We start from the raw sequence: 55,064 nt of genomic DNA, 5'->3' as shown, positions 1-55,064 counted from the left end.
ATGGCCTTGATCGACGCCACCATGGACAAGATGGAAGGCGAGGCGCGCGAAAACTTCCTGATCCTGCGCGACCTCACCAAGAAGCTGCTCGAGGGCCAGGCCATGTATCGCTGCAGCCGTTGCGGCTTCGGCGCCAAAGCGCACCACTGGCAGTGCCCCAGCTGCAAGAACTGGAGCACGATCCGCCCCATCCACGGCGTCGCCAACGAATGAGGCACGGATGACTCCCGCTACGCTGGCGATAGGGATGGTGCTGGCTGCGTTGGTGATTGCGATGGTGGTCGTGCGCGGCGCCATCGCCTACGCGCATCGCCGCGGCATGATGGACATGCCCGGGCAACGTCGTTCCCATACGATCCCCACGCCTCGCGGCGGTGGCATCGGCATTGTCGTGGCGGTACTGCTGACGATGCCGCCGAGCCTCATCCTGCTGCCGGGGGCACTGCCGCCGGCCGTGGTGGCAGCCTTGGCCGTGGCCACGGTGCTGGTCGCGGCAGTGGGGTGGTGGGACGACCATCGTTCGCTGCCGATACTGCCGCGCTTTGCGATCCAGCTGCTGTCGGCCGGCCTGGTGGCGGCCGCGCTGGCGATCACCGGCATGTCGTGGTGGTGGCTGCCGGTGCTGGTGCTGGCCGGTGGCTGGAGCATCAACCTGCACAACTTCATGGACGGCATCGACGGCCTGCTGGCCCAGCAGGTGATCTTTGTCGGGGTGGGGTTGGCCCTGCTGGCCTGTGCCGCAGCCCAGCTGGCCTTGGCGACGGCATGCGCCTGCCTGGCCGGCGCGGCGGCAGGTTTCTGGGTCTACAACCGGCCCCGGGCCCGCATTTTCATGGGAGATGTGGGCAGCGGCACCATGGGATTGCTGATTTTCGCCCTGACCGCAACGCTCTGGCGGGTCGAATGGCACTTACTGTGGCCGGCTTTGATCCTCAGTTCATCTTTTGTAGCGGACGCTAGCCTTACTCTGTTGGCTCGTATGGTCAGTGGCCGCCGTTGGTACACTGCGCACCGTGAACACCTGTACCAATGGATGGTACGCAGTGGTTTCACGCATGCCACGGGAGGGGCGTGCTATCTGGTCTGGAACGTGTTGGTGGCAGCGCCCTTGGCGCTCCTCGCATGGGCCCGGCCAGGATGGTCGGTACCGATCTTCATCGGCACCTACCTGATAGCGACCGCCGTCTGGATATTCATGAAGCGCCGTTGCCTGCGGCGTGTTTTGGACAAGGGTCGACATGTCGCTACGTAATTGGGTCGGTGTCATTCATCCGCGTACGGCCGTGGTCCTCCACGACCTGCTGATGGCGGCACTGGCGTGGTGGATCGCCAAGGCCCTGCGCTACGCCATGATCGACAACGCGGCGATCAGCTTCCACGCGCTGGAGTTTCCGCTGGTCCTGCTGGTGCAGGGCGCGGTGCTGAGCTGGACCGGCCTGTACAAGGGCGTGTGGCGCTTCGCCAGCCTGCCTGATCTGTGGAACATCCTGCGCGCGGCGATCATCGGCGCGCTGGCCATCGCGGCCGTGCTCATCCTCTACAACCGTCTTGCCGACGTGCCGCGCTCGGTGCTGCTGGTGTACCCCGTGGTGCTGTCGGTACTGCTCGGTACGCCGCGCCTGGCCTATCGCTTCTGGAAGGACAGCCGGGTCGACCTGTTCCAGGCCAAGCCGGCGCAACGCGTGCTGATCGTCGGTGCGGATCGTGCCGGCGAGGCGCTGTCGCGCGATCTGCATCGCGACAACGGCTTCACCGTGGTCGGCTTTGTCGACGACAAGGAAAGCCTGCGCGGTGCCAGCATCAATGGTCGCCCGGTACTCGGTCGCATCGACCAGATTCCCGAGCTGGCACGCGAAGTGGCCGCCCAGATGCTGCTCATCGCGATGCCTGGCGCCACCACCCAGGAAATGCGCCGGGTGGTGGAACTGTGCGATCTCAGCGGCCTGCCGTATCGCACCGTGCCCAAGCTGGAAGACGTGGTTTCCGGTCGCGCGCACTTCAACGAAATCAAAGAGGTCGCCATCGAGGACCTGCTCGGTCGCGACACGGTGGAATTGGATTGGACGGCCATCCGCGTCACGCTCACCGGCCGTCGCGTGCTGGTGACGGGCGGTGGTGGTTCGATCGGTTCGGAGCTGTGCCGCCAGGTTGCTCGCCTCGGCGCGCAGGCCTTGTGCGTGGTCGACAACTGCGAATTCAATCTCTACCGGATTTCGCAGGAGCTGCGCGCCGAGTATCCGGAGCTGATCTTCGAAGGCGTGCTGGCCGATTGCGGCGATGTCGCCGCGATGCGCAAGCTGTTTGGCGAATACAAGCCGCAGGTGGTGTTCCACGCCGCGGCCTACAAGCATGTGCCGATGTTGCAGGGCCAGCTGCGCGCCGCGTTCCGCAACAACGTGCTGGCCACGCGCAACGTGGCCGACCTGGCGGATCGCCACCAGGTGGAAGCCTTCGTGCTGATTTCCACCGACAAGGCGGTCAACCCGACCAGCGTGATGGGCGCCTGCAAGCGCCTGGCGGAAATCTGGTGCCAGAACCTCAACGAGCATTCCAATACGCACTTCATCACGGTGCGTTTCGGCAACGTGCTCGATTCGGCAGGTTCGGTGGTGCCGCTGTTCCGCGAGCAGATCCGCAACGGCGGTCCGCTGACCATCACGCATCCGGAAATCTCCCGCTACTTCATGACCATTCCCGAGGCCTGCCAGCTGATCCTGCAGGCAGCGAGCATCGGCAAGGGCGGCGAAATCTTTGCGCTGGACATGGGCGAGCCGATCAAGATCCGCGATCTGGCCGAGCAGATGATCCGCCTGGCAGGTCGCAAGCCGGGCACCGAGATCCCCATCGTCTACACCGGATTGCGTTCCGGCGAAAAGCTGTTCGAGGAGCTGTTCCATCCGCTGGAGAACTACATCGAGACGACGCACGCGAAGATCTTTCTTGCGCAGTACCGTCCGGTGAAATGGGATTTGCTCAATACGCAGATGGCCAAGGCAGCGGATGCTGTGGTGGCTTACGACGAGGATACGCTGCGTCAATGCGTCTCCCATCTGCTGCCGTCGTTCCGCTGGAGCGAATCGGTGCAGACGGATAACGTGGTGGCGCTGCGTCGTAATGAATCAGGAGAGAAGTGAGTGAGTAAGCCGTTGCGCAAGGTCGTGTTTCCTGTCGCCGGTCTCGGCACGCGTTTTCTTCCGGCGACCAAGGTGGTTGCCAAGGAAATGCTGCCGGTACTGGATCGTCCCTTGATCCAGTACGCCGTCGATGAAGCGGTGGATGCCGGTGCGGACACGCTGATTTTCGTCACCAACCGCTACAAGCACGCCATCGCCGACTATTTCGACAAGGCTTACGAGCTGGAAGCGAAGCTGCAGGAAAAGGGCAAGGACGAATTGCTCGCGCTGGTGCAGGGCACCTTGCCCAAGCACGTGCGCGCGATCTTCGTGACCCAGCCCGAAGCGCTGGGTCTGGGCCATGCGGTGCTGTGCGCCAAGCCGGTGGTGGGCGACGAGCCCTTTGGCGTGGTGCTGCCGGACGACCTGATCTGGAACAAGGGCAAGGGCGCACTGCGCCAGATGGCCGAGCTCGCCCAGTCGGCCAACGCCGGCGTCATTGCCGTGGAAGAAGTGCCGCACAGCGACACCGACAAGTACGGCATCGTCGACGCCACCAAGGTCGACGAGCGCAGCGCCAAGATCCGCCACATGGTGGAGAAGCCCAAGCCGGCCGATGCGCCCTCGAACCTGGCCGTGGTCGGCCGCTATGTGCTGCCGGGTCGCATTTTCCAGCTGCTCGAACAGACCACGCCCGGAGCTGGCGGCGAAATCCAGCTGACCGACGCCATCGATGCCTTGCTCAAGGAGCAGGGCGACGTGCTGGCCTACCGCTTCGAAGGCACGCGTTTCGATTGCGGCAACAAGGCCGGCCTGGTCCGCGCCACCATGCATATGGCCTTGCAGGATCCCAAGCTTGCGCCGGTCGTGCGCGAGATCATGGCCACGCTCTGATCTTTGTCCGAGGTACCGGCTTTGGCCGGTACCTCGTCCGGCCCCGCGCAAGGCGGCTCCGGAAGACTCTCAAAGGGCGGGCAGCGTCCATGCGTCGCTGACGCAACCATGCCAGAATCCTTACCGCGCTTTGCCATCTTTGGCGAGCAAGCTGTTCGTGGGGTAAGCCGGTGATGTTCAGTCCGCTTCGCAAGAGGCGGGCGTTTTGGCGCACCTGACTGCGCCGGGATTGGCTTGCCCGCGGAATGTTCTGATCGATTGCGCGTCTCGAATCGATGACAGTGTCCCCAGTCGTATTCATTGGATGAAAAACGGGAAGGCATCATGGATCTGCTGCGATTTCTGCTGTTGTTGCCTCTGCGCCTGCTGCGCGGGCTACTGGCCGGCCTAGGTCTGATACTGCGTCCGTTGTTGGGACAGGTCAGCTGGTCGGCGCCCACCTGGTTGCCCGCGACCGGAGGCTGGATCCGGCGTCGACCGGTGCATGCCGCCGGTGTACTGCTCGGGGCGCTCGTACTTGCTGCCGCCGGCTGGTTCGGTTGGCAGTGGTACAAGAATCGTCCGCAGCCGGTCGAGCCTACGCGCATCACGCTGAGCGCATCGGCACCTGCCATCACCGACTACACCAAGCAACCGATCGTCATCAGTCCGCTGATGGTGACGTTCTCCGGTTCGGCGGCGCCGATCGAGCAGGTGGGCAAGCCGGTGACGGTCGGCATTGCGATGCAGCCGGCCGTGAAAGGGCAATGGACCTGGGTCGATGACCGCACGCTGCGCTTTGTCCCGGCGGAGGACTGGCCGATCGGCAAGCACTACGAGGTGCGCTTCGACGTCGCCAAGGCCTTCGCTCGCCAGGTGCTGATGGCGGACGACCATTTCGAGTTCGACACGCCGGCGTTCGAGGCCAAGGTGGAGCGGGGCGAGTTCTATCAGGACCCGCAGGACGCCACCGCCAAGAAGACCATCCAGCCGGTGACGTTCAACTACCCGGTCGACACCGCCGATTTCGAGAAGCGCATCGAGGTGGGACTGATGCAGCGCGGGAGCCGCGATGCGCCGCTGAAGTACACGGTCACCTACGACCAGTACAAGCTGCACGCCTGGATCCATTCGCAGCCGCTGTCCCTGCCGCGCGACGAGAGCGCGGTGTCCTACACCATCGCCAAGGGTGTCCGCAGCACGCGCGGCGGCGACGGCACTGGCGCGGAAATCAAGACGCAAGTGCGCGTGCCGGGCCTCTACAGTCTCACCATCAACGGCATCGAGCCGACCCTGGTCGACAACGAGAAGTACGAACCCGAACAGGTGTTGCTGGTCAATGTCGGCGGCACCGTGCGCGACACCGAACTGGCCGGCTTGATCAAGGCCTGGGTGCTGCCGCCGCGCAAGGCCGGCGAAGAGCAGGGCGAGGATGCACCGCCCTATGGCTGGCGCGCGTCGCAAGTGGGCGAAGCGGAACTGCGCCAGAGCCAGCCGCTGAAGCTGGAGATGGTGTCCACCGAGAACGAATACGAAGCGATGCAGAGCTTCAAGTTCCACGCGACGCCAGGGCAGCGCATCTATGTGCGCGTCGACAAGGGTCTGAAGACGTTCGGCGGCTACATCCTGGGCAAGTCCTACACCACCGTCGTCACCGTACCCAACTATCCCAAGCTGCTGCGCTTCATGGCGGACGGCTCACTGTTGTCGATGTCGGGCAGTAAGCGCATCTCGGTGGTGTCGCGCAATCTGCCGGGCATGCGCGTGGAGATCGGCCGCGTGCTGCCTGATCAGCTGCAGCATCTGGTGAGCCTCAACCAGGGTTCGTACGCGCATCCGGAACTGAGTTACGCCTTCAGCGAAGACCATATCGTCGAACGCTTCGAACAGAAGCGCAGCTTCCCCAAGGACGATCCGTCCAAGGCGCATTACGAGGGTGTCGACCTTGGGCAATACCTGAAGGAAGGCAAGCGCGGTGTCTTCCTGCTGCATCTGTCCAGCTACGACGCGGCGGCGGAAAAGAAGCGGGAAGACGCTCGCAAGGCGGCGGAGAACGAGCCTCAGGCGGCGCCCACCAACGATATGTCGGGCGACGAGTCAGGGGACGGCGAATCCGACCAGGGCGGGATGTCGAACGACGATGACGGCAGCATGCCTGCGGCCGACACGCGCATGATCGTGGTCACCGATCTGGGCATGCTGGTGAAGCGTTCGCTGGATGGCAGCCAGGATGTGTTCGTGCAGTCCATCCGTTCCGGCCAGCCGGTTGGCGGTGCCTCGGTGTCGGTGCTGGCGGTGAATGGCCAGACCTTGTTCAGCGATACCACGTCGGCGGACGGCGTGGTGCATTTCCCGACCTTCAAGGGACTGGAGCGCGAAAAGCAGCCCACGCTGTACGTGGTGAAAAAGGGCGACGACTTGTCGTTCCTGCCGATCGGCGGCAGCAGCAGTTATGACCGCAAGCTCGACTTCTCGCGCTTCGACGTGGGCGGCGAGCGCAATGCGACCAATGAGGGACAGCTCTCTGCCTACCTGTTCTCCGATCGCGGCATCTATCGACCGGGCGACACCTTTCATGTGGGACTGATCGTCCGCGCGGCCAGCTGGACGCGCAGCGTGGTGGGTATCCCGCTGCAGGCGGAGATCGTCGATCCACGCGGCATGACGGTAAAACAGCTGCCGATGTCGATGGACGCCACCGGTTTCGGCGAACTCGACTACGCCCCTGCTGAAACCGCGCCGACCGGCACCTGGACGGTGAACCTCTACATCGTCAAGGACGGCAAGGCCGCCGCGCAGATCGGCAGCACTACCGTGCAGGTGAAGGAATTCCTGCCCGATCGCATGAAGGTCGAGGCCAAGCTCGCCGGCCAGGTGCCCGAAGGCTGGGTCAAGCCCGACCAGATCAAGGGCGTGGTGGATGTGATGAACCTGTTCGGCACGCCGGCCGCGGATCGTCGCGTGGAAGCGTCGGTGACGCTGCGTCCGGCATGGCCGGCGTTCCGCAGCTGGCCCGACTATCACTTCTACGATGTGCGCCGCGCCAAAGAGGGCTACGAAGACAAGCTGCAGGACGGCAAGACCGACGACAAGGGCCATGCCGAGTTCGATCTGGACTTGAAGAAATACGCTGACGCGACGTATCAGCTGTACTTCCTGGTCAAGGCGTACGAGCCCGAAGGCGGTCGCAGCGTCGCCGCGGCGGCGCAGACCCTGGTGTCGAGCAACGACTGGCTGGTCGGCTACAAATCGGTCGACAACCTCGACTACATCAACCGCGATGCGCCGCGCAGCGTGCATCTGGTGGCGATTGACCACACCGCCAAGTCGATGGCACTCAAGGACCTCAAGGCGCGCCTGATCGAGCGCCGCTATATCTCGGTGCTGACCAAGCAGGACTCGGGCGTCTTCAAGTACCAGTCCAAGCTCAAGGAAGTGCCGCTCAACGAGCAGCCGCTGTCGATCCCGGCGAACGGCATGGACTACGCGCTGCCGACCGACAAGCCGGGCAACTATGCGCTGGTGATCGTGCGCAGCAGCGACGGCGTGGAAGTCAATCGCGTGGAGTACTCGGTGGCCGGTGCGGCCAACGTGTCGCGTTCGCTGGATCGCAACGCGGAGCTGCAGCTCAACCTGAGCAAGCAGGACTATGCGCCGGGCGAATCGGTGGATATCGCCATACGCGCGCCGTATGCGGGCAGCGGCCTGATCACCATCGAGCGCGACAAGGTCTATGCGCACGCCTGGTTCCACGCCGATACCAGCAGCTCCGTGCAGCACATCACCGTGCCGGCGGATTTCGAAGGCAACGGCTACATCAACGTGCAGTACATCCGCGATCCTTCGTCGGATGAGATCTTCATGAGCCCGCTGAGCTATGGCGTGGTGCCGTTCTCGGTCAACCTGGACGCGCGTCGCAATGCCATCAAGGTGGATGCGCCGGCGCTGGTGAAGCCAGGCGAAACCGTCACGTTCAAGCTGAGCGCGCCGCAGCCGACCCGCGCCGTGGTGTTCGCGGTGGACGAAGGCATCCTGCAGGTGGCGCGCTACAAGCTGGGCGATCCGCTGAAGTTCTTCTTCCGCAAGCGCATGCTGGAAGTGGGCACGTCGCAGATCCTCGACCTGATCCTGCCCGACTTCGAAAAGCTGATGGCGATGGCCTCACCCGGCGGTGACGCCGACGGCGCGATTGGTCGCCAGCTCAATCCGTTCAAGCGCAAGCGCGACAAGCCGGTGGCGTACTGGTCCGGCATCGTCGAGGTGAATGGCGAGAAGGACCTCACCTATCAGGTGCCCGATTACTTCAACGGCAAGCTGCGCGTGATGGCGGTTGCCGTATCGTCGGATCGCATTGGCACCTACGAAGGGGGCACCACGGTGCGCGGCGATTTCGTGCTGTCACCCAACGTGCCCACCACGCTGGCGCCGGGCGATGAGGTCGAAGTCAGCGTGGGTGTTGCCAACAACCTGACCGGGCTTGGCGGGAAGCAGGTGCCGGTTGCCGTGAGCCTGAAGACCGGGCCGCAGTTGCAGGTGGTCGGTGCGCCGAATCAAAGCTTGAACCTGGGCGAGATGCGCGAGGGCGTGGTCACGTTCCGCGTCAAGGCAACCGACAAACTCGGCTCCGGCAATTTGAGCTTCACGGCGGGCTATGGCGACAAGTCGGCTCACCAGAGCGTGGATGTTTCCGTGCGCCCGGCTTCGGCCTATCGCACGCAGGTGGACGTGGGCCGCGTCGATGCGGGCACCAAGCAGGATCAGCCAGATCTTCGCCGCCTGTTCAGCGAATACGCGTCGCGCGATGCGGCCATCTCCAACATCCCGGTGGTGTTGTCCAGCGGCCTGACGACCTACCTGGTCAACTTCCAGCACTACTGCAGCGAGCAGATCGTGAGCTCTGCCATGCCCCGGCTGGTGCTGTCGAAGTGGCCGCAGGTGAAGGTGTTTGCCGATGCCTTGCAACCGGCAATGAGCGGCAAGAAGCTCAGCAACGAAGAGGCCTTGACCCAGTTCCTGGACGTGCTGCATTCGCGCCAGAACGGGCAGGGCGGCTTTGGTCTGTGGTCGGCGACACCGGACTCCAATGCGTTCGTGTCGACCTATGCCATGCACTTCATGCTGGAAGCGCGCGATCGTGGCGTGGCGATTCCCCGCGACATGTTCGACGCGGGCAACAAGTACCTGCATCAGCTGGCCAGCGACGATACGCTCGATGGTCTGGACCTGCTGCGCCAGCGTGCCTACGCCGTGTACCTGCTCACCCGCCAGGGCAATGTCACCACCAATGACCTGGCGGCGGTGCAGAAGCGTCTGCAGGATGCGTATCCGGATCAATGGAAGAGCGATCTGGCGGCGGCCTGGCTGGCCTCGTCGTACCAGCTGCTCAAGCAGGACAAGCAGGCCGCGCAACTGATCGCCGGTCCGCAGAAACTGCTCGAGCGCAATGGTGCCGACAAGGACTTCCGCTACGGCTATTACTATGACCCGTTGATTCGTGACGCGAGCACGCTGTACCTGTTGGCCAAGCACTTCCCCGAGCGCACCCGGGCGCTGTCGCCCCGCGTGATGGAGAACATCACCGAGCCGCTGGAGCAAGGCTGGTACAACACATTGTCCTCGTCGATGGTGCTGCTGGCGTTGGATAGCTACGCCTCGCAGAACACCACGCAGTTGGACAAGCTGCGTATCGACCAGGTACACGCTGACGGCGCGGTCAAGGCCATCGCGGCACTGCAGGGCAACCTGCTGCAGGCGGGCAGCTGGGACGCGGACGCCAGGCGCCTGCGCTTCACCAATGACAGCACGCTGCCGGCCTGGCGTGTGGTGAGTCAGGGCGGTTTCGATCGCGATAAGCCGACCAAGGCGATCAAGGACGGCCTGGAAATCACCCGCGACTACACCGACGTCAACGGCAAAGTGATCGACAAGGTCACCATCGGCCAGGAGATCGATGTGCACGTGAAGATCCGCGCCACCGACGATCGTGGCGTAGACAATGTGGCCATCGTCGACCTGCTGCCTGGCGGTTTCGAGCCGGTGATCCAGCCGCCGCCGGCCGTGACGGACCAGCAGCAGGACGGCAGCGAGCAGAACGATGCCGGCGGCGACAGCGAAGTCAAGGCCAGTGCCTGGCGCTCGCCGATCGGCGTGGGCAATTCCAGCTGGGCGCTGCAGTACGCGGATGTGCGCGAGGATCGGGTGGTGCTTTACGGCACGGCCACGCCGGACGTGGGCGAATTCGTCTACCGCATCAAGGCGACCAATGCCGGCAAGTTCATCGTGCCGCCGGCTTATGGCGAGGCGCTGTACGACCGACGCGTGCAGGCGCGCACGGCGGGCGGCGTCACCCTGGAGGTCGTCCGTCAGCCTTGAGGAAGGCGGAGCACCCATGCCTGCGCATGGGTGCTCCCACGGACACGCCGCATGACCACGCCGCCGCTCATTGCCCGTTGTTGCCGCGCTCTGCTTCGCTGGATCGTGCGCTGGCAGAACGCGTTGGTCGGTGTCGCGCTGCTCGCGGCCGTGCTGGTGGGCGTGCGCGTGTGGCCGCATCGCCCCTTGAGTGCGTGGCTGCCGTCCTCGACCGCGGTCTACGACGCGCGGGGAAGATTGCTGCGCCTCACGCTGGCCAGCGATCAGCGCTATCGCCTGTGGGTTCCGCTCAAGGATGTGTCGCCCGCACTGGTCGACGGTGTGCTGCTGCACGAGGATCGCTGGTACCGCTGGCATCCCGGCTTCAATCCGTATGGCCTGGCACGCGGTGCCTGGGTCACTTATGTGAGCCACGGCAACCGGCAGGGTGGTTCGACCATCACCATGCAGTTGGCGCGCCTGCTCTGGCGGCTCAACACGCGCTCCCCCGCAGGCAAGTTGCAGCAGGTCGCGCGTGCGCTGCAGCTGGAACTGTTCTATTCCAAGGACCAGATTCTCGAGGCCTATCTCAACGCTGCGCCTTATGGGCGCAATGTTGAAGGCGTGGGTGCGGCGAGCCTGGCTTACTTCGACAAGCCTGCCGATGCGCTGAGCCTGCCCGAGGCGCTGACGCTGGCGGTGATTCCGCAGGACCCGAGTCGTCGCCTGCAGGCCGGTGCGGATGCGCCGGATCTGATCAGCCGTCGCCTGAGCACATCGCGCAATCGCCTTTACGCGAAGTGGAAAGCGCTGCACCCACAAGACGCAGCTTTGCAGCCGCTGTTTGCATTGCCGCTACGCCTGCGTCCGCTATCCAAGTTGCCATTCGAGGCGCCGCATGCGGTGGATCAGGTACTCGCCGAGCGCAGGGTGCTAGCGAGCGATACCGACAGCCGCGTCACCACCACGCTCGATCTCGATCTGCAGCACGTGCTGGAACGGCAGGTGGATCACTACGTCGAGCGCAACAGCGGTCGCGGCATTCGCAATGTGGCGGCGCTCCTGGTGGACACGCGCGACATGGGCGTGAAGGCGCTGGTCGGCTCGGCCGATTACGCCAATGCAGACATCCAGGGCCAGGTGAACGGTACGCTGGCCAAGCGTTCGCCGGGCTCGACGCTGAAGCCCTTCATCTACGCGCTGGGTTTCGACCAGGGCGTGCTCCATCCGCAGACTGTGTTGCGTGATGTACCGACCGCGTTCGGCCCCTATGCGCCGGAAAATTTCGACGGCCATTTCCTGGGGCCGGTCACCGCCACTGAGGCCCTCGTACGCAGCCGCAATATTCCGGCCGTGTGGGTGGCCTCACAGCTCCAGCAGCCGAGCTTCTATCAATTCCTGCGCGATGCGGGCATCAGCCGCATGGCGAGCGAAAAGCACTACGGGCTCGCCCTGGTGCTCGGCGGCGGCGAAGTGACCATGCAGGAGCTGGCCGGCCTCTACGCCATGCTCGCCAATCGCGGCGAGCTACGTGAGTTGCGTTTGCTCGCGGACACCACGCCCAGCCATGGCACGCGTGTGCTGAGCGAAGAGGCGAGCTTCATGGTGATGGATATGCTGCGGCAGAATCCGCGCCCGGACGAGACCACCGGCGCGCAGCCGGACCGTCTGCCGGTGTACTGGAAAACCGGTACGTCCTGGGGCTTTCGCGATGCATGGACGGCCGGCAGTTTCGGGCCCTACGTGCTGGTGGTGTGGGTGGGCAACTTTGATGGCAGCAGCAATCCTGCCTTCGTCGGCGTGGACGCCGCGGCGCCGTTGTTCTTCCAGATGGAGGATGCGCTACGCGCTGCGCAGCCGCAGATGAGCGAACCCGTGCGGCATATGCCGGCGCAGCTGCGCCGCGTGGAAATCTGCCTGGCCAGCGGCGATCTGCCCAACCAGTGGTGTCCGCAACGCGGCATGACCTGGTTTATTCCCGGCAAGTCGCCGATCCGGGTAAGCCAGGTGCATCGCCCGGTGCTGATCGACGACGACACCGGCAAGCCGGCCTGTCCGCCGTATGCGGGCAAGCGGACGCATGTGGAGGTCTACGAATTCTGGCCGTCCGAACTGCAGCGCGTGTTCGTGCAGGCCGGCATCCCGCGCCGCACGCCGCCGCGCAACGACAGCTGCGTACTGAGCGGCGTGGATGGTGAGCCGCCATCGATCACCTCGCCATTGCGCGGCAGCATCTACGCGCTGCGCCTGAAGTCGACGGGCCAGGATCGCATCGCCTTCAGCGCCAACGCGGACGCTTCGGTGCGCGAGATGTACTGGTTCGTCAACGATGCCTACGTGGGACGCAGCGCACCCGGCGAATCGATGTTCTGGCAGCCGGCGAGCGCAGGCAACTACGAAGTGCGCGTGGTGGATGACCGTGGGCGCAGCGATCTCAGGCCCCTGGGTGTGAACGTGGTCGACTGAGTCAGCGTGACCAGTGGCATGGAGGAATGCCACATCGGGGCTGCGCTATGCTTGATGGCCTGATCCGAGACAGGCACACGTCCATCGCATGACTCCGTCACCGGCCGCCTCCTATTACCTCGCCACGGCCACGCCGTACGCGCCATTCGCGCCCTTGCAGGGCAAGACCGAGGCCCGCGTCGCCATCATTGGCGGCGGTTTTGCCGGTTTGCATACGGCGCTGGGCCTGGCCGAACGCGGCGTACGCGACGTCGTTCTGCTGGAGCGCGAGCGCGTGGGGTTTGGTGCCTCCGGGCGCAACGGCGGTTTCGTGTTCGGCGGCTACTCGCTGGGTGAGCAATCGCTGCTCGACCAGCGCGGGCAGCAGGCGGCGCTGGCCTTGTTCCGGCACACCACGGAGGCGGTGGCGCGCATTCGCCAGCGCGTCGCACAGCACGCTATTCCCTGCGACCTGGTGGACGAAGGCATCATCTGGGCGAACTGGTTCCGCGATCCTGCCGTGCTGCGCCAGCGCCAGGAACTGCTCGCGCGCCACTACGGCGTAAATTGGGAATGGCTGCCGCAGCACGAGCTGCGTGGACGCGTGCATACCACGCGCTACTACGATGGCCTGTACGAACGCGATGCGCTACACCTGCATCCGCTCAACTTTGCCATCGGCCTTGCCGGCGCGGCTGCGGCGCAAGGCGTACGCGTCCATGAAAATACCGATGTATGGCAGTTGCGCCGCGAGGGTACGCGCTGGCGCATCGAAACCGCGCAAGGTTCGGTCCACGCGGATCAGGTCGTGCTTGCATGTGGCGGTTACCTGGCCGGCCTGCGTCGTCAGGTCGATCGCGCCATCCTGCCCATCGCCACCTATGTGATGGTGACGGAGCCGCTGGGCGATCGTCTTCACGATTGCCTGGAAACGCGTTCGGCCGTCTACGATTCACGCTTTGCCTTCGACTACTACCGTTCGTTGACGGACAGCCGCCTGCTGTGGGGCGGCCGCATCTCCGTACGTGATCGCTCGCCGCGAGCCGTGCAAAGCCTGCTGATGCGCGACTTGCTACGCGTGTTTCCGCAACTGAAAGGCGTGAAGGTCGATTACGCGTGGTCGGGCCTGATGAGTTATGCGCGCCACCAGATGCCGCAGATTGGCAGCAGCGGCGACGGCTTATGGTGGGCGCAGGCGTTCGGTGGCCACGGCCTGGCGCCGACGTGCGCGGCGGGCGACCTGCTCGCGGCGGCACTGGCCGAAGGCGACGACCGCTGGAAGCAGTTCGCGCCCTATGGCTTGGCGCCCACCTATCGACCTTTCGGCTACCTTGGCGCGCAAAGCAGCTATTGGTGGCAGCAGAGCAAGGACTGGTTCAAGACGAGGTTGGAAGGATGAGCAGCACAGACGCGGTGAATGAAATCAGCTGGGCCGATTTCGAGAAGGTGTTGATCGTCGCGGGCACCGTGACGCGCGTCGAGCCATTTCCCGAAGCGCGCAAGCCGGCGTGGAAAGTGTGGGCGGATTTCGGTCCGTACGGCGAGAAGAAAACCAGCGCGCAGGTCGTGAATCTTTATCGCGCGGAGGACCTGCTCGGACGCCAGATCGTCGGCGTGATCAACTTCCCCGAGAAACAGATCGGGCCTTATCGCTCGCAGTTCCTGCTCACTGGTTTCCACACCGACGAAGGCGTGGTGCTCACGGCGATCGAACGCCCGGTGCCCAACGGCACCCGGCTGGCCTGATCAACCCGCCTGCAGCGCCGGCTGCAGGGTGGAGCGGCGGCCTATCATCAAGGCCAGCCCCGCAGCGATCAGGCCGGTCACGCCCGCGACCACGAAAGGCTGCAGGTAGTCGCCGTTCTGCGTGCGCAGGGCACCCGCAAAAAACGCTGCACTTGCCGCACCGATCTGATGCCCCGCGGCCACCCAGCCAAACACCACCGGCGCATCGCGATCGCCGAACGCTTCGGAGGCCAGGCGCAGCGTCGGCGGCACCGTGGCAATCCAGTCCAGTCCGTAGAACATGCCGAACAACGAAAGGCTGGTCAGCGAGAAATCGGAATACGGCAGCCAGATCAGCGATAGTCCGCGCAGACCGTAGTAGACGAACAGCAGCTTGCGCGGATCGCAGCGATCGGTCAGCCAACCTGACAGCGTGGTGCCGACCAAATCGAACGCACCCATCATGGCCAGCAGACTTGCCGCGCGCACTTCGGGGATGCCGTGGTCACCACACATCGCGATGAAGTGCGTGCCGATCAGGCCATTGGTGGTGAAGCCGCAGATGAAAAACGTGGCGAACAGGAACCAGAACGTGCGCTGCCTTGACGCCGTCGCCAAGGTACCCAGCGCGATGGCGAGCAGGTTGCGACGCGGTGCGGTGTCGACTTCCTCTTCGGTCGCGCCGTAGGGGCGCAGGCCGATATCCGACGGACGTTCCGGCAACAGCCACCAAGCCAGCGGAATCAGCAGGGCGCAACCCGCAGCAACCGTCCACACCACCGGTCGCCAGCCACCATGCTCGGCAATCGCGGCCAGCGCCGGCAGGAAGGCGAGGGTGCCGGTGGCGGTGCTGGCCGTGAGCAAGCCCATCATCAAACCGCGATGGGTGACAAACCAGCGATTCACCACCGTGGCGCCCAGCACGATCGCCACGCAGCCCGAGCCGATGCCGGAGAACAGTCCCCAGCTCAGCATCAGGTGCCAGGGCTGTGTCATCCAGGCGCTGGCGGAGATGGAGAGGGTCATCAACACCAGGGCCGCGATCAGCGTCCGGCGCACGCCTACGGCCTGCATAAGCGCCGCCGCGAAGGGGCCGACCATGCCGTACAGGAAGATGCCCAGCGCTGCGGAGAGGGAAATCGTGTCCCGGCTCCAGCCGAAGGCCTTGCCCAGCGGCAGGATCAGCACGCCGGGCGCGGCACGGACGCCAGCGGCGGCGAGCAGGGCCAGGAAGATCACGCCGGCCACGACAAAGGCGTACTTCTGGCCGAAGGGGCGGGTGCGCTGTATAGTCATGTTACCGACCGGTACGTGGAATGGGCGAATCGTACGTACCGATCGGTAACATTGTCAACCCTGATCAGCCATGCCGACCAAACGCAGCCAGACCCCGCCGATCGAACCCGCCTCCGACGCCAAACCCAAGGCGGCCGAACGCATTCGCCGCACCGCGCGCGAACTCTTCTATCGCGAAGGCATCCGTGCGATCGGCGTCGAAGAGATCGTGACGCGCGCCGGCGTGACCAAGCCCAGCCTCTATCGCAGTTATGCGTCGAAAGACGAACTCGCCGCCGAATACCTGCGCGATTACGAAGTGGCGTTCTGGAAAGTGTTCGAGGCCGGCGCGCAAATCCATCCGGACGATGCACGTGCGCAACTGATGGCGTACTTCGAGGGATTGGCCCAACGCGCCACTCAGGCGGGCTATCGCGGCTGTGGTTTGACCAACGCGGTGGTGGAATATCCCGGCGACGAGCATCCCGCGCGCAAGGTGGCCGAGGAACACAAGCAGAAGTTACGCGAGCGTCTGATCGAACTGTCGACCGCGATGGGAGCGCAGGATCCGGCGCTGCTCGCCAACGGTCTGCTCTTGCTGCTCGAAGGTACCTATTCCTCAGGGCAGCTGTTCGGACCGCACGGCCCCGCGGAATCGCTGGTCAAGGTCGCCAATCAATTGATCGACGCATCACTGCGTTGATCGTCAGCTGGTGCGGCGCTGCTGATCCAGCCAGATGCCAAGGCCTTGCGCATTGAGCTCCACATCCATGCCCAGGATCTCCAGCAATTGCGCGCGGTCACCCGACCAGCCATGCGCTTGGGCGCGGGTCAGATAGAGTTCGGTCAAGGCGGCCTTCATTACTTCATGGCGCTGTGCTGCATCCGCTGACGCATCTCCGGCGGATCGGGCGATGGATACCATCGCATCAATCTGCGCGTGCAAATCATCGGCAAGTTTCTCGACGCCTTCGACACGGTCGTAGTGGGTGAGATACATCGCCAACGGCTGCAGCGCGATCAGTCGCTTGATCGAAGCATGCAAGGCCTCCGGGTCGAACTGCACGGGCGATGTGGTCGGCAGGATGAAGGGGCCTCTCGCCGTGTCGAATTCGCGATACGACAAGCCGAAAGTGTCGCCGGTGAAGCACACCCTGGCGCGTTCGTCGTAAACGCTCAGATGATGGCGCGCGTGCCCTGGCGTATCCAGGCAAAGCAGGGGACGGCCGGACAGCGAAACCACATGCCCATCCGGCGCTTCAACCAAGCGCTCGGCAGGAATGGGGCGCAGACGTCCATACGTGGCTTCCATCACGTCTTCGCCATAGACCGCCGATGCACCTGCCCACAATTGACTCGGATCGATCATGTGCCGCGCGCCACGCGGATGCACGACGACACGCGCATTGGGCAGCTGCGCGATCAACTCGCCGGCGCCGCCGGCATGATCGAGATGGACGTGGGTGAGGATCAGCCAGTCGACGTTGGCGGGAGCGAGGCCTGCCGCGTCCAGCGCCTTGAGCATGTTGGGTACGGCATGGTTGGTGCCGCAGTCGATGAAGGCCGCGCGCGCATTTTCGACCAGCAGATAGGCGGCATCGAAGTGCGGGCGCACGAAGCCGGTGTCGATCGTATGGATGCCGTGTGCCATCGCCAACCTCGCACTGTGGAATCAGGCGAGGTTAGCAAGGACGCTGCAGGGGTTCACTCCCACCTTGGTCGGACGGAGGATGGACATCGCCATCCTCCGCCATCGATCACGCTGCGGTATCGACCAGCACCAGCTCGGCATCTTCCAGCGCCGTCACGGTGAGCTTGGACTCGTTGCGAATCGCCGCACCGTCGCGGGCATCGAGCGCCAGGCCGTTCACTTCGATCTTGCCCTTGGCAGGGACGAGATAGGCGTAGCGGGTGGTGTCGAGGTCGTACACCGCCGTCTCGCCGGCCTTCAGCGTCGCACCCAGCACGCGCGCATTGGTGCGCAGGGGCAGGGCATCGGCGTCGTCGTTGAAACCGCTGGCCAGCGTCACGAAGCGGCCGGAACGATCGCCCAGCGGGAACGGCTTGGTACCCCACGACGGCGGCTTGCCGTGCTCATCGGGAATGATCCAGATCTGGAAGATCTGCGTGTTGCCCGCTTCCAGATTGTATTCCGCATGCGTGATGCCCGAACCGGCACTCATCACCTGCACATCGCCGGCCACCGTGCGACCCTTGTTGCCAAGGTTGTCCTGGTGGGTGATGGCGCCTTCGCGCACATAGGTGATGATTTCCATGTCCGCATGCGGATGTGGCGGAAAGCCCGTCTGCGGTGCGATGGTGTCGTCATTCCACACGCGCAGCGCGCCCCAGCCCATGCGCGCAGGGGCGTGGTAATTGGCGAACGAGAAGTGATGCTTGGCGTCGAGCCAGCCGTGGTTGGCTCCGCCCAGGCTATCGAAAGGTCGACGGTCGATCATGCTGCACTCCTGATAGTGGGTAGCGCCCTTAGCGCCTGCACACAAGATAAGCCCGCGCGCCGTGGTTACCAGTCTCTGCAAAGGGAACGGACTGTTGCCGTAATACGCGTAAGGAGGCGACGGCGGGTTGCGCTCAGGGGACGCGGTTCGCCCCGAGGACTCGGAACGCGGCCGGCACGGCGCGGCCGCAGGACGATGAAAAAAGTCTTGCCAGACTCTTCACAAATGCCTTCGTTCTGCTATTATTTCTAACTCAGATGCGGGAATAGCTCAGTTGGTAGAGCACGACCTTGCCAAGGTCGGGGTCGCGAGTTCGAGTCTCGTTTCCCGCTCCAGTTTTCCGGCAAAACCTCGGCTTTCCGGGGTTTTGTTTTTTCAAGCGGATGGTGACAGTTTCAGGTTACGATCCGTGCGCAATGGCCTGGTGGCAGAGTGGTCATGCAGCGGCCTGCAAAGCCGTGTACGCCGGTTCGATTCCGACCCAGGCCTCCATTGCAATCAATAACTTAGCCCCCTAGCGGGGCTTTTTTATGTCCTGAAATAGCGCGGTTCTGGGGCAAAAAGTGATGTTTACCACACGTTTTCGTGTGGTAGATTCGCATCAATCAGGTCGATTGGCCGTGGATGCGAGTTCAAGGATGGCTACCAAGCGATTCAAGAATGGCGCGTGGGAGTTCCGGATTGTGCGCAGCGGGTTGCTGCCCAAGCCGGTCTACGTGCGCTTCGATAATGAGCAAGAAGGCGAGACATATTGCCGGCGCGTCGAAGCGCTGCTCGATCGTGGCGTGGTGCCGGAGGAATTCCTTGAGGGTCGACGCGAAAGCAAGCTGCTGCGTGACCACGTGCGCACTTACATCGAGACGCAGCACGCGAGCGAAGAAGATCTCAAGCTGCTGACGATCGTGCTATCCCGCCTCCCGTCCGACCTGCAGCTCAGCGGGTTGACGTTCGCCTGGGCGGTGGAGTGGGTGCAGACCATGAAGCGCGAGTACAACCTCGCGCCGTCGACCATCCGCCATCACGTGGGCGCGCTGGCGCGTGCACTCGACTGGATCACGGCCAAGGGTGACCTTCCCAACAACCCGCTGCGCCTGCTCAAGAAGGGGTATGCCTCGTATACCCAGGCCGACAGCGCGGCGCTGCGCCACGTGGAAGGGGCCGAAGAGAAAGAGGACAACGAGCGCGATCGACGGCTCGAGGGCGACGAAGAGACAGAGATCCGCAAGATCCTCGCCGGCGAGAAGCCCAAGGGCAAGGAACGCGCCTTTGAGCTCAACCATGCCGAGGCGCTCAAGCTTCTCTTTGACACAGCGCTCGAGTCGGCCATGCGCATGCGGGAGATGTACACGCTGTCCCGCCGCCAGGTGGATCTGCCCAAGCGCACGATCTTCCTCGACAAGACCAAGAACGGGGACAAGCGCCAGGTGCCTATCAGTTCGGTCTTGCTGGCCAGGCTCACGCCCTACATGGAAGGCATGCGCGACAACGAGCTGCTGTTCCCCTGGTGGGATGGTGATCTCGACAAGCGCGTGCTGGCGCGCACGACCTCGAGGCTATCGCAACAGTTTGCCCGGGTATTCGAAGGGGCGGGCTGCGGTGATCTCCGGTTCCACGATCTGCGCCATGAGGCAACGTCGCGCCTATTCGAGCGCACGACGTTGAGTGACATGGAGATTGCGAAGATCACCGGCCACAAGAGCATGTCGATGCTCCGGCGCTATTCGAACCTGCGCGGCTCTAACCTGGCTGAACGCCTGTGGTGATCTCGTAGGCTTTCAGATCCGGCGGTGCAGCGCGCCTCGGGCCGCTTCGAGTGCGATGCGGCTTTGGTTCTGCTGACGGCGGCGGGTTAGTGCGCTTGGCGCGCGCCTTGCGCTCGGCCGCCTGCTCGCGGCCGCGGGTGCGCACGTAGTCGATAACGTCCTCGCGCAGCAGCACCGTGTGCTTCTGGTTGAGCTCGAGCGCGGGAATGTCTCCGTTATCGACCAGTTCCTGCAGGCATCGCTCGCCGCAGCGCATGAGCGCCGCGGCCTCCTTCACGCCAAGAGTGGGGCTGTTTGGATCGTCGTTCGTCGGCTTCATCGGTTACTGCTGCGCTGTGCTTGTGGATAGGCAGTCGGCGCGCATCTGCGCGGCGACCTGGTTGGGGGTGAGGTGACTGTCCCGATTGGCCTCGTACACGAACCAGAGGATGGCGGCGCCGGCGGCGCGCGCGTCCGGATCCGGCACTGCACGGACTTCAGCGAGGGCCTGGCCGGCGGTGATGCCTTCCAGGCGCTTCATGGCTGCAACCTTGGCCACCTGTGCTACGGACGCGCAGATGTCGCCAGCGTTCGCAGCAGTGCTGCAGGCCGCAAAAGCGGTCGCGGCCAAGATCAGATTTCTAGCCACGACGCGTCCCTCCGATGCCGCCTGGCCGCGTGAAACTCGCGATGGACTCCCGGCCCGCGGATCTCCCGTACGACGCCGTGCGCAAGTTCGCGAGCGATCTGCTCGGCGACCACATCGACTGGTGCGTTCAACAGGGCGGACCAGCTCATGCCATAGGCCGCATGCACGCCACGGGACTTGACGTGAAAGTGGATGTCGTCGCGCAGGCGATCGCTGACACCGGTCACGCGCATGACGGCGCAGTCGACGTGTCGGCCAGCGTTCGACACCGTCACCGACTCCGCCTCCGTACGCTCGATCACCGCCGCGATGGCTTCACCGATGTGGGCGGTGGGGAGCCCCACGTACATCGGCCCCAACGACCGAGCCACGAGCTTGAGCTGGGCGTAGTACCGGTCGGCGTCGCGGCGCAAGCGGTCTCGGTCGCGAATCGCGCCGGTGAGCACCAGGTCGGCCCGGCGGGCTTCGGCTTCGGCATGCGCAACTTGTTCACGCAGGCGGCGCTTCTGATTTCGACCGAATCGGCGGCTCATGCGGCTTGCTCCTTTTCCTGAAGGGCGTCCCATTGCTGAATGGCCCAAGCGATCGCGCGCAGGCACCAGATGAAGTGGAAGGTGTACTCAGTGAACCAGCGGCTCGAGATGTCCTCGAAGAGATGCCGGCCGTTGGGAGCGAAGTCATACGCCGCCTGGCATGCGGCGTGCTCACCATCGTCGGCATAGGTGAGCACGTCGTCGCGCAGCAGCCTGAAGTTCTCCAACGCCTCGTGATACAGGCCGCTATCGCGGTAGTGATCACGAAACTGGCGAACGATCTCGGCGCGGAATTTGTCGGCGTCGTATTCCTCAATGCCGCCACCGGTGCCGCGACCGCCACTGACAACCTTCTCGCCCCAATAGCCGGGATTGATCGCGCCACGATCGGTGCGGAAGAACTCGAACATGTCCGGCAGGCGGCGGAACACGTACGTGCCGCAATCGCCGTCGATGCAGAGCGTCCCTTGCCAAGTGAGCACGTCGAACCAGTAGGCGCTGCAGCCCGGCTTGCGGAACCGCAGGTGGCGATCGACGCCGTCGGCGCGCAACACCCGCATCTCATGGGCAGCGGTGTCGCTGGCGAATCGGTCTTGGGAGCATGCGTACTGCCTCATGCAGCGCTCCCCTCGGTCGCTTCGATGGAAGGCTCAGCCATCTCCACGTACGCGGCCATGACCGAGAGAAACGCGTACTCGCTCCCTTCCTGGATGAGCTTCTTGCCCAGGAGGGTGGCCGCGCCGAGCGGGGTGACCTGGCGCGCAGCAGCGACCTGTTCGATCGCCTGGCGCCATTCCGCCATTTCTGCCTTGTACTTGTCGCCCAGCATGAACTTGGCAGCGTCGCGGATTCGGTACAGCTTCGCGGTGATCTCCACCGCCTGTTTCATCTCAGCCATGGGCGTTCTCCTTGCTGGCGCTCGCGGGCTCGAGCAGATCCACGTATTCGCCGAAGTCTTCCATCACTGCCTTGGCGTGGCGGTTCGCTTCGAACGGCCACTCGATCACCGTGGCCACCACTCGCACGTCGTGGTCGCGCGTGTGGCGCTGCTCGTCCCAGTAGGCATTGAAGTTCTTGGCCACAGCGTCGGCGGCCAGCTTCGAAGGCGCGGCAATGACGTCGTCCGGGCCGAGCATGTGCAGGGCCCACAGCTTGTCGCTCGCGGGCACAGGCTTCAGGGTGGCGGCATAAGCCAGCACAGCGGCAACGCCCGCAGACGTTGCGCCGTAGCGGCGTCCGCTCTGGCGCTGCTGGCGCCCATGCGCGCGCCAGAACGTGGCCACCGCCGCGGCGAGCGTGCCCGTATGCCACTCGTGGATGTGAAGCTCACCATTGGCATTGAACTCGCCCACCACGGTTGCCGATTCGTCACCGTCGCGGCCCATGTCAAAGCCGATCGCTGGCTCCGGCTCTCGCTTTAGCATCACGACTCCGTCGGGCTTCCCCAGGTCGATGCCTTGGAGATCCGCCGTGGAGAAAGCGAACGGCGGCTTGGCCAGCGCGGTGATGTGCTCGAGGCGCGAGCCGGCGGAGTGCAGCAGGCTGCGTGCGTGGCCACCGATGCCATGGGGCGCCAGCGCGTTGTCCGCGTCGAGTGCAAGCAACGCGCGGATGGAGCGCAGCAGTTGCGCATGGTCGCCCCGAAACGTGTCTTGGAAGGCGAGGGGCTGACGCTCGGACGGGGGCAGTTGCGGCTCAGTCATTGGCCACCGCCTTCGCCTGCTTTGCCTTCGGCGCACGCAAGGCCTTCGGCAACCAGCCAGGGGGGATCTCTGCCAGCGCGATCGACGGGATCTCGCCCTTGCTTGCCTTCTCAACCTTGGCGGCCGCCACCTTGCCGGCGGCCTCGCGCACCATTTCAACGACGGCCTTTCGCGACAAGCCTGCAAGCCAGTCCTGAGTCGGCGTCCAGTGGTCCGCCAGGTTCACCTCGGCGTGCTGCGCGAGCTTGGTGACGCCATTCTTCTGGCCGGTCTGGACGTCCACCGCCTCGATCTCGCGTGCGATGAGGAACGTCAGCAGCTTCTGCACGACGGTGGGGTCTTGCATCATCACCCAGGTGCGGATGCCGCTGCGGCTGGTCGGCATCAACTCGCGCCAAATGTCCTCGAGCTCCTTCATGCGCTTGCCTGCGGCACTGGCCTCAACCACTGCGCGGTGATCGCCGCCGATCCGGCCGCCGTGCTCGCGACGAATGCAGATCCACGTGCGGTAGTCGGCGTCGTAGGTCTTGGCGAAGACGCTGCATGCCAGCTCCGCGGCAAGGAGGGCCAGCGCGATCGCGGGGGTGTCTGCCACCTGGCTCTGCACGATGGCGGTGGCCTCGGCCTGCAGGCGCTGCGTGGCGGCAAAGGACAGCGTGCCCGGCGGGAGCGTGGCCTTGGGCGCTTTCCCGCCAGAGATCGGCGCGCCGCCGGCGGCCTGGGTGACGCTCTTGCGGTCCGCGGGGCGGACCAGGCCGCGCTTCACTTCCGTGTGCCCGTTGAAGTCGATCGTGACGACGGCGCCGGCGGAAGCTATCACGGCGGGGTCGTAAACCTTCTTGTTGCCCTTGTAGTTGTATGGCGCGTCGCCGAACACGCGCTCGTCGTTGAAGTCGAACTTGGGTCGGGCCTCGACCCAGAGCCAACCTTCTTTCGCGATCTTCGTAGCCGTCTTCTCGAGCTTGGCCTGGGCAACCTTGTGCACCAGCTCGGGATCGGTGAAGTAGGCCTCCGGACCATCGTCCGACGGGAACAGGTCGCGCCGAACAACGCCGCCAGCGGCCTCGTAGGCCTCAATGCCAACGAACTTGCCGAGCTTCGAATTGATCGACATCTCGGACTTGGTGATCGCTGCGCGCAGCTGCTCCGGATCCCGCGCCCACTCGTGCTTGGCGGCCTTCCACACGCGCACCTGCATGGCCTGGTCATCGGTCAGAGCCAGCGCCATCATCTGGTCGAGCTCGGCCTTGCCGTCGCGGTATTCCTGCAGCAGGTCCGGTGCGATGTTGGCGAGCCGTAGCCGCTGGCGCACGTAGATCTCTTCCTTCCCGAAGCGCGCAGCGATCTCGGCCACACTCTTGCCCTGCTGTGAGAGCGAGCTGAAGGCGTCGAACTCGTCAGCGGGGTGCATGTCCTGGCGGACCACGTTCTCAGCGAGCGCTGCCTCGCCGGCGCCCTCGGCCGAGATCACCTTGCAGGGCACACCGTCGTGCAGGTCCGCCGGCAGACGGCCCGCCGTGCTGAGCACGCCGATGGCGGCGCGACGCCGGCCGCCTGCGCGGACGTCGAAGCCACCGGCTTCGCGCGGACTGACGACAAGGTTCTGCAGCAAGCCGTGAGCGGCGATCGACGCGACGAGATCTTCGAACGAGATCTCGCCAGTGCGACGCGGATTGAGCGTGCTCGAATGCAGCTGGTCGAGCGGGATGATGCGAATGTCTGAAGTCATAGCTGGTGCTCCTGCGCCAAGCTGGTGAAAGTGGTGGTGGTCATTGCGGGCTGTGATCGCGGCACCAGTGCGGCGCCATCGGGTATTGGCCAAGGCGCCCTTTGGCGCAGCTGCCGATACCGGCTGGCGGATTGATCGAATCCGGGCGAAAGCTCCTGCAGGTTTCGCAGGTGATCGCCTTGTGACCCGCCGGGATCCGATCGATGTCCTCGCAGTAGGTGGCGATCAGCTCGTCACGCGTCCGTGGCCGCTGGCGCATGACGTTGTTCGGATGCGGCGACGCGATCGCGCAGACGGAAGCCAAGCAGCGGCCAGATCTGCTCCACCGCCTGCTGGCGCGCGTCGTAGCGGCCGTAGGCGACGTCCTGAGCTTCCGGACGCACAGGGCCATGGTTAATCCCGACAGCCTTGTGCCCGTTGCTCAGGACCAGCACGCAGACGGTCAGGCAGCTGGCGGAGAGTCGAGCGGCAGCGGCGTCGGTACCGGGGCGATACGCAGCCTGTTCGGCGGCGTCCGGATCCGTATTGAGGTAGATCTCCGCGACGATCTCTGCGTCGACTTCTTCTTGCGTCACGCGCGTCATCGACGCTGAGACGGCGAGCTCGGGCGGGGCCTGCTCGCGATCGCTAAGCAGCGTATTGCCACGCTCGAACGCGTTGGCGGGAGAGAACGACTCGTACCCGTCTTCGTAGCGGACGAAGTAACCGCCAATGTGGGGGTTGTGGCGCACCAGGTAGCGCAGGTCGACGGTGAAGGGCTCGATGTCCTTCTCGGCGGGATAGATGATGAGCGAAGCGGTTACGTCCAGGCGCTCCATGTTGGCGATCTTCACGGCCTGCACGAGCTTGTGCGACTGATACACCGGCAGCTTTTTCGGCTGGTTCATCCACGGTTCCTTTGCCGGCAGGGCCGGCGATCTATGCGGTGGTGTCGGCCCGCGCTATGCGCCCCTGTGGTAACCAGTCGCGAGCTGGCCAGGGCCGACACCGAGAGATAGAAAGCGGGTCGCAGCCAACGGCCACCGATCGCCGGAACGTGACTGCCATGAAACGCACGTCCGACCCGCTTTCTATGCCCCGTATTGCTCGACGGGGCCGCGAGGTTCTTGCCCAGCGAGGCAATCAGGTGGCAGCGCGCACGCCCAGGACGTGGCGGTTGCCGTTGGCTTCGGGTGCAGACACAACCTTTTGCGCTTCCATGGTTTCCATCAGGCGCGCAGCGCGCATGTAGCCAATGCGGAGATGGCGCTGCAGCAGGGAGATGGACGCGCGGCCGTGCTCCCGCACCACGGCGATCGCGCTGGCCAGCAGCGAGTCGTCGCCATCTCCGAATGTCGCCAGCGTCTTGCCGCCCTGCGAAAGCGTGATGGTCACGCCGTCCTCGCGAGCACGTTGGTTCATCGCTTCCGCTGCCTGGCGTGCAGTTCGCTCAGCCAGGCGCATGCCCAGCGGCGCGTCCTGGCGGTGCAGGTGGAGCGGTGCATCGAGCGCCAGGCCGAACCATTCCTCGAGCTTGGCGAGCAGGCGCTGCAGCTCGAGCGTCATCAGCGCGAACTGCGCGTCGGCCAGCGATTGCGCGTCGTCGTGATCGCTGCCCAGCTGTTCCTGGACGACGTCCAGGAACTTGAGCTTCTTGATCACCAGATCCTCGCCGAGCACGAAACTCAGACGCTCGTCGAACACCAGCGCCAGCTGGTAGACCTGCTTGCCGTTGCGGATGTGTTCCTTGATCTCGTCGCTGTCCAGATCCTGCCGGCGGCTGATCGCCACCGCGCCGGTACTGGTGGCCGGATCGCGGAGCTCGCACTCGTCGCCCAGCGCCAGGCCGGCGGGCAGTTCGTTGTTGGCCAGCCAGTCCGTCATCAACACACGCGGGCTTTCGCTCGGAGCCATCGGGATTACCGGAAACGAGCCCAGCGCCTCGCGCACCTGGCTCACCATCATCTCTGCCGTCTTGCGGCTGGCGCTGTTGATCACCAGCCAGTGGTTCGCCACGTCGACGTAGAACTGGTGGTGCGAGCCACGGATGAACGCGCGCGGCACCAGGTCGTTGAGCACGTCCTCTTTGAGGCGCCTGCGTTCGCGGCCGCCGACCTTGCGCCCTTCCTCTTCGGAGATCTTCTGCACGCGGCGGTGCAGTTCGTCGGCCACCACGGCGGCGGGGAGAAGCTTGTCTTCAGCTCCCAGCATGGCGGCCGTGCACGACTGCACCGTGTGGGTGAGGGCGGCGTCGTCACCGCGGCCGACCGGCGCCACAAAGCCGCGCGTTCCAAGTTCCATCGGTCCGCATGCCCGCAGGCGGTGGGCGGCCAGGGCTTCCTCGAGGCGCGCGAGATCATCGGCGGTCTCAGGGGTGAAGCGCATCAACACGAGATTGCGGAAGAACATGGATTACTCCGAACCAAGAGAGGGGTGAGGGCTAGGACTCACTGGAAGCAAGCGAACACGGCGACGATCACGACAAGGGCGCCGATGGCCAGCAGGTCGACCTTTGCGAGGAACTTGGCGAACTCCTTCCAGTCCTCACGCGTTGCGGGAACACGGGTCATGCGTACTGCTCCGGGGGGTGGCAGACGAAAGGGTTGGAGCCGCTGGCGGCCGGGGGTACCGACGGGCGCCGGGAGGTGCGCGCGTTGGCAATCGCCAGCGGCTCCAAGGCTGAAAGAAAGGTGCGGATCTGCGCATCGAGCACGGCGGCATTGGCCAGCTCGGCGGCGATGTCGGCATCGAGGGTGCTGGCGGCCATCACTCACAGGCCTCGCTGGCGGCGTCTGGCACCTGCACGGTGAGCGTGAGCTGGTAGCGCGCCTCGGAGAGATCTCGAGCGGCGTCGCCGATCATGTCGATGAGATGGCGGGGCCCACGATTGGCGATCAGGGTGTCCAGCGATTCGCTGGCGATGATCTCTCCGGCGCGGACAAACTCCACCAGCACGGGTGACGCCGGCGCACGCATTGACGGTCCGTCGATCGCGTCCTGCATCCTCGGCTTGCGACCTGGTCGACCGCGCTCGAGCGGTTCGTCCTCTAGCTCAGTGTTGACCTCGTAGCACACGACGCCGTCGACCGTGACCGTGCGCAGGAGGCCTGCGCGCCGACGCTGGCTCAGGAGCGTGCCAACGGTGTCCAGGTTGGTCCCGGTGGGCATCATGGCGTGCACGTGGCGTGCACTGAGCGGCTTGCTGGCGGCGCGCATCACGGCGTCAATTTTTGCGACCAGGCTCATGCTGCGAGCTTCCACAGATAGCGAGGTTTGCCGCCGACGCTGCCAAACAGGTCGCGGCTGATCTTCTTGCGTCGAAACAAGCAGTCGACGTGCGCACGCACCTGGTGGCGGGTCCATTCGCCGCGGGCAATCTCATCGGCGAGCTCGGCGTAGAGCTCACCGACAGTGGCGGGGCCATCCTTCAGGATCTCGAGCAGGCGCGAGCCCTTGCTGGCCGGATCCATCGTGTGCACAGGGATGAACCGGGCCATTACGCCGCGCTCGCGAGAGAGGCGCCGGCCACGGCAGTCATGGGGCACAGGGAACCCCCTGCCGTAGCCGGCAAAACGGTTTGCGGGATATCCAGCCGCAGGAAGTCGGCGACCTTCAGGAGATCCGGCCAGGGCAGGGCGACGCATGCTTCGCCGAACCAGATCATGTCGAGCGAGGGATCCACTTGCGCCTCATGCGGAGCAAAGGCTGCGTGGATCAGCTTGCGTTCCTGGCCATCGTGGGTTCGCTGGTAGAGCGCGATCGACATGCGATCAGTCGCATGGCTCATCACGTCCAGCGTGATGTCGATGGAAAGTGCGACCTGCAGGTCACCAGGCGTGCTCATAGCGGCAACACCCCGAACCACTTGCAGAAGAACATGGCGACGGCGCTGGGTAGCGCGATCCACAAAATCAGGTGGAAGGTGAAAGGGCTCATGGACTGCGGCGTGCCGTCTTCACCAGGTGCTGGCACGGTCGCGAGCGGTGCGACGTGAGTCGTGCGAGGCTTGTGGCGTGTGCGGTGCACAGGGCGGGCTGCGCGCAACCGGGTCGACAGTTTGTTGACCCTGCTTACTGGTTCAATGAACATCCGACGGTTCCTCGGGCGTTTTGCCGAGGGCAAGTAAACAAGATGCTTACTTGAGTGTCAAGCGAAGTAATCGGCTGTCCTATGGTTGCGAGCACGGAAGCGTGCAGGGATCAGAGGCGGCACCCTGTGGCAAGTCAAAATCGAAGGAGAATGCAATGACGTACCGATTTCGCTCGCTACTCAGCCTGGCGCTGGTAGCTGGGCTCATGCTGATGGGATCCGTGGCCGTGGCGGACACGGCAGCTCCCCAAGTCACGGCTCCGTCGCATGGCCTGGGTAGCCGGTGGCCGAATGCGACAGATGTGAGCCATCACCCCAGCTTCCACGCCTACCGTTTCGCTTTGAACGGCGTGTCATTTGTGCAGGTCAACGCTGGCAACGGCGAGCCGCAGCTGGCGCTGGCGACCGCTCCGGGCACTGCGGTTGTGTTGCCGATCGGCAACCCCTCTGCGGTGGTGGTGAATCCGGCCAACACCCTGGTGGATGGGTCACCGGTCATCTATCAGGACGGCACCGTGACGGTGCAGGCGGCGCCGGCCGGTTATGTCGTCACGCTGGGCTGCAATGATCCGATCGAGTGCTCTCGCCCGCCGGTCCGGGCCGCAAGCTCTACGGATGCCATCCAGACGCTTGATGCTGCAGGTGCCACCAGTCGCGCCGCAAATTGCGGCGATCCTGTTGAGTGCAGCCGAATCAACGTGAACTAGTCGCGGAGCAGCACCGCCAGCGCGGGGACGCGTCTGTCGGTGTGATCGCGGTGCTTACCTTGGTAGGTCACCGCGATGTTGTTCACTTCGTGCTTGGTGAAGTAGGGCGCCCGCATGTCGGGCGCCTTTTTGTTGGCGGGCCCGGGCCAGGCCTTGACCACGATCGCCAAGGCGCGCGGCCCCGATCGCGAAACGATCACGCGGACCCGAATCTTGCTGGGTACGTAGTCATTGGCCAGGCGCAGGGTGAAGCCCTCTACGAGGCGATACGTTGTCTCGAGCATGTCCGTGGGGAGTTCAAGGAATGCACCCGACACCTTGGCCCGGTACCGGATCCCTTGTTCCTCGATCTCGGTCCGGAGCTGGCCATGGCATAGCGCCAGTTTGAGGCCGTGCGCTCGCACGTCCGACATGCGTAGCGAATCGATGTGTGTGGACAGGCCGCGCCGTTGAGTCGCGACGCTGCCGGACCATCGGTGATTGGCAAGCGACTCCGCGTCGGCCGCGACGAGCAGGTCAGCGCGCGGGCCACCCATCGTCGCGTTCGCACTCTCAAGAATGGATGCGCCGTGGTAGGCCCACTGCTGACTCCACGAAAGGTTTCCGCGGGCAGCCCTGCGGATGCGCTGGTTCTCCTTGTGGCCACGCGCAAGGCCGAGATCTCGATCGGTCTTTATGGAGCCGAACAGCAGCAGGCCACTACCCACGATCGCCATCAAGAATTGGGCCTGCACCAAGCCGGTCTCCCGAGCCTGCAGGATCGTCGCCTCAATGCCTACGTTGCCCATGAGCACGGCGGGAAGGGCGCCCATCCAGCCGTAGCGATAAGTCATAAAGACGGCGGGAATCAGCATGGCCAGCCGGGCGACGTCGCGCACCTCAGTGAACATCGTGTTGCGCGACATCAGCTGCAGGGCAGTCAACGCCAGCGCGCACAGGCACAAGTTCCACAGGTAGGCGCTAACCGGCTGCCCGGCCAGATCGCAACGCAGGATGGCGCGCAGGCGCCGGCGACCCATGAGGATCGTCATGCCGAGCGGCACCATGGCGAGGATGCCCAAATAGTCGCCGACGACGAACATCGCGAAGTTGTGGCCCGCCGTGTTCGGTACGCGGGCCACAGTGGGCCCGTAGTGCACGGCTTCAACCGCGAGCACGCCAGCCAATGCGCCAAGGCCCGAGGCAATGATGCCGGCGAACAACATGCGGGTGACGGGTGTGGCCAGGTCGTGGGGATCTCGGCCCCACCGGGTCCGACGGAGGATCCAGACGGGGAGAGACGTGGCAGCGAGGGGCCCCAGCACCGTGATGAGCATCCACGGCCAGCCAAAGGTGTCGAGTCGATCCGCACGGTAGTAGAAGGAGGCGGATGCCTCACCAAGCAGGACGAAAGGCCAAAAGCGAAGCGGGAGCCACAGGAGAGCAACGAACCGAAGGCCTGCGGGGAGAAGCCAGTGGCTTACCGAAACCTCTCGTGCACCTGCATAGAGAAGGGCGTACCCGCATCCAAGCAGCACGCTTTTGATCCAGACATCGCGCATTACCAATCCCCTGGTGCGCAGCTGGTCGTTGGGTAGCGCTAGATACTCGAGCCGCCAACCCTTCCAACGACACGCCCGCCAATTTCCAAATCGTCCAGCTCCGACCCGGCTAACTCGAGCGAATCCTCGTAGGCATGGGTGCCAACGAGTCGGAGCATTCCCTTTCCACGAATGAGGAAGCGGCGCACTTGGGCTATCTCCGCCAGCTTGTAGGCGTAGATGCCGTCGGATTCCACAGATCGGACCGACGTGTCCACAAAGAGCAGCTCCCCCCGCTCAATGACACCTGTCAGCGCATCGCTCGGGTTCACTAAGACCCGCACCGACGCCTGTAAGGCACCACTGATAGAAACTGTCAGAATTTGCGGGATATCAACGAATCTCGCAAGTTCCTTTGAGTACCCCTCCAGATACTCGAAACGCAGATATCCCCGGCTGACGCGAGGGCCGTTCTGGGTGGCGCCCTCGCTCGAACCTTGCGCGGAGATGACATCGGCCGCAAACGGCGAAAGTGTAGGTTCGGGCCCGAGACCGTGATTAATCCAGTCCTCGGAGAATTCCGCCACGCCGCGTTGTTCGGCCAATTCACGCAGGCGAGCAATACCCGCCGCGCCAATCTTGCCGCGGCGCAGCCAGGTGTTGATGTTCTGCTGCGAGACGTGGGGCGGCGAGGCGAATTCGGCGCGTCGCATGCGCAGCAGCTCGAGCATCCGCTCAAAGCGGACTGCCACGGGATGATCGTGCTGGCGCTGGGGATAAACCATTTGCTTAGTCTCATGCAGGGCGAACTATACACGCAATAGGCAATGTGTTGACTTGAAGTAAGCAACCTTCTTACTCTAGGGGCATGACCCCAATCCATCGCGCAGTCGCCACCTTCCGCACCAAAGCTGCTTTTGCTCGGGCCGTTGAGTGCTTTCCGCAGGATGTGACCCATTGGCTGGCCACCGGACCGCACAAGCGGGACGTACCCCCCAATCGTTGTAGGGCCATCGAACGTGCGGTCGCCGCGCAGATCCCGGTAAACCTCGTGGATCCCGAAGCCCAGCGCCTTCAGCTCAACACTGAGCCGGTCACCTGTTACGACCTCCGGCCCGACGTCTTCCCACCAATGGCAACGCCAAAGCGCCGACCACGGCCGCCGGCGCCGCCTATCTCTCACTCGTCAGCCACCTGAGGTTTGCGCATGAGCGCTATTCGCCTCCCCGATACCGTGCAGTTCGGTTCCGTTTCCCTGCCTGTGATCGATCGCGCAGGCACGCCCTGGCTTACTGCCGCCGATCTCGCCCGAGCGCTGGGCTACAAGGGCAGGGCGTCGCATTCCGCGACAGCCTCCAACCGCATCGCTGACATTCACCGCCGTCGCGCGTCCGAGTTCTCTGACGACATGACGCAGCTGGTGCGTCTGCCAACGGCTGGCGGCGAACAAGAGGTGCGCATCTTTTCTCCCCGTGGCTGCTGGCTCATTGCCATGTTTGCGCGCACACCACGGGCCGCCGAGTTCCGCCATTGGGTGCTCAACGTGCTCGAGTCACTCCGTGGCACGCCGGCGCCGGACGTGGCCACCATGACGGACTCCATGCGTGAGCAGATCCGCGCCGAGCTGGAAGCGGTGCTCGAGCGCATTTGCGGCCGCACACCTGAGCGTCAGCAGCTCGTTCGCTATCGGCAGCTGGCCAGCAACATGGCCGAAGAGCTGCGTACGGCCCGCCTGGCGCTCACGCACGCCGAGCGCCTGGCCAAGGAGCTCGAGCAGCCGCTGGCGCTTGCCAAGCCGACACCCGTCCGCACGCAGCGCGATGACGTCCAAAGGGGCGGGATGTCGATGCCGTTAGAGATCCGCGGTGAGCTCAAGCCAGTGATGTCGTACCAAGAAGCCCGAGCGATGGCAGACCAGATCTATCGCGACACGGCACCGGGTAACCACTGACATGGTCGATCCGTGGATCAAGTTGCGCACCAAGCTGCCCAAAGACGGCCGCCTGAAGATCGTGTCGCGCAAATGTCACGTCAGCACCGTGACCGTTGTCGGTGCCCTTGTCACGCTGTGGTGTCTCGCCGATCAGCATGCCGACGAATTCGGCGAGCTCTATGGCTACACAACCGATGACGTCGACGCAGAGGTGGGCGTGCCCGGCTTTTGCGAAGCACTGCCGTCGGAGTGGGTCGACGTGTCGGGTGAGTGGGTGAAACTCCCCGACTATCAAGAGCATAACGGCACGACCGGCAAGTCCCGCGCCCAGGCCACGAAGCGCAAACGTAACGAACGTGCCGCGACACCTGTCGCGTCGGAGTCACGTTCGGAGCGTGACACCGGCGTGACCAGAGAAGAGAAGAGTAGAGAAGAACAGAGCTCCGTAGGCAGCTCTTCTGCAAGCGCCATGACTGAGGAAGAGCGCGACGCCCAGGCGCGCGGTGCGGTCGATATCACCAAGGCGCTGCGCAGGGTCGGCCTGATGGACGTCCACCCGGCGCGTCCGGAAGTTCTGCAGCTGGTGGCGTTGAACATCACCGTAGAGCAGGCCTGCCTAACCGCGGCCGAGCTGGCGCTCAAGAAGGCGGGCATGAACGACAACACCGAGCTCCACCCGGAGCTGCTGTACCTGCTCGCGAGCGGCGCCACTGCCGCGCAAATGCTGCTCACGCCCGACCAACACACGCACCTGAAAAACAGCGTGCCCAAGGTCGGCTACCTATCCCAAACCTTGATCGGCCGCGCTCGCGACGCTGCGCGCCAAGGAGACACGCATGCAACTGTCCACAATTCCGGCCGTGGCCACTCTCGCCAAGGCAGCCAAGGCGGACGCGAATCACTTGCCGCACGCTCGGAACGTGCTCGCCGCGAAGGCGACGCACGAGACGACGGGGATCCGTTCGCAGATCCCGTCTGACGCGCCGGTACCGCACGCGCGCACCCTTCGGGCCATCTGGTCGCGCATGGCGTCCACGTACGGACACCGCTGGGCCAGTGTGTGCGGCGACTCACCGGAGCACCCGACGCCTGGTCCGCTCGCTGGCCAGCTCACCGATGCGGGCAAGGTGTGGGCCCATGAGCTGCGCGGCATCACTGGCGCGGAGATGCGCGCTGCGCTCGATCGCATGAGCCAGGTGCACATCGACTTCGCTCCGACCGCGCCCGAGTTCCGCCTGCTGTGCCTCAACGTGCCGCCGCTCTCGATGGTGATGCTGGCGCTGGATAAGGGGGACGAGTACGGCGCCGACGTGTCCGCGTTCTGCCGCCTGGTGTGGCAGTTCATCCGCAACCGCTGGGGCCTCGATCGGCTCCCCGAGCTGGCGCGCGAGAAGGCGATCGCTGCGGCCTACAAGCTTGCCGTGCGCCATCGGCTGGCGCTTGGCGAACTGCCGCCGGCGCCGGTGGCATTGCTCGAATCAGTGAAGCCCGCTAAGCCCGTGAGGGCCGCGGCCGATTTCGCCGCGCCGTTCCTCGAGCAATGCCGGCAGATGATCAATGGAAGGGGAGACGCCTAATGCGGTTCCACCGTCGTCAATACAGTAAGCCGCTGGGCGCGACCGTTTCGCGCAACCTCAACGTGGTGCGCGAGCGCTATCAGTTCTGCCACACGCACAAGCAGGAGTACCAGGCTCCCGTCGACGGCCGCACCGGCCAGGTCTTGTCGCCGTGTCCGCGGTGCGTGGAAGACCAGGCGCTGTATCAGCAAGCCGTGCGCGATCTGTCCGACCTGGCTGCACGGGAGGGGCGCGACCGCCGCACGATCACGCACCAGGCGATCCTCGAGCTGGCGGAGCAGCGTGCCGGCAAGCAACTGCTGAAGTTTCGCGCACATGGGTAAGGCTGGCGGCGGTCTTCGCTTCACCAGCCACGCGGCGATGCCAGAGCGCATGCGCAACCTGCTGGCGGCCCAAGGGCGGCTCGATGAGACCGCGTTGCAGCCTGGCCAGGAGAAGCGCAGCAAGTACGGCAACAAGCCGACGGTGGTCGACGGCGTTCGCTTCGACTCGAAGAAGGAGGCGCGGTACTTCGAGGATCTCAAGCGCCGAAAGGCCGCCGGCGAGGTCTGGTACTGGCTACGCCAGGTGCCGCTGCACCTCCCTGGTGGCACGCGCTACGTCGTGGACTTCCTCGTGTTCTTCAAGGATCCCGAGCGGGATCCGGAGTACGTCGACGTCAAGGGGAAACAGACAGAGGTGTTCCGCGTGAAGCGCCGCGAGGTGGAAGCGGCTTATCCAGTGAGGATCCAGTGCGTATGACAAAGCGAGAGAAGGATTTCCCGACCGAGGCAGATCTCTGCAGCGCATTCGCTGACTGGGCACGCGAGGAAGGCTTCACGGTGTATCCGGAGACGGCTGGCTGGGATCTTCTGTTGGTCACGCCCGATGGCCTCCAACTCGGCGTGGAAGGCAAGCTTGCGATGAATCTGAAGGTGCTGGCGCAGTCGCTGCGCGGCATCAGCTTGTACGGCTGCGATCGTGGCCCGGACTTCCGCGGCGTAGTGGTGCCGGCGTCGCATGAGGGCACCGAAGAAGTCTTCGCCACCATGGGTATTGAGGTCTTCACGCCTTACTCGAGCTGGCGCCGAGAAGGCTACAAATGGGCGTTCCAGCGCCGTGCCAACTATCTGACCGAGATGTTCGACTGGAATCCGGTGCAGCGATGCGAGCTCCCGGATTTCGTGCCGGACGTCCCGGCCGGCGTGCCTGCACCACGTACGTTGAGCCCTTGGAAGGTGGGTGCGTTACGTGTTCAGGCACTGCTCGAGCTGCAAGGGTTCGTGACACGCGAGGAAGTGCGCAAGTGCAAGAACGACCCGAGACGTTGGTGCGCGACGGACGGCTGGCTCACGCAGCTGGGCAATGGCCGCTGGGGCAAGGGGTCTGCGCCAGACTTCGGCCTGCAGCATCCGGAGATCTATGCGCAGATCCTGGCCGAGCAGCGCGAGAAGCTGGCGCCTGGGAGCATCGGGTGAAGCGCACAGCGCTCAAGCGTCACACGCCAATCAAGGCGTATACACGCCTGCAATCGACAACGCGGCTGGCGCCAGGGAAGGTCATGCGGCGTGGAGTACGTGGCGCCCGTAGCACCGAACCACCCTCCCGCGAGGATCTCGAGCGCTTCGCCGCTATGCGCAAACTGGGCTGCCTGGCTTGCCGCATGAACGGCACGCGGGGTTACGTCCGAGTTGTCGGCACGAGGCTCGAAGTGCACCACCTGCTGAACGGCGGCGTGCGCATTGGCCACCACGCGGTGATTTGCCTCTGCAGGTTCCATCACCAGGGCGACAAGTGGCCCGAGCTCGACCAGGGCTATGCCCACGTTTCCAAGTATTACGGCCCAAGTCTGGCGCGTGAGTCGCGGGCCTTCTATGCGCTGTACGGCAACAACGACCGCTTGCTGACATTCCAGAACGAGCTACTGAGAGAGACAACCCGATGACCAATCCCGCATACGCTATGGCTCGCTTGAATGAGAAGACGGTCCGCTTCTATTTGGGCTCGGGCGCCAGTGGTGGCCACACGCCGCAGGATGTCGCCGCGTCTATTGCGTTCACCAAAGCGGGGCTTGGTCGCGAGTTGCTGCAGGCTCTGTTCTGGCCTGCTGGTGCCCAGCTGAGCACCGTGGATCTCGATCAGCTCTTGGTCGCGGCCCAGTTCGGCGAGTGGCGCGAACGCATGGATGTGCTGGTGCTGGCGCAGATCAAGAAGCAATACGCCACCACGACTCACGCAAAGCGCGAGGCCAACGCCGCGATCGCTGCCGCGCAGGCTCATATGTGGCCAGCCATCGATGACACATATCGCCTAATGCGGCGGGCCGTGCTGATGGAGATGTACAAGCCGCGGAACTGCCCAGACTGCAGCGGCTCGGGCAAGCGCGTGGTGGAGAAGGTCGAGAAGGATTGCGAGCGCTGTAACGGTGCTGGCCTGACCAAGCAGGGGCCCGTGTGGCGTGCCGAGCTGATGGATATGACGCACCAGTCGTTCAATGCCCGCTGGGTTGCGCCCTACGAGTGGTTGTTGGGCCATTGCCGGACGCAGATGCGCGAGGCCTACGACGAGATGTCGCGCGCACTCGCCTAGCGAGGGAAATCGGTAGGCACACGCCTACCGTTTCGGTCTTTACAATGGTTCTGCCGCTTCGTGCGATCCAACCCAAAGCCCTGCCATTTCGGCGGGGCTTTTTCGTTTTCTCCAACCAGTTTTGCGGCCGGCTGTACGCGCCACTGAAGCAACGTCGGATGACGTCGCGGCGCTGGGACGGACAAAGAATCCACGGTTCACAGCTGAAGCCCCTTCAGCACTCGTCCCGGTACCTCCGGGCACGTCACCCCGTCCGCCGCAACCACCTAAACCCATGGCGCGGAGAGTTCCGATGCCGAACAACCGAAGCAAACGTGAGGGCCAACCAATGAATGAAGAGTGGAAGGCCTTTTGGCTGCTGGTGCTCACCGGCGGTCTAATTGGCGTGGCGAAGCTGCTGGCGAGCGATGAAAAGCTCACGTGGCGCCTGTTGATCGGGCGCACCATCCTGGGCTCTGCCACCACGCTCATCGCTGGTGTCATCTTGCTCCAGATCCCGAACATCGCGCCGCTGGCGCTGCTCGGCATCGGGTCCGCGTTCGGCATTGCTGGCGCTCAGGCTGTCGAACTGTTTCTCAAGAAGTGGTTTGGCGGCGCCGGCGGTGCGGCATGACCGCTCGCATTCCGGTCGCAGTGGCTGGCGGCAAGAACGTCGTCGCCTTTCTCGACATGCTTGCATGGTCGGAGATTGGCCCGGAGCTGCTGAGCAAGTCAGACGACGGGTACAACGTGCTGGTGGGGTCGACGCCGCAGAAGCCTCTGCTCTTCGATAGCTACGGGGCACACCCGGACGCTTACGACCCGAAGACGAACAGCACCGCGGCGGGGCGCTATCAGTTCCTGTCTCGCTATTGGCCGCACTACCGCGACCTGCTGCGCCTTCCTGACTTTGGCCCCGTTAGCCAGGACCGCTACGCCATCCAATTGATGCAGGAGCGCAAGGCGCTGCAGCCCATCATTGCTGGCAACATCCAAGCGGCAATTGCCCTGGTGTCCAACATTTGGGCGAGCCTGCCAGGTGCGGGCTACCAGCAGCGCGAGCACAGCCTCGCGGATCTCCTGGCCGCGTACAAGAACGCCGGCGGCTCGATCGCGAGGGCCGCATGATCGCGGACAGCAACGGCACCTGGCGTAACGGCTTCGCGCTACAGAGCGTAGCCACAAAACAGATCGCGCTATCCGAGATCTGGACGGAGCGCGGCTCGGCCGAGTTGGCGCTCGAGGCACTGCACACTCGTCTGCCGCATCGCGGCCCACACATCATTGTGCCGGTGAGCGTCCAAGTGCTCGCGGCGGGAGCTCGCGCATGAAACAGATTGCGATCTACATCGTCGTCGCCATTGCGCTGATCGCCGTGGGCTTTGGTGCTGGCTGGCACTGCAAGGGCGTGAGCGTGACAGCCGGACAGGTGACCGAAGCCAAGGCCGAAGTGCAGGACGTTGTGCAGCAGTTCCAAGACCAGGGCGCAGAGCAATTTGCCTACCTGAAGGTGCAGCAGCACCAGACCCTAACGCTTGCCGCCGACCAGGGCGCCATCCGCGCGACCGCGGAAGCAACCAAGCAGGAGATCCAACATGCGACTTTCCATCCGGCGAGCGCTCCCGCGGCTGCTTGCCCTGAGCCTTTGCGCAGCCCTGAGTTCGTGCGCCTCTACAAGCAAGCCGCACGAGGCAATCCCGCCGTTGCCGGCTCCACCGCCGCCCGCTGAGTGCACTGGCGCCGGCATCACGCTGTTCGCGCCTGAGCTGTCCACGCTTCCCGATGACTGGGCTGCGATGGACTCGGACAGCCAGGTGCGCGAGCTGCTGATCCTCAAGCAGGACGATACGCAGCAGTACCAACTTCTTCGCGCGCAAGCACTCCGCTGCGCGCACTGACCCCAGGAGTCGCACATGAGCCTCAACACTGTCCGCTGGAAGTTCATCAACGTGGCCCAGCGCCATCCGCTTCGCGTCTTCGGCGCCGTGCTGGTGGTCGGATTCGTCGTCGGCCGTTTGGTCTAACGCGATGTCGAGCAAGGTAGAGCTGGCAGCCGAAGAGCTGCGCTCCGCTCTGGAAGGCGTCAACAAGGCGAACGAGGCCTGGGATCACGCCAACCAGGTGCTACGCGAGACCGCCAGCGCCCTGTCGAGGGCCCAGTCTGCGTTCGATAGCGCGCGCATCAAGCTGCTCGAGGCAGCCGGCGATACCCACGCGCACGACTTCCTCGAACCCTGACATTTCCGTACATGGCCCGTAAGGACGCACCCCCGCCGGCAAAGAACAAGGCGGTGGCGAAGACGGCTGCTCGGAAGGCAGCGAAGAAGGCCCCGCAACAGCACGCCGTGCCTCGCGCCGATCTTTTCGTGCTCGAGTACCTGAAGGACATGAACGGCCGCCAGGCGGCGATTCGCGCGGGATATAGCCCGATCTCTGCACGGCAGACGGCGTCCGACTTGTTGGCCACGCCGGAGATCCAGCAGAAGGTCGCCGAAGCTATGGCGGCACGATCGGAGGCGACCGGCATCGAGGGCCAGATGGTGCTGGATCGCTTCTGGGCGATCGCGACCGCGGATCCGCGCGACCTGATCGAGCTGCACCGCGTGTGCTGCCGGTACTGCTACGGCAAGGGGCACCGCTACCAGCGCACGCCCAAAGAGATGAATCAGGCCGAGCGCGAGCACAAGGCGCTCGTGGCCGCCGCGGAGAAAGACGCCAAGATCGGTGAGTTCGATCCTGAGGGCGGCATTGGCTTTAACCCGTACCGTGATCCGCATCCGGATTGCCCGGAATGCTTCGGCGAGGGTGAAGAGCGCGTCGTGGCAAAGGACACGCGGGATCTCTCGCCGGCGGCGCGCCTGCTATACGCCGGCGTCAAGACCACGCAACACGGGCTTGAGATCAAGACGCACGACCAGGTCGCCGCCTTGCGCGACGTGGGCAAACACCTGGGCTTGTTCAAAGAGAAGGTCGAGCTCACCGGCAAGGATGGCGGACCGCTGAAGCACACCATGACCGACCTGCTGTCAGAGATCGACGGCGCCGGTACCGGACTGCCGCGCCATGCTCGAGCCGAATGACGAGGCGAGTAGGGCCCGGCTCAAAGAGCTGCTGAGCGATCGCGACTGGCGCCTCACGCACCTGTATTACATCGTGGACAAGAACGGCGACGTCGTTCTGTTCCAGCCCAATGCGGTGCAGTGGTTGTTCCTCGAGGGCTTCCACAACCGCAACATGGTGTTGAAGTCGCGCCAGCACGGCATCACCACCCTGGCGGCGATCCTGGCGCTGGACACGGCGCTGTTCCGCAGCAACACGACGTGCGGCCTGGTCATGCACAAGCAGGCCGACGCCGAGAAGGTGTTCAAGGGCAAGATCCTTTTCGCCTACGACCGCCTGCCGGACTGGCTCAAGGCGGTGAGGGCGACGGTTCGCCGTGACATGTCCGGCGAGCTCGAGTTCTCCAACGGCTCGAAGATCTACGTATCGCTCAGCCATCGCTCGGGGACGCTGCAATACCTGCACGTGTCCGAGTACGGGCCCATGTGTGCCTTTTATCCGCTGCGCGCCAGCGAGGTGAAGACCGGCGCACTGAACACGTTGGCGCCCGACGCGATCGCCACGATCGAGAGCACGGCACACGGTCGCATCGGCGACTACTACCAGATGTGCCAGCGCTCGATGCAGCTGGACAAGATGCTCGAGGCCGGCACGGCCAAGCTGACGAAGCTCGATTACAAGTTCCACTTCTTCGGCTGGTGGCAGGATCCGATCAACGAGATCGACCCCGACGGCGTGCCCATGCCGTCGGAGCTGCTCGAGTATTTCGAGCGCCTCGAGAACGAGCACGGCGTGTTTCTGTCGCCCCGCAAGCGCGCTTGGTACGCCAAGAAGCGGGAAGAGCAGGGCGACAAGATGACCCAGGAGCATCCGTCAACGCCGGAGGAAGCCTTCGAACAGGCGATTGAGGGTGCGTACTACGCCAAGGAGATCGGCAAGGCGCTGAAGGAAGGCAGGGTGTGTGACCTGCCGATCGTCCCGGGCGTGCCGGTGAACACGTTCTGGGATATCGGCATGTCCGATACGACGGCCATTTGGTTCCACCAGCAGTTTGGCCCCTGGCACCACTTCATCGACTTCTACGAAAACAGCGGCGAGCAGGCCGAGCACTACGTGCGCAAGCTGCTCGAGCGCGGCTACGTCTATGGCAAGCACTACCTGCCGCACGACGGCGTGCAGACCGAATGGGCAAACACCGGCAACAAGACGCGTCTGCAGATCCTGCAGGAGCTACTGCCCGGCAAGGTCGAACTGGTTGAGCGCATCAACAACCTGCAGGACGGCATCGACATGGTGCGCCAGGCGCTGCACCGGTGCCGCTTCGATCGCGTGCGTTGCGGTGAGAACCCGCCTGGATCCGGTCGCGGCGGCCTGCCAGCGCTGCAGAGCTATCGCAAGGCGTGGAACGAGAAGCTCGACGTTTGGCACGACTACCCGCTCCACGACTGGGCGAGCAACGGCGCCGACGCGTTCCGTCAGTTCGCGCAGGGCTTCCCCATGAATGGCGTCAACGACGCCTCGACCCGAGCAAAGCGGCGCCAGCGCGACCGCAATTGGAGAACGAGTTGAACCAGACCATGACTGGCACCCTGCAGGTGGACAGCGCGGGCGACGATCACGCCGCGGTGATGGAGCGCATGGAGATTGCCGCGGCCGCTCGCCGGCACCTGGGCATGCCCGCCGTCCGTGCGATCGCCAAGCTCCGCCATATCACCGAGATGGCGCCGCGCTTCACCCAAATGGCGATCGCCGTGCGCGCGGCAATCCGCGGCATGAACGACCCCACCGTCATCGACATGGCCATGCGCAATATGGCCATCGTCAACGAGCGCAACGTGTCGCGGGTGTCGGCATGACGATCGGCGCCAGCGGGTACGTCAACTTCACCGAGCTGCTCCGCCCGGGCATCGGCAACGACGTCGCTGCCAGCGAGCGCACCACGACCCGACATAGCTTTGTCGGCCGCAAGGGCGACCTGACGGTGGAGCTGCACTACGGCGACTTTGGCACCGGTCATGGCCGCCAGGCAGCGCTCTACATCTTCCAGGGCCGCAAGGAGAAGGACGGCGTGTTTATCCCGCTGTCGGCCATGTGGATGTACGCCGAGCGCGACGCGCTGCACGTAATGGTGCCGCACCTGGCCAAGCAGCTGTGGGGCTTCGTCACGCAGCAGGAGCAGATCCGTCTACTGGACGCGATCCTCGATTACCTGGGGGACCTGCGCAAATCGCCGCCGGATCCGCAGCTGTTCGAGGACAAGAGCCTCGATCGGTTCCTCGAAGGCTGCGAGGAAGAGGGTTTGCACTTCTTCGTGGACGTGAACAACAAGCGCGTGGTGGGCTGATATGAACCCGGGCATCGTCAACGTAAGCAGCACCACAGCCAGCGACGGCTTTAACAGCCTGCTGGCCATGGCCGATCCGGTGGAGGCTGAGAAGCCCGCCAGCTACCTCGACAGCCCGGACAATCAACGCCTGCTGCGCCGCCTCGAGGACTGGTGGACGGAGTGCCGCGAGGCGCACGCCGAGAACCGCCGCGAGCAGATGATCGACGCCGACTACTACGACTCGATCCAGTGGCTGGCCAGCGATGCGCAGATCCTTGTGGACCGTGGCCAGGCGCCGCTCACGTTCCCGATCATCAAGCAGATGTGCGATTGGGTGATTGGTACCGAGCGCCGCACACGCATCGACTGGGACGTCCTTCCGCGGAAGGACTCCGATGTCGAGATGGCCACGACCAAGAAGGAAGTGATGAAGTGGGTCTCCGACATCAACGGAGCCGCTTGGGAGCGAAGCCAGCAGTTCAATGACCAGGTGAAGGTCGGCATTGGCTGGACGGAAGAGTGCTACAACAACGATCGCAAGGAAGAGCCCGTAACGGTCCGCCACCAGGATTGGAAGGGCATGTGGTGGGATCCCTTCAGCCGCAGCAACACGATGCGCGACTGCCGCTACATCAAGCGCGCGAAGTGGCTGGATCTGGACTACGGCATCTCGATGTTTCCCGATCGCGCCGACGAGCTCGCAGCGCGAGCCGTCGACACGATGGACTCGGCGATGGAGATGCTGGTGCTGGAAACCAGCCTCCCTCAGATGTTCTACAACACGCCGAACCCGTTCTTGTCGACGCGCACGACCGGCATGCCTGGCATGTTCGGCTCGGCCATGGTGGCGCGCAAGGCTCGCCGGCGGGTGCTGGTCATCGAGACCTGGTTCCGCCGCGTGGCCAACTCGCCGCTGCTGCTGGGCGATGGTCCGGACGATGTGGAAGTCGGATCGCTTCACCGTCAGCCTTTCGACGCCAAGAACGAGGCGCACCAGAAGGCGCTCGCCGACGGCGTGGTGAGCCTCGTGGACAGCATCACCGAGCAGATGTGGTGCGCCATGTGGACGCCGGGCGCTCTGCTGCGCGTCTACAAGTCGCCGTACAAGCACAACCGGTTCCCGTTCACGCCGGCCTGGGGCTATCGCCGTCACCGCGATGGCATGCCCTATGGCCTGATTCGGCCGAGCCGCGACGCTCAGGACGAGTACAACAAGCGCCGCAGCAAGATCCTGTTCGACCTGAGCACCAGCCAGGTGATCTACACGTCCGACGCCATGGACGAGGCCGACGAGGAAAACAACCTCGAGGAAGCGAAGCGGCCCGACGGCGAGATCCGCCTGGCCAGCGGCAAGATGGATCAGTTCAAGATCGATCGCGGTACCGATCGAGTGAATGGCCAGATCCAGATGCTGGCGGAAGCCAAGCAGAACATCTACGAGACGAGCGGTGTCACCAGGGAGAACACCGGCACCAGCTCTGGTGATCAGAGCGGCCGGGCGATCCTGGCCAAGCAGCAGCAGGGCAGCGTCACGACGGCCGAGCTGTTCGACAACTACCGCCAGGCCATCCAAGAGAGTGGCCTGAAGACGCTCAGCAACTGCGAGGCGTTCCTATCCCTGCCAAAGGTGGTGCGCATCGTCGGCGCCGACGGCGCGATGGCCTGGCTGGCCATCAACCAGCCGGAGTTTGATCCGGCCACTGGCCAGGTGCTCTGGAACAACGACATCACCGCGAGCGAAGCCGACTTCATCGTTGACGAGACGGACTATCGCGAAACCGTTCGCATGGCCATGTCCGAGATGCTGTTCGAGATGGTGGGCCGTATGCCACCGGACGTCGCCATGGCGCTGCTGGACATCGCGGTGGAGATGACAGACCTGCCCAATAAGCGTGCGATCGCTCAGCGCATCCGACAAGTGACAGGCCAGACCGCGCCGGGCCAGGAGAACAGTCCGGAGGCGCAGGCCCAGGCGGAGGCCAAGCAGCAGCAGGAAGCCCAGCAGGAGCAGGAACGCCAGCAGCAGGTGGACGCCAACATTCGCCTGACGAACGCGAAGACGGTGGCCACGCAGGCCAAGGCGAACCTCGACAACGCAAACGCGGCGCACACGGATGTGCGCGGAAAGACCGACGCCCTCCACGCCGCCAGCATGGTGGCGCAGGCGCCAGGACTCGCACCAGCAGCAGACAAGCTTTGGAACCCGGCGGAGGCATTCCCTGCTCAGCCGAATCAATTCAGCGCGGCTATGTGACCGCACGAGGAAACCATGGAAAACAATGAAGGCTTGAACAACGGCAACGATCCGCTGGATCTCGAGGCGAAGCTGGCCGCACAGGTGGATACCATCGGGACTAACCCGACCGAGGATCCCGGCGTCGACGGTCCGGCCGACGCAGGTTCCGCCGCCGGTGGTGACGGTGATGCGGCTGCTGCCGGTGGCGCTGCCGCTGCCGCTCCCGCTGCTGGCGCTGGTGACGCCGCTGCCGCCGCTGCTGGCGACGACACTGCAGCGGCTGCAGCCGCTGCATCCGCTGCATCCGCGTCAGCGGCAGCCACGGCTGCCGCACCCGCACCTGCCGCTGCGGCGCCGCCGCCGCTCGTGGCGCCGACGCCCCCTCGCGACTTCGATGCCGCGCACACAGAAGCACAGCGCCGCTACGACGACGGCGAGATCGATGGCGACGAATACCAGAAGGAGATTCGCGCGATCGCGCGCGAAGAGGGCGCCTTTTCGGCCGAGCTGGCGATCTACAAGGACAAGGTGCGCACCGCGGATGAATTGGCGGGCCGTGAGTGGAACGGCATCGCGGTCGCCTGGGAGAAGACGCACGCTACGTTCCTGGCCAATCCGATCCGCGCCCGCGAGATGCAGGCGACGCTCGACGCGCTGGTGAAGGCGAACCCGTCGGCGCCGGCAGCTGCCATCTTCAAGCAGGCCGAGACGATTGTGTTCGACGCCTTCAACTACAAGCCGGACCCGGCCACCGTGGTCGATCCCGCGGCTGCGATCGCCGATGCGACGGCGAAGCGCACGCCGGCGGGAGTGCCGCCGACGCTGGCCAGCGCCGCACAGGCTGCACCGATCGAAGCGGCCTCGCACAATGCGGCATATGCGTCCCTGGACACCAAGGACATCAGTTCGCTCGAGGACGCGATCGCGCGCATGACGCCCGATCAGCTCAATGCGTACCTAGCCGACGCGCCGGGTGCGAAGTCCGTCGGCGTCGCGAGCTAAACACCATGGCATTGCATCTCGAACTTTCAGCCGGCGACACGTTGGTGGTTGGCGGCACGCGGATCAAGCTCGAGCACAAGAGCGGCAAGCGTGCTCGATTGGTGATCGTTGGTGAGTCACCGATCGAGTGCATCAAGGCAGGCGCTCCCGTCCCGCAGAGTGCGGGTCGCGCAATGCAAACGGTTGACCAAAAACCGCGCTAAGCTGCGCACCGTCAACCTTCGACATGGCCCGGGCCGCCCGTGGCCTGAGCCAACCGCCCATGAGAGCGGGGCATCAATTTTCTGGCGCATGAGTGCCTTCCTTCACGACAGAGGAAAACACCCATGTCTCAGACCATTGTTGGCTTGAACAACCCGATCGCGGTCAAGCGCTATTCGGCCACGCTCTTCAGCGATATGGCGAAGGAGTCCTACTGGGGCGCCCGCTTCATGTCGAAGGCGCAGGACGCTCCCACGCCGATCCAGGTGCTCACCGAGCTCGAGAACGACGCCGGCGACACCATCAACTACGACCTGTTCGCTCAGCTCAAGCAGAAGCCGGTCTACGGCGACGACACGCTGCGCGGCAAGGAAGAGAAGCTTCAGAACTTCAGCGACAAGGTCAGCATTGACCAGGTCCGCTGCGGCGTGAACGCCGGCGGCCGCATGACGCGCAAGCGCACGCTGCACGACATGCGCGCGATCGCTCGCCAGAAGATGGCCGAGTGGTGGGCTCGCTGGCTGGACGAAGTCACCTTCATGTACCTCTCGGGTGCCCGCGGCATCAACGAGGACTTCATCGAAGATCTGGACTACCAGGGCTTCGCAGGCAACGGCCTGACCGCTCCCGATAGCGATCACTTGCTCTTCGGCGGCTCGGCCGACAGCTTCGATTCGATCAGCAATAGCGACATCATGTCGCTGGATCTGATCGATCGCGCTGTGACGCGCTCGCAGACCATGGGCGGTGGTTCCGACGGCAAGATCAAGATCCGCCCGATCCGCATCAACGGTGAAAACCGTTTCGTGCTCACCATGCACAGCTTCCAGGAGCATGACCTGCGCACGAAGAACCAGGGCACCGTCACCTGGATGGACATCCAGAAGGCGGCCGCGGCTGCGCAGGGCCAGGGCAACCCGATCTTTACCGGTTCGATGGGCATGTACCGCGGCGCTGTGCTGCACAGCCACCAGTCCGCTATTCGCTTCGGCAATGCCGGTGCCGATGGCCAGCAGCCCGCCGCACGCGCGCTGTTCCTGGGTGCGCAGAGCGCCGTGATGGCCTTCGGTTCGCCGGGTTCGGGTCTGCGTTACGACTGGCACGAAGAGACCGAGGACCGCGGCAACCAGGTGGTGATCACCTCGAGCACGATCCTGGGTATGAAGAAGACCCAGTACAAGCAAAAGCAGTTCTCGAGCCTGGCGCTCGACACGTACGCGAAAGACCCGAACTGACGCCACGTTCGCGGTAGTGAGAGGCCGGGCGCCTTCGGGCGCCCGGCAGATTCGATCCCCTTAGGTCTGAAGAGGACATATCCATGACCACGTACATCAACGCCAAGCTCGTGGCGTCCATCACCGCGTTCGCTGTCGGTGCGCTCTATGTCGATCGCCAGGTGACCGACCTTGCCGACCGCGGCGTCATCCCTGCGGGTGTGCTCAACGGCGACAAGATCCAGATCGGCGTGGTGCCGGCGGGCCATGTGCTCGTGCCGCAGCACTGCACCATCCAGATCCCGAAGCTCGATACCAACGCCGTGGCCACCGGCAAGTTCAAGATCGGCACTGACGCCAAGGCCGATGCCCTCGTGGCCGAAAAGACCGCCGGCGCCGCCATTGTGCTTCGCGGTTCGGACTGCGATGTCACTGCAACCATTGGTGATCCGTCCGAGGACACGCCGATCTACCTGGGCGTGACGGGGCCCCTGGCGACTCAGGCCCAGACGGGCAAGATCATCGCCGACCTGGTCATCCGCGCCTGGCAGTCGGAAGTGGACACCGTTGTCGGCGCCGCCTAAGCACCTTCGCCGGGGCGGCAACGCCCCGGCACACTCCCATAGCTACCGGACACCACGATGAAAATTGCATCGCGCATCCACAACCGTGACGGCTCGGCTCGGACCGTGACGATCCATGGCCGTCCCTACATCTTTGCCAAGACCGAAGATCTCCACGGCAACCTGCACTTTGTCGCCGACGTGCGGAACGAGCAGCATGCGAAGGTGCTGTTGCAGAAGCCGCACTTCTACGAGTTCGGTGACGAGCTCGAGCCGCAATCGACCCTGCTGCGCGCCAGTCTCGGCTCGACGTCGCGCGACGGAAGCACAGACCTGCAGACCACGAGCACCGGCACCCAGGCTACCGAGGCCGGCAGCGGGGCCCATGGTTCGGCCACCGTAACCGCGACGCCGATCGCGCCGACGGTGACGTTCGCCGGCGAAGTCACTGCGGCCGCGCAGGAACTGCTTGGCGGGAACGTCAGCATGATTGCCGCAGCTCTGGGCCGCATCACCGACCTCGACGTGGTGCGCTGCGCGCTCGCTCTCGAGAACGCCGGCCAGGCTCGCAAGTCCGCGATCGCAATCCTGACGCAGACCCTCGAGCTCGCCGCGCAGGCCAAGGGTTAAGCCGTGAACCTGGGCTTGCTGCGCCAGTCGCTTCGCGAAGAGATCCTCGACGATGCTGTCGAGCCGTTCCTTTGGAGCGACGACACGCTCAATCGCTACCTGAACAATGCGGTGCGCGAGGCTTGTATCCGCGCCCGCATGCTCCGCGACGATGCCTCGAGCGCGACAAGCGTTTGTCGCGTTGCCGTGGATCCGGCGACCAGCGGGCGGGTGGCCATTGACCCGTCCATCATCGCTATACGGTCCGGCAGTCTGTCCGATGGCCTGCACCCGCTATGGGCGGTGTCCAGCAATGACATGGACCGCCTTGAGCCGGGCTGGGACGCAGGGCGCATGGAGCAGGGCACGCCGCGCTACATCGTTATGGATCTGGCTCAGAAGGTTGTGCAGCTTTGGCCGCGGCCTTCGGCAGCGCTCACCCTGCAGCTTCGCGTTTGGCGCATGCCGCTCGCTACGGAACTTATGGTCGAAGACGACGACGAGCCCGTGGTGCACCTGCCCGATGCGGAAGAGCTTCGCCACTGGGCGGCACACGAGGCGTTTCTCAAGCGCGACGAGGACACGATCAACGAAGACGCGTCCAGCAAGCACCTGGCGCTCTTTGAACAGCGCTTCGGCTCACGGCCGAGCTTTCACGAGATGGCTCGCTGGGCGGACAGTCCGCCACGCGTGCGCCGTACCACCATGTTCTAACACCACGTCAGCGTTGGCGTGACCCTCGTTTAATCGGCGCAAGAGTGCCGCCCAATCCGGAGCGACACCATGGCAAATACCCTGTACGACAAGGGCCGCCAGCGATTCCTCGAAGGCCAACTCAACTGGCTCACGGACACCTACAAGGTGCTGCTGGTGGACACCGGTGCTTACACCGCCAACTTCACCACCCACGAGTTTCTCTCGGACATCCCGACCAGCGCGCGCATCGGCACGTCGAGCGGTGTGGCCCTGACCAGCAAGACATCGACGGGCGGCGCCGCGGACGCTGCAGACATCACCTTCAGCGCGGTGTCTGGCGCCAGCATCGAGGCGCTGGTGATTTTCAAGGACACCGGTACCGAAGGCACCAGCCCCTTAGTCGCCTACATCGACACGGCGACCGGCCTGCCGATCACGCCGAACGGCGGCGACATCATCGTCACGTGGGACAACGGTCCCAACAAGATCTTCAAGCTCTGAGGAGCGACCATGTCCGAGACGGAGAAGCCCGCCACGCAGACGGTGGCGGCAAGCGGCCTCGATGCACACGGCGCGATGGGCGGGGAGCCGCTGGGGCTCAACCTTGAGTTGCTGGCCAAGTATCCGCCGTTTCAGATGTACATCGAATCGATCGAGCCGAACGAGCAGGGCATCGACGGTGTGAAGTACGCCATGGAGCGAGCCCGCGCCGCGCACAACCTCGCCGGCGAGGCCTTCATTGAGGGCTACCTGGTGTGGTGGACATCCAAGGGGTACTGGCGTGGCGAGGATCCGATGGGCGGGCGTGCGTCGTGACGACTGCCAGCTATACGTCGACGTTTGCGCACGCGGCCGACGCTGATTTCAGGCAGTGGGGTAGCGACTTCTCCGCGATGCTGGATCAGATCGGGTTTCCGAAGACGGCTGATTCGGGCCAGATCAACTGGGCGACCGTGTCGCGACCGACGATAGCCGCCGCGGCGGGATACGAAGTTCGTCACTTCAACGACTCGCTCGCGGCGACGGCGCCGATCGTCGTGAAGATCGAGTTCGGATCCTCAGGTGCCGTCGCAAACAACCCAGGCGTCTGGATGACGATCGGTAGAGGGAGTGATGGCGCCGGAAACATCACTGGCGTGATGTTTGGTCGCACGCAAATGGTCGCGGCGGGCACAACCATTCTGAGCACGACAACCGCCTACCCGACCTATGGCTGTGCGGTGGAAGGCTGCGTTTGGTGGTTGTTGAAAGGCGGCGGCGTCAACATGGGGCCCTCGAAGGGGTTCTTCGGTGTGTCGATCATGCGATCGGCCGACGACAGCGGTGCGCCGACAGCAGAGGGTGTTGTCGTCGCCTACAGCGCGACGGCCAGCTACGCCATGTTCGTTGCGTCTTATGGCTATGCGACGTCTTATGTGCAGGGCAATGGCCAAATCCAGATTCCAGGCGGCTACTACACGTGCATTCCGTTCAACATGACGAGCACGCTGGCGGGATCGCCTGCGCAGTACCAGGCCTTTAGGTTTAACGCGCCATTTCCGATGGTGCGGGTAATTCCGTACTGCATGGTGTTGTGCAACGGCGATGCGACCGCTGCCGGCGTGTCCTTCCAGGCGACTCCCTCGGGAGTTACTCCACGCACGTACCTTTGCATTGGCCAATTCTTCAGTGGCTATGACCGTCCAAGCTTCATCTGGGAGTGACGTATGGCGGTGCCGGTCTATCGAGTGGTCGCGCAGACCGATGGTGGTGGCGCGCCGCTGCCGCCGTCCAATTTCGGGTTCATGTCGGCGTTCAAAACCAGCCTGCTCGTAGCGCCGAGTGCCCGCGCATTGCCGCCTGGCGGGATCGGATACATCGCTGGCGACGCGCCCGATGGACTTGTGACATTCAACGGCGCCCCTGCGGTCCGTGTGCTCGATCTGTTTGATCGCGCCTCGAACGCACTGGTGGCCAGCACCGTGTCAGGTGTCGACGGTTCGTACCTGTTCACAGGCCTCGCGATGGACAGGGTCTACGACGTCCGCGCTCGTGGCCTTGATACGCACGAAAACGACGTCATTGCCTCGCAGATACGGCCCGTCGTAACTGCAATGCGCATCTCTGGCACATTTGGGCCGGCGGCATTCGCCACTACCTATCTGTCAGCGGTCACAATCAATGGCGGAAGCGGTGTCTATACCAATCCAAGGGTAACGGCGGGAAGCCTTCCTCCTGGGATCAGCCTCAGTGTGGCAGGGCCGTTCTTGTCCGCGAGCGGCAGCCCGACGGAGCAGGGCAGCAGCACACTCACCGTTGCTGTTGATTCCTCCGACGGCCAGACGGTCTTCACGACTCAGACCATTGTGGTTGGCGCTGACACCTTTGCCGCCAACGTAACCAGCTTGCTGCACTTCGATGGCGCCGACGCCAGCACGGTGTTCACCGACCAGGTGGGCCGGGTTTGGGCGTCGTCGGGCGCAGCCAAGATCTCGACGGCAAAGAGCGTTTTCGGCGGCGCCAGCGGATTTTTCGATGGCGCCTCGTACATCAGCACACCGTCGGTCGCAGCGCTCAACCTGGTCGGGGTCGATTTCGCCATTGAGTGCAGGATCTACCCTACGGCGTTCAGCAGCACTACCAACACGATCATCGACAAAGATGGTGTCAGTGGTGCCACCTATCCGTCGTACGCACTGGGTATCAACCCCAACGGCACGCTGCGCTTCATCATCGGCTCGGGCAACAGTACCGCCGGCTTCCAGGCGTTCAATTCCACCTTGGCGGTGGCCCTTGGGGGCTGGTACCACGTGGCGGTCAGTCGTGAAGGGAATGCGCTCAGGCTGTTTGTAAACGGCGCGCTGGATAGCGCCACGACGATCACGGCAAACATGATCGACGGCGGCAAGCCGGTGCTGATCGGCTACGAGACCGGCCAGCCCGCCGCGTCGTACTTCAACGGCTACATGGACGAATTGCGGGTGACGAAGGGCGCCGCACGTTACACGTCGTCGTTCATTCCGCCCACTATCGCCTACTAACGCTGACCATGGCGAACTACACCCTCCCGCCAGGCAACAAGGTCGGCTTCTCGTTTAGCACGGGCAGCTACGTTGCGCCTGCAGGCAACAAAGTCGCGCTGCGCTTCGGCGGGCTGCCCGGCACGTTGTTTGCGGTGGGTGCTGACACCAGCGTTTTCGGCACTGCGAGGCTACAGAACAGCACCGCGCAGCTCTTTCCGGTCGGTTTCGACAGCGGTGTCGTAAACGGCAACCTGCTGGTGACCAAGTCGGTGATGCCGAGCGGCATTGCCGCTGGCGCGTTCGGCACCACCAGGCTCTACAACCTGACGCAGGTTATTACCGGCATTGGGCGTGACACGCTGGTTGGCTTCGGTACGGCCTGGGTGAGCTGGGGCACGCGCCGTCTTGGTACGGTGGGGCTGGGTGATCAATCGAAGTTTGGCACGGCGACGCTCGCCGGCGGCGTGCGCTGGCTCGATGTGGCGGGCCGCGGGATTGCTGCCACGGGGTATGGTTCGGCAACGGTTTGGTTCACGGTGCGCGAGCTGTTCCCCAGCTGGTTCATCGCCACGCTATACGGCAAGCCGCAGGTTGATTTCAATCACAGCGTGCTTCCACCTGGTTTCGGCGGTGAGCAGGTTGGCCAGGCCGAGCTCTATCGCCCGCGGTTCATCGCTGATCTAGCCGGGCTTGGCATTGCCGGTACGGGATGGGGTGCCAGTCGTGTGGATCTGCACACGCAGTACGCAGCACCCTCCGGCTGGCTCGGCGGCGGTGCAACGGGGCCCGAGCAGTTCGGCAGCACCACGACCTACAACCTGCTGCAGATCGTCCAACAGCAGTTCGAGGTAACGCCAAGCGACGGCGGCGTGTTCGGGGATTTCAACTACGTCGACAACCGCAACAAGACCACTCGCCCGGATCCGATCCAGCCCGGTAAGGTCGGCACGCTCACGATCTACAACAACGCGCGCATTGTTTCGACGCCGGCATACATCGATTTCAGCCTGTGGGGCGACACGCTGGTGGCCTACGCCATCCGCGAGGTGCGGCCGGCTGGATCCGACATGGTCGCGTGGGGCAGCCCGCTGGGGCTGATCGTGTACAACGGCGCGCGCGTGCTCGCGCCGAACGGCATTGGCGCAGGTAGCGCTGGTACGCCAGCGCGAGTGTGGAGCAATCAGCAGACGCTAAAGCTTCAGGGCTTCGACATGTCGTTGTCCGGGCGCGGAATGGTTTCGTTTGCCATTCGCACGGTGGGGCCATACAGCCTCCCGGATCCGCCGCCCTTTGGCGATGCGCGGCCGCAGCTTTGGCAGCGCTACCTTTTGCCGCCAGCGATCGCGACCGCCGGCCTGGGCAACGCCACGCTTGAGATTCACCACACGATCGTTATGCCGTCGTCGGCGCTCCCGCCCAGTAATGCCTTCGGCGTCGGCAGAGTGTCGAACAAGACGCCGCAGCTCTACGCCTTCGGGTGGACTGCGACCCAATGGGGCAGCGCGGCAGCCCACAACCAGTTCGAGCGCTACGCGGTTGAGGGCTGGGACTCGTCGGTGTTCGGTCAGCAGGTGGTGAAGGATCGCCGGCAGGGGATCATTCCTGGTGGGATCCTGGCGTTCGTGCTGCTGAATAAGCACCAGGTGCGAAACGTTCTCCCGGATCCGCCAGCACCACAGAACGTGTCTCCCGGCGGATGGCTCAGCGACTTCGAAGGCAAGCCGTTGGTATACACCAATGTGCTGCAGCCCAGTGGCCCTGACACCGCCTCGTATGGCACGGCGCAGCTGGTGTCCAACGGGATCGTGCCTCGAGGCATCACGCCGCCCTACACCGACAATGGCACGCAGTTCGGCGTGCCTGGCTTCAATGGGACGCCCGTCATCATCCCCGCTGGCATCGTCGCCGGCGACGGTGCGCCGACCCTTCCAGACGTGGGACCGCGTTATGTGTGGGCGCCGCGTGGCTATCCATACTCGAGCGGGTTTTGGGGAGAGCAGGGTGAGCAGATGGACCGCCGCATTTACGGCGATTCGCACCCCGAGCGGCCGGTGTTCGGCGTGGCCACGATTGACTTTCGCAATCGCACGATCGCGATCTCTGGTGCGGGCTTCACTGGTGTGGGCCAACCCAGCATCGGCCTCAATCCCCAGTTCATCCGGATGCAGGGCACATCGCTGCAGCGCTTCGGTTTTCCGGTGCTCAACGGCGGCGGTGGGCTGGGCGGGTACGGCTTCGACATGTCGAGCTTCGGTAACGCCATCCTTATCATTCCTGACTACGGCCCCAAGACCGTCAAACCGCCGGGCATCGGCGCCGGCGCCTTCGGTTTGGTGGATGTCGAAAACTTCAACCGCACACTGCTGGCAAGGGGCTGGGACAGCTTCACCATCAGTCCTCCCGCTGCACCGAGTTGGCCGCGCACATCGCATTGGATCAGCAACGCCTACGCCCCGTTCCCGGCGCAAGGCTCGGACCACGCAAGCTATGGCACGCCGTGGGTCAGCCTGTATCGGCGCACGCTGTTCCCGAGCGGCTGGGACTCCATGGTGTTGGACGCGGCCCCCGGCTATTTCAAAGATCGCATGCGCGTGACAAAGCGGCGCGCGGTCGCTGCGGTGGGCATCGGCCCGGGAGGGATTGGCGGTGCGTGGATCTCGAACTTCGCACAGCGGGTCGCGCCGGCCGGCTTCTGGTTGCGTGTGTTCGGTCTGGTGAATGTGCGCAGGCAGAACCGCATCAACGCCATTGGCTTCGATGCGCTCACGCTGGGCGACGTGCAGCGATGGGAGGCAGGTGTGGTCAAGGCATACGGTGATGATGTCGCCGCGCTTGGTCGCGCCGTGATTCATCGCTCTCTTCGCCCGGATCCCGTCGTCGGCGCCGTTGGCTCACCGCGGGTCGCCCAGGCCGTTGGGCCTACTGGCATTGGCGCTGCGGTGATCGCCGATCCGGTCGCGGTGGCGCGCTGGTGCGGCAATAAGGCAATGGCCGTTCAAGGCTTTGACGCAGGAACAATCGGCAGAGAGGTAGTCGTACATGAAACCTGATCTCAACCTCGGACCCTGGCCACTCGGCGTGGACAACATCTCGGATCCGACGTCGTTGAAGGCTGACGATCGCGGTCGCTTCATCGCGTTGTGCGACGCGGTGAACGTGGATATTGATCGCACGGGCTCCGTCGATCGCCGGCAGGGCGCCACTCT

Annotated in this window: 59 protein-coding genes, 2 tRNA genes and 2 pseudogenes (1 of these 63 running past the window's edge); 43 read left to right on the top strand and 20 right to left on the bottom strand. The window is 64.3% G+C overall.

The features are described from left to right. The 8 genes and pseudogenes from Y882_RS02810 to Y882_RS02775 form a co-directional block, all read left to right on the top strand. Positions 1-213 (top strand): annotated as a pseudogene (locus tag Y882_RS02810) (lipopolysaccharide assembly protein LapB); its annotated part reaches 390 nt to the left of the window's first position; the annotation flags it as partial. A 7-nt stretch (positions 214-220) separates the two neighbouring features. Further along, complete coding sequence (locus Y882_RS02805) at positions 221-1,252, top strand: MraY family glycosyltransferase (RefSeq protein ID WP_046970357.1); 1,032 nt, start codon at positions 221-223, stop codon at positions 1,250-1,252. Next, entirely contained in the window at positions 1,239-3,134 is a 1,896-nt protein-coding gene (locus tag Y882_RS02800) for a polysaccharide biosynthesis protein (protein ID WP_046970356.1), read from the top strand. Before Y882_RS02805 ends, Y882_RS02800 begins: the two co-directional genes overlap by 14 nt. Beyond that, positions 3,135-4,007, top strand: coding sequence for a UTP--glucose-1-phosphate uridylyltransferase GalU (gene galU / locus Y882_RS02795; protein ID WP_046970355.1), 873 nt, complete (start codon positions 3,135-3,137; stop codon positions 4,005-4,007). Between the two features lie 324 nt (positions 4,008-4,331). Then, a complete protein-coding gene (locus Y882_RS02790) occupies positions 4,332-10,358 on the top strand; it encodes an alpha-2-macroglobulin (RefSeq protein WP_046970354.1) in 6,027 nt (2,008 codons plus the stop codon). 51 nt (positions 10,359-10,409) lie between these two features. Further along, a complete protein-coding gene (gene pbpC, locus Y882_RS02785; protein WP_046970353.1) occupies positions 10,410-12,803 on the top strand; it encodes a penicillin-binding protein 1C in 2,394 nt (797 codons plus the stop codon). A gap of 88 nt (positions 12,804-12,891) precedes the next feature. After that, positions 12,892-14,181, top strand: coding sequence for an NAD(P)/FAD-dependent oxidoreductase (locus Y882_RS02780; protein WP_046970352.1), 1,290 nt, complete (start codon positions 12,892-12,894; stop codon positions 14,179-14,181). Continuing rightward, positions 14,178-14,528: a tRNA-binding protein gene (locus Y882_RS02775; protein WP_046970351.1), complete on the top strand. Its 351-nt coding sequence runs from the start codon at positions 14,178-14,180 to the stop codon at positions 14,526-14,528. The genes Y882_RS02780 and Y882_RS02775 overlap by 4 nt, the downstream gene beginning before the upstream one ends. Here the strand turns inward: Y882_RS02775 and Y882_RS02770 are convergent, their stop codons facing one another. Then, positions 14,529-15,803 carry an MFS transporter gene (locus Y882_RS02770; protein ID WP_046970350.1) on the bottom strand — a complete coding sequence of 425 codons (1,275 nt, stop codon included), beginning with the start codon at positions 15,801-15,803 and terminating at the stop codon, positions 14,529-14,531. Between the two features lie 70 nt (positions 15,804-15,873). Here Y882_RS02770 and Y882_RS02765 point away from each other — a divergent pair, with 70 nt between their 5' ends. Next, positions 15,874-16,485 carry a TetR/AcrR family transcriptional regulator gene (locus Y882_RS02765; RefSeq protein WP_046970349.1) on the top strand — a complete coding sequence of 204 codons (612 nt, stop codon included), beginning with the start codon at positions 15,874-15,876 and terminating at the stop codon, positions 16,483-16,485. Positions 16,486-16,488: 3 nt separating this feature from the next. On the opposite strand, the gene Y882_RS02760 is transcribed toward Y882_RS02765, so the two are convergent. Together Y882_RS02760 and Y882_RS02755 are read right to left on the bottom strand one after the other, a co-directional pair. Continuing rightward, on the bottom strand, positions 16,489-17,433 hold the full coding sequence (locus Y882_RS02760) for an MBL fold metallo-hydrolase (RefSeq protein WP_211259105.1): 945 nt from the start codon (positions 17,431-17,433) through the stop codon (positions 16,489-16,491). Between the two features lie 106 nt (positions 17,434-17,539). Continuing rightward, positions 17,540-18,241: a pirin family protein gene (locus Y882_RS02755; protein WP_046970347.1), complete on the bottom strand. Its 702-nt coding sequence runs from the start codon at positions 18,239-18,241 to the stop codon at positions 17,540-17,542. A 259-nt stretch (positions 18,242-18,500) separates the two neighbouring features. Here Y882_RS02755 and Y882_RS02750 point away from each other — a divergent pair. From Y882_RS02750 to Y882_RS02740, 3 genes are all read left to right on the top strand, one after another. After that, positions 18,501-18,576 (top strand) — tRNA-Gly (locus Y882_RS02750). 83 nt (positions 18,577-18,659) lie between these two features. After that, a tRNA-Cys gene (locus tag Y882_RS02745) sits at positions 18,660-18,733 on the top strand. Between the two features lie 146 nt (positions 18,734-18,879). Then, a complete protein-coding gene (locus Y882_RS02740; protein WP_046970346.1) occupies positions 18,880-20,004 on the top strand; it encodes a site-specific integrase in 1,125 nt (374 codons plus the stop codon). Here Y882_RS02740 and Y882_RS02735 read toward each other — a convergent pair. From Y882_RS02735 to Y882_RS02665, 15 genes and pseudogenes are all read right to left on the bottom strand, one after another. Further along, positions 19,979-20,323: a helix-turn-helix domain-containing protein gene (locus Y882_RS02735; protein ID WP_046970345.1), complete on the bottom strand. Its 345-nt coding sequence runs from the start codon at positions 20,321-20,323 to the stop codon at positions 19,979-19,981. The two genes, Y882_RS02740 and Y882_RS02735, sit on opposite strands and share 26 nt — an antisense overlap. A gap of 3 nt (positions 20,324-20,326) precedes the next feature. Then, positions 20,327-20,524 carry a hypothetical protein gene (locus Y882_RS02730; protein ID WP_156171309.1) on the bottom strand — a complete coding sequence of 66 codons (198 nt, stop codon included), beginning with the start codon at positions 20,522-20,524 and terminating at the stop codon, positions 20,327-20,329. Positions 20,525-20,616: 92 nt separating this feature from the next. After that, positions 20,617-21,165, bottom strand: a complete 549-nt coding sequence (locus Y882_RS02725) for a hypothetical protein (RefSeq protein ID WP_046970343.1) — start codon at positions 21,163-21,165, stop codon at positions 20,617-20,619. Further along, complete coding sequence (locus Y882_RS02720) at positions 21,162-21,782, bottom strand: hypothetical protein (RefSeq protein ID WP_046970342.1); 621 nt, start codon at positions 21,780-21,782, stop codon at positions 21,162-21,164. The genes Y882_RS02725 and Y882_RS02720 overlap by 4 nt, the downstream gene beginning before the upstream one ends. Beyond that, positions 21,779-22,063 carry a hypothetical protein gene (locus Y882_RS02715; RefSeq protein WP_046970341.1) on the bottom strand — a complete coding sequence of 95 codons (285 nt, stop codon included), beginning with the start codon at positions 22,061-22,063 and terminating at the stop codon, positions 21,779-21,781. The genes Y882_RS02720 and Y882_RS02715 overlap by 4 nt, the downstream gene beginning before the upstream one ends. Continuing rightward, positions 22,056-22,868 carry a hypothetical protein gene (locus tag Y882_RS20540; protein WP_052949628.1) on the bottom strand — a complete coding sequence of 271 codons (813 nt, stop codon included), beginning with the start codon at positions 22,866-22,868 and terminating at the stop codon, positions 22,056-22,058. The genes Y882_RS02715 and Y882_RS20540 overlap by 8 nt, the downstream gene beginning before the upstream one ends. Then, the gene (locus Y882_RS18730) at positions 22,861-24,597 is read right to left on the bottom strand and encodes a ParB/RepB/Spo0J family partition protein (protein WP_052949626.1); all 1,737 of its coding nucleotides are present in this window, start codon (positions 24,595-24,597) and stop codon (positions 22,861-22,863) included. Before Y882_RS18730 ends, Y882_RS20540 begins: the two co-directional genes overlap by 8 nt. Positions 24,598-24,830: 233 nt before the next feature. Continuing rightward, positions 24,831-25,484: a Gp49 family protein gene (locus Y882_RS02690; RefSeq protein WP_046970339.1), complete on the bottom strand. Its 654-nt coding sequence runs from the start codon at positions 25,482-25,484 to the stop codon at positions 24,831-24,833. A gap of 235 nt (positions 25,485-25,719) precedes the next feature. After that, positions 25,720-25,998: a DNA translocase FtsK gene (locus tag Y882_RS20725; protein ID WP_425479396.1), complete on the bottom strand. Its 279-nt coding sequence runs from the start codon at positions 25,996-25,998 to the stop codon at positions 25,720-25,722. A 90-nt stretch (positions 25,999-26,088) separates the two neighbouring features. Further along, positions 26,089-26,985 (bottom strand): annotated as a pseudogene (locus Y882_RS02685) (recombination-associated protein RdgC); the annotation flags it as partial. Positions 26,986-27,023: 38 nt separating this feature from the next. Then, the gene (locus tag Y882_RS20845; RefSeq protein ID WP_280136510.1) at positions 27,024-27,146 is read right to left on the bottom strand and encodes a hypothetical protein; all 123 of its coding nucleotides are present in this window, start codon (positions 27,144-27,146) and stop codon (positions 27,024-27,026) included. Beyond that, the gene (locus Y882_RS02680; protein WP_046970338.1) at positions 27,143-27,343 is read right to left on the bottom strand and encodes a hypothetical protein; all 201 of its coding nucleotides are present in this window, start codon (positions 27,341-27,343) and stop codon (positions 27,143-27,145) included. The genes Y882_RS20845 and Y882_RS02680 overlap by 4 nt, the downstream gene beginning before the upstream one ends. After that, a complete protein-coding gene (locus Y882_RS02675) occupies positions 27,343-27,822 on the bottom strand; it encodes a hypothetical protein (RefSeq protein WP_046970337.1) in 480 nt (159 codons plus the stop codon). Before Y882_RS02675 ends, Y882_RS02680 begins: the two co-directional genes overlap by 1 nt. Then, on the bottom strand, positions 27,819-28,073 hold the full coding sequence (locus tag Y882_RS02670; protein ID WP_046970336.1) for a hypothetical protein: 255 nt from the start codon (positions 28,071-28,073) through the stop codon (positions 27,819-27,821). The genes Y882_RS02675 and Y882_RS02670 overlap by 4 nt, the downstream gene beginning before the upstream one ends. Further along, the gene (locus Y882_RS02665; protein WP_046970335.1) at positions 28,073-28,420 is read right to left on the bottom strand and encodes a hypothetical protein; all 348 of its coding nucleotides are present in this window, start codon (positions 28,418-28,420) and stop codon (positions 28,073-28,075) included. The genes Y882_RS02670 and Y882_RS02665 overlap by 1 nt, the downstream gene beginning before the upstream one ends. Before the next feature lie 400 nt (positions 28,421-28,820). Between Y882_RS02665 and Y882_RS18725 the strand changes: the two genes are divergently transcribed. Next, complete coding sequence (locus Y882_RS18725) at positions 28,821-29,372, top strand: hypothetical protein (RefSeq protein WP_052949625.1); 552 nt, start codon at positions 28,821-28,823, stop codon at positions 29,370-29,372. On the opposite strand, the gene Y882_RS02650 is transcribed toward Y882_RS18725, so the two are convergent. Beyond that, positions 29,369-30,913: an MASE1 domain-containing protein gene (locus Y882_RS02650; protein ID WP_046970333.1), complete on the bottom strand. Its 1,545-nt coding sequence runs from the start codon at positions 30,911-30,913 to the stop codon at positions 29,369-29,371. The genes Y882_RS18725 and Y882_RS02650 overlap by 4 nt on opposite strands. Before the next feature lie 38 nt (positions 30,914-30,951). After that, a complete protein-coding gene (locus tag Y882_RS02645) occupies positions 30,952-31,677 on the bottom strand; it encodes a S24 family peptidase (RefSeq protein ID WP_046970332.1) in 726 nt (241 codons plus the stop codon). Positions 31,678-32,099: 422 nt separating this feature from the next. Here Y882_RS02645 and Y882_RS18720 point away from each other — a divergent pair, with 422 nt between their 5' ends. From Y882_RS18720 to Y882_RS02495, 30 genes are all read left to right on the top strand, one after another. After that, positions 32,100-32,843 carry a BRO-N domain-containing protein gene (locus Y882_RS18720; RefSeq protein ID WP_052949623.1) on the top strand — a complete coding sequence of 248 codons (744 nt, stop codon included), beginning with the start codon at positions 32,100-32,102 and terminating at the stop codon, positions 32,841-32,843. 1 nt (position 32,844) lies between these two features. Continuing rightward, complete coding sequence (locus Y882_RS02635; RefSeq protein WP_046970331.1) at positions 32,845-33,804, top strand: hypothetical protein; 960 nt, start codon at positions 32,845-32,847, stop codon at positions 33,802-33,804. A gap of 46 nt (positions 33,805-33,850) precedes the next feature. Beyond that, positions 33,851-34,402: a hypothetical protein gene (locus Y882_RS02630; protein WP_156171307.1), complete on the top strand. Its 552-nt coding sequence runs from the start codon at positions 33,851-33,853 to the stop codon at positions 34,400-34,402. Next, a complete protein-coding gene (locus Y882_RS02625) occupies positions 34,402-34,725 on the top strand; it encodes a hypothetical protein (protein ID WP_046970329.1) in 324 nt (107 codons plus the stop codon). The genes Y882_RS02630 and Y882_RS02625 overlap by 1 nt, the downstream gene beginning before the upstream one ends. Then, entirely contained in the window at positions 34,718-35,143 is a 426-nt protein-coding gene (locus Y882_RS02620; RefSeq protein ID WP_082120903.1) for a DUF1064 domain-containing protein, read from the top strand. The genes Y882_RS02625 and Y882_RS02620 overlap by 8 nt, the downstream gene beginning before the upstream one ends. Beyond that, positions 35,140-35,859: a hypothetical protein gene (locus tag Y882_RS02615; RefSeq protein WP_046970328.1), complete on the top strand. Its 720-nt coding sequence runs from the start codon at positions 35,140-35,142 to the stop codon at positions 35,857-35,859. Before Y882_RS02620 ends, Y882_RS02615 begins: the two co-directional genes overlap by 4 nt. Next, positions 35,856-36,326 (top strand): Ref family recombination enhancement nuclease, encoded by a 471-nt coding sequence (locus Y882_RS19130; RefSeq protein ID WP_046970327.1) that lies wholly within the window; start codon positions 35,856-35,858, stop codon positions 36,324-36,326. Before Y882_RS02615 ends, Y882_RS19130 begins: the two co-directional genes overlap by 4 nt. Continuing rightward, positions 36,323-36,970 carry a hypothetical protein gene (locus Y882_RS02605; RefSeq protein ID WP_046970326.1) on the top strand — a complete coding sequence of 216 codons (648 nt, stop codon included), beginning with the start codon at positions 36,323-36,325 and terminating at the stop codon, positions 36,968-36,970. The genes Y882_RS19130 and Y882_RS02605 overlap by 4 nt, the downstream gene beginning before the upstream one ends. 292 nt (positions 36,971-37,262) lie before the next feature. Further along, complete coding sequence (locus Y882_RS02600) at positions 37,263-37,583, top strand: phage holin family protein (protein ID WP_244466176.1); 321 nt, start codon at positions 37,263-37,265, stop codon at positions 37,581-37,583. Continuing rightward, complete coding sequence (locus Y882_RS02595) at positions 37,580-38,077, top strand: glycoside hydrolase family 24 protein (RefSeq protein ID WP_046970324.1); 498 nt, start codon at positions 37,580-37,582, stop codon at positions 38,075-38,077. Before Y882_RS02600 ends, Y882_RS02595 begins: the two co-directional genes overlap by 4 nt. Beyond that, positions 38,074-38,280 carry a hypothetical protein gene (locus Y882_RS02590; RefSeq protein WP_046970323.1) on the top strand — a complete coding sequence of 69 codons (207 nt, stop codon included), beginning with the start codon at positions 38,074-38,076 and terminating at the stop codon, positions 38,278-38,280. Before Y882_RS02595 ends, Y882_RS02590 begins: the two co-directional genes overlap by 4 nt. Further along, a complete protein-coding gene (locus Y882_RS02585) occupies positions 38,277-38,678 on the top strand; it encodes a hypothetical protein (protein ID WP_046970322.1) in 402 nt (133 codons plus the stop codon). Before Y882_RS02590 ends, Y882_RS02585 begins: the two co-directional genes overlap by 4 nt. Then, positions 38,653-38,847, top strand: coding sequence for a hypothetical protein (locus Y882_RS02580; RefSeq protein WP_046970321.1), 195 nt, complete (start codon positions 38,653-38,655; stop codon positions 38,845-38,847). The genes Y882_RS02585 and Y882_RS02580 overlap by 26 nt, the downstream gene beginning before the upstream one ends. Positions 38,848-38,977: 130 nt before the next feature. Next, positions 38,978-39,187, top strand: coding sequence for a hypothetical protein (locus tag Y882_RS02575; RefSeq protein WP_046970320.1), 210 nt, complete (start codon positions 38,978-38,980; stop codon positions 39,185-39,187). A gap of 11 nt (positions 39,188-39,198) precedes the next feature. Then, entirely contained in the window at positions 39,199-40,029 is an 831-nt protein-coding gene (locus Y882_RS02570) for a terminase small subunit (protein ID WP_046970319.1), read from the top strand. Beyond that, entirely contained in the window at positions 40,013-41,578 is a 1,566-nt protein-coding gene (locus tag Y882_RS02565) for a terminase large subunit (RefSeq protein ID WP_046970318.1), read from the top strand. The genes Y882_RS02570 and Y882_RS02565 overlap by 17 nt, the downstream gene beginning before the upstream one ends. Before the next feature lie 8 nt (positions 41,579-41,586). Next, positions 41,587-41,865, top strand: coding sequence for a hypothetical protein (locus tag Y882_RS02560; RefSeq protein ID WP_156171306.1), 279 nt, complete (start codon positions 41,587-41,589; stop codon positions 41,863-41,865). Next, positions 41,862-42,353, top strand: a complete 492-nt coding sequence (locus tag Y882_RS02555; protein ID WP_046970316.1) for a hypothetical protein — start codon at positions 41,862-41,864, stop codon at positions 42,351-42,353. Before Y882_RS02560 ends, Y882_RS02555 begins: the two co-directional genes overlap by 4 nt. A gap of 1 nt (position 42,354) precedes the next feature. Next, positions 42,355-44,589, top strand: a complete 2,235-nt coding sequence (locus Y882_RS02550; protein WP_046970315.1) for a portal protein — start codon at positions 42,355-42,357, stop codon at positions 44,587-44,589. Positions 44,590-44,604: 15 nt separating this feature from the next. Next, on the top strand, positions 44,605-45,573 hold the full coding sequence (locus Y882_RS02545; protein WP_046970314.1) for a hypothetical protein: 969 nt from the start codon (positions 44,605-44,607) through the stop codon (positions 45,571-45,573). Between the two features lie 5 nt (positions 45,574-45,578). Next, on the top strand, positions 45,579-45,776 hold the full coding sequence (locus Y882_RS19905; protein WP_046970313.1) for a hypothetical protein: 198 nt from the start codon (positions 45,579-45,581) through the stop codon (positions 45,774-45,776). A 123-nt stretch (positions 45,777-45,899) separates the two neighbouring features. After that, entirely contained in the window at positions 45,900-47,009 is a 1,110-nt protein-coding gene (locus Y882_RS02535; protein WP_046970312.1) for a N4-gp56 family major capsid protein, read from the top strand. 83 nt (positions 47,010-47,092) lie between these two features. Then, positions 47,093-47,572 carry a hypothetical protein gene (locus Y882_RS02530; RefSeq protein ID WP_046970311.1) on the top strand — a complete coding sequence of 160 codons (480 nt, stop codon included), beginning with the start codon at positions 47,093-47,095 and terminating at the stop codon, positions 47,570-47,572. A gap of 57 nt (positions 47,573-47,629) precedes the next feature. Then, complete coding sequence (locus Y882_RS02525; RefSeq protein WP_046970310.1) at positions 47,630-48,181, top strand: hypothetical protein; 552 nt, start codon at positions 47,630-47,632, stop codon at positions 48,179-48,181. A gap of 3 nt (positions 48,182-48,184) precedes the next feature. Next, positions 48,185-48,874: a phage adaptor protein gene (locus Y882_RS02520; RefSeq protein WP_046970309.1), complete on the top strand. Its 690-nt coding sequence runs from the start codon at positions 48,185-48,187 to the stop codon at positions 48,872-48,874. A gap of 69 nt (positions 48,875-48,943) precedes the next feature. Continuing rightward, positions 48,944-49,357 (top strand): hypothetical protein, encoded by a 414-nt coding sequence (locus tag Y882_RS02515; RefSeq protein WP_046970308.1) that lies wholly within the window; start codon positions 48,944-48,946, stop codon positions 49,355-49,357. A 9-nt stretch (positions 49,358-49,366) separates the two neighbouring features. After that, positions 49,367-49,672 carry a hypothetical protein gene (locus Y882_RS02510; RefSeq protein WP_046970307.1) on the top strand — a complete coding sequence of 102 codons (306 nt, stop codon included), beginning with the start codon at positions 49,367-49,369 and terminating at the stop codon, positions 49,670-49,672. Further along, on the top strand, positions 49,669-50,559 hold the full coding sequence (locus tag Y882_RS02505) for a hypothetical protein (protein WP_046970306.1): 891 nt from the start codon (positions 49,669-49,671) through the stop codon (positions 50,557-50,559). Before Y882_RS02510 ends, Y882_RS02505 begins: the two co-directional genes overlap by 4 nt. Before the next feature lie 3 nt (positions 50,560-50,562). After that, positions 50,563-51,876 (top strand): LamG domain-containing protein, encoded by a 1,314-nt coding sequence (locus Y882_RS02500; RefSeq protein WP_046970305.1) that lies wholly within the window; start codon positions 50,563-50,565, stop codon positions 51,874-51,876. Between the two features lie 8 nt (positions 51,877-51,884). Then, on the top strand, positions 51,885-54,908 hold the full coding sequence (locus Y882_RS02495; protein ID WP_046970304.1) for a hypothetical protein: 3,024 nt from the start codon (positions 51,885-51,887) through the stop codon (positions 54,906-54,908). The last annotated feature ends 156 nt before the right edge of the window (positions 54,909-55,064 follow it).

The organism is Dyella japonica DSM 16301 (assembly GCF_001010355.1).
GTDB lineage: Bacteria > Pseudomonadota > Gammaproteobacteria > Xanthomonadales > Rhodanobacteraceae > Dyella > Dyella japonica.
Note: the sequence above shows the minus strand (reverse complement) of the source record. Positions and strands in the feature narration are given on the sequence as shown.

Excerpts from the sequence above, each read along its gene's own strand:
- Y882_RS02805 (WP_046970357.1), top strand. The coding sequence starts at position 221 with ATGACTCCCGCTACGCTGGCGATAGGGATGGTGCTGGCTGCGTTGGTG.
- Y882_RS02800 (WP_046970356.1), top strand. The coding sequence starts at position 1,239 with ATGTCGCTACGTAATTGGGTCGGTGTCATTCATCCGCGTACGGCCGTG.
- Y882_RS02790 (WP_046970354.1), top strand. The coding sequence starts at position 4,332 with ATGGATCTGCTGCGATTTCTGCTGTTGTTGCCTCTGCGCCTGCTGCGC.
- pbpC (WP_046970353.1), top strand. The coding sequence starts at position 10,410 with ATGACCACGCCGCCGCTCATTGCCCGTTGTTGCCGCGCTCTGCTTCGC.
- Y882_RS02780 (WP_046970352.1), top strand. The coding sequence starts at position 12,892 with ATGACTCCGTCACCGGCCGCCTCCTATTACCTCGCCACGGCCACGCCG.
- Y882_RS02775 (WP_046970351.1), top strand. The coding sequence starts at position 14,178 with ATGAGCAGCACAGACGCGGTGAATGAAATCAGCTGGGCCGATTTCGAG.
- Y882_RS02770 (WP_046970350.1), bottom strand. The coding sequence starts at position 15,803 with ATGACTATACAGCGCACCCGCCCCTTCGGCCAGAAGTACGCCTTTGTC.
- Y882_RS02765 (WP_046970349.1), top strand. The coding sequence starts at position 15,874 with ATGCCGACCAAACGCAGCCAGACCCCGCCGATCGAACCCGCCTCCGAC.
- Y882_RS02760 (WP_211259105.1), bottom strand. The coding sequence starts at position 17,433 with ATGGCACACGGCATCCATACGATCGACACCGGCTTCGTGCGCCCGCAC.
- Y882_RS02755 (WP_046970347.1), bottom strand. The coding sequence starts at position 18,241 with ATGATCGACCGTCGACCTTTCGATAGCCTGGGCGGAGCCAACCACGGC.
- Y882_RS02740 (WP_046970346.1), top strand. The coding sequence starts at position 18,880 with ATGGCTACCAAGCGATTCAAGAATGGCGCGTGGGAGTTCCGGATTGTG.
- Y882_RS02735 (WP_046970345.1), bottom strand. The coding sequence starts at position 20,323 with ATGAAGCCGACGAACGACGATCCAAACAGCCCCACTCTTGGCGTGAAG.
- Y882_RS02730 (WP_156171309.1), bottom strand. The coding sequence starts at position 20,524 with ATGAAGCGCCTGGAAGGCATCACCGCCGGCCAGGCCCTCGCTGAAGTC.
- Y882_RS02725 (WP_046970343.1), bottom strand. The coding sequence starts at position 21,165 with ATGAGCCGCCGATTCGGTCGAAATCAGAAGCGCCGCCTGCGTGAACAA.
- Y882_RS02720 (WP_046970342.1), bottom strand. The coding sequence starts at position 21,782 with ATGAGGCAGTACGCATGCTCCCAAGACCGATTCGCCAGCGACACCGCT.
- Y882_RS02715 (WP_046970341.1), bottom strand. The coding sequence starts at position 22,063 with ATGGCTGAGATGAAACAGGCGGTGGAGATCACCGCGAAGCTGTACCGA.
- Y882_RS20540 (WP_052949628.1), bottom strand. The coding sequence starts at position 22,868 with ATGACTGAGCCGCAACTGCCCCCGTCCGAGCGTCAGCCCCTCGCCTTC.
- Y882_RS18730 (WP_052949626.1), bottom strand. The coding sequence starts at position 24,597 with ATGACTTCAGACATTCGCATCATCCCGCTCGACCAGCTGCATTCGAGC.
- Y882_RS02690 (WP_046970339.1), bottom strand. The coding sequence starts at position 25,484 with ATGAACCAGCCGAAAAAGCTGCCGGTGTATCAGTCGCACAAGCTCGTG.
- Y882_RS20725 (WP_425479396.1), bottom strand. The coding sequence starts at position 25,998 with ATGAACCAACGTGCTCGCGAGGACGGCGTGACCATCACGCTTTCGCAG.
- Y882_RS20845 (WP_280136510.1), bottom strand. The coding sequence starts at position 27,146 with ATGACCCGTGTTCCCGCAACGCGTGAGGACTGGAAGGAGTTCGCCAAG.
- Y882_RS02680 (WP_046970338.1), bottom strand. The coding sequence starts at position 27,343 with ATGGCCGCCAGCACCCTCGATGCCGACATCGCCGCCGAGCTGGCCAAT.
- Y882_RS02675 (WP_046970337.1), bottom strand. The coding sequence starts at position 27,822 with ATGAGCCTGGTCGCAAAAATTGACGCCGTGATGCGCGCCGCCAGCAAG.
- Y882_RS02670 (WP_046970336.1), bottom strand. The coding sequence starts at position 28,073 with ATGGCCCGGTTCATCCCTGTGCACACGATGGATCCGGCCAGCAAGGGC.
- Y882_RS02665 (WP_046970335.1), bottom strand. The coding sequence starts at position 28,420 with ATGAGCACGCCTGGTGACCTGCAGGTCGCACTTTCCATCGACATCACG.
- Y882_RS18725 (WP_052949625.1), top strand. The coding sequence starts at position 28,821 with ATGACGTACCGATTTCGCTCGCTACTCAGCCTGGCGCTGGTAGCTGGG.
- Y882_RS02650 (WP_046970333.1), bottom strand. The coding sequence starts at position 30,913 with ATGCGCGATGTCTGGATCAAAAGCGTGCTGCTTGGATGCGGGTACGCC.
- Y882_RS02645 (WP_046970332.1), bottom strand. The coding sequence starts at position 31,677 with ATGGTTTATCCCCAGCGCCAGCACGATCATCCCGTGGCAGTCCGCTTT.
- Y882_RS18720 (WP_052949623.1), top strand. The coding sequence starts at position 32,100 with ATGAGCGCTATTCGCCTCCCCGATACCGTGCAGTTCGGTTCCGTTTCC.
- Y882_RS02635 (WP_046970331.1), top strand. The coding sequence starts at position 32,845 with ATGGTCGATCCGTGGATCAAGTTGCGCACCAAGCTGCCCAAAGACGGC.
- Y882_RS02630 (WP_156171307.1), top strand. The coding sequence starts at position 33,851 with ATGGCGTCCACGTACGGACACCGCTGGGCCAGTGTGTGCGGCGACTCA.
- Y882_RS02625 (WP_046970329.1), top strand. The coding sequence starts at position 34,402 with ATGCGGTTCCACCGTCGTCAATACAGTAAGCCGCTGGGCGCGACCGTT.
- Y882_RS02620 (WP_082120903.1), top strand. The coding sequence starts at position 34,718 with ATGGGTAAGGCTGGCGGCGGTCTTCGCTTCACCAGCCACGCGGCGATG.
- Y882_RS02615 (WP_046970328.1), top strand. The coding sequence starts at position 35,140 with ATGACAAAGCGAGAGAAGGATTTCCCGACCGAGGCAGATCTCTGCAGC.
- Y882_RS02605 (WP_046970326.1), top strand. The coding sequence starts at position 36,323 with ATGACCAATCCCGCATACGCTATGGCTCGCTTGAATGAGAAGACGGTC.
- Y882_RS02600 (WP_244466176.1), top strand. The coding sequence starts at position 37,263 with ATGCCGAACAACCGAAGCAAACGTGAGGGCCAACCAATGAATGAAGAG.
- Y882_RS02595 (WP_046970324.1), top strand. The coding sequence starts at position 37,580 with ATGACCGCTCGCATTCCGGTCGCAGTGGCTGGCGGCAAGAACGTCGTC.
- Y882_RS02590 (WP_046970323.1), top strand. The coding sequence starts at position 38,074 with ATGATCGCGGACAGCAACGGCACCTGGCGTAACGGCTTCGCGCTACAG.
- Y882_RS02585 (WP_046970322.1), top strand. The coding sequence starts at position 38,277 with ATGAAACAGATTGCGATCTACATCGTCGTCGCCATTGCGCTGATCGCC.
- Y882_RS02575 (WP_046970320.1), top strand. The coding sequence starts at position 38,978 with ATGTCGAGCAAGGTAGAGCTGGCAGCCGAAGAGCTGCGCTCCGCTCTG.
- Y882_RS02570 (WP_046970319.1), top strand. The coding sequence starts at position 39,199 with ATGGCCCGTAAGGACGCACCCCCGCCGGCAAAGAACAAGGCGGTGGCG.
- Y882_RS02565 (WP_046970318.1), top strand. The coding sequence starts at position 40,013 with ATGCTCGAGCCGAATGACGAGGCGAGTAGGGCCCGGCTCAAAGAGCTG.
- Y882_RS02560 (WP_156171306.1), top strand. The coding sequence starts at position 41,587 with ATGACTGGCACCCTGCAGGTGGACAGCGCGGGCGACGATCACGCCGCG.
- Y882_RS02555 (WP_046970316.1), top strand. The coding sequence starts at position 41,862 with ATGACGATCGGCGCCAGCGGGTACGTCAACTTCACCGAGCTGCTCCGC.
- Y882_RS02550 (WP_046970315.1), top strand. The coding sequence starts at position 42,355 with ATGAACCCGGGCATCGTCAACGTAAGCAGCACCACAGCCAGCGACGGC.
- Y882_RS02545 (WP_046970314.1), top strand. The coding sequence starts at position 44,605 with ATGGAAAACAATGAAGGCTTGAACAACGGCAACGATCCGCTGGATCTC.
- Y882_RS19905 (WP_046970313.1), top strand. The coding sequence starts at position 45,579 with ATGGCATTGCATCTCGAACTTTCAGCCGGCGACACGTTGGTGGTTGGC.
- Y882_RS02535 (WP_046970312.1), top strand. The coding sequence starts at position 45,900 with ATGTCTCAGACCATTGTTGGCTTGAACAACCCGATCGCGGTCAAGCGC.
- Y882_RS02530 (WP_046970311.1), top strand. The coding sequence starts at position 47,093 with ATGACCACGTACATCAACGCCAAGCTCGTGGCGTCCATCACCGCGTTC.
- Y882_RS02525 (WP_046970310.1), top strand. The coding sequence starts at position 47,630 with ATGAAAATTGCATCGCGCATCCACAACCGTGACGGCTCGGCTCGGACC.
- Y882_RS02515 (WP_046970308.1), top strand. The coding sequence starts at position 48,944 with ATGGCAAATACCCTGTACGACAAGGGCCGCCAGCGATTCCTCGAAGGC.
- Y882_RS02510 (WP_046970307.1), top strand. The coding sequence starts at position 49,367 with ATGTCCGAGACGGAGAAGCCCGCCACGCAGACGGTGGCGGCAAGCGGC.
- Y882_RS02500 (WP_046970305.1), top strand. The coding sequence starts at position 50,563 with ATGGCGGTGCCGGTCTATCGAGTGGTCGCGCAGACCGATGGTGGTGGC.
- Y882_RS02495 (WP_046970304.1), top strand. The coding sequence starts at position 51,885 with ATGGCGAACTACACCCTCCCGCCAGGCAACAAGGTCGGCTTCTCGTTT.